The organism is Mycolicibacterium vulneris, assembly GCF_002104765.1.
GTDB classification, from domain to species: Bacteria; Actinomycetota; Actinomycetes; order Mycobacteriales; family Mycobacteriaceae; genus Mycobacterium; species Mycobacterium vulneris.
Map to the genome: position 1 here is coordinate 57672 of NZ_NCXM01000018.1, position 57671 is coordinate 115342.

Consider the following 57671-nt stretch of genomic DNA (forward strand, 5'->3'; position numbering starts at 1 on the left):
CTACACCCGGTATCAACCGCTGGGCGTGGTGCTGGCCGTGATGCCGTGGAACTTCCCGCTGTGGCAGGCCGTGCGATTCGCCGCACCGGCGCTGATGGCCGGCAACGTCGGGATCCTCAAGCACGCGTCGAACGTCCCGCAGAGCGCGCTCTACCTCGCCGACGTCATCACCCGGGGCGGCTTCCCGGAAGGGTGTTTCCAAACCCTGCTCGTCTCTTCCAGCGCGGTCGAGCGCGTCCTGCGCGATCCCCGGGTCGCAGCGGCCACCCTGACCGGCAGCGAACCGGCCGGCCAATCGGTGGCGGCCATCGCCGGTGACGAGATCAAGCCGACCGTGCTCGAGCTCGGCGGCAGCGACCCGTTCATCGTGATGCCCTCGGCCAACCTGGACGAGGCCGCCAAGACCGCGGTCACCGCCCGGGTGCAGAACAACGGCCAGTCCTGCATCGCCGCAAAGCGGTTCATCGTCCACACCGACATCTATGACGCGTTCGTCGACAAGTTCACCGAGCAGATGGAGGCTTTGACCATCGGCGACCCGACCGACCCGGACACCGACGTGGGTCCGCTGGCCACCGAATCAGGCCGCGACGAGATCGCCAAGCAGGTCGACGATGCCGCCGCGGCGGGCGCCACGATCCGGCTCGGCGGCAAGCCCATCGACCGGCCGGGCTGGTACTACCCGCCGACGGTGGTCACCGACATCACCAAGGACATGGCCCTGTACACCGAGGAGGTGTTCGGACCGGTCGCGTCGATGTACCGGGCGGCCGACATCGACGAGGCCATCGAGATCGCCAACGCCACCACGTTCGGCCTGGGGTCCAACGCCTGGACCAACGACGAGGCCGAGCAGCAGCGCTTCATCGACGACATCGAGGCCGGCCAGGTCTTCATCAACGGGATGACGGTGTCCTATCCCGAACTGGGGTTCGGCGGCGTCAAGCGGTCCGGCTACGGACGCGAGCTCGCGGGTCTGGGCATCCGCGCGTTCGTCAACGCCAAAACCGTCTGGGTCGGGGAATCCCAGAGCGGCTCCTCGGCCGGCGACAACAAGGTCGAGTGATCGCCCGCTGAGCCGCGCGGCGGTCGCAAGCGCGGCGCAGCCGGGCGCTGCGGGCCGCCGCCATCAGACGGCCGCCAGCGCCCGTTCGTCCTCCTCGGCGAAGGTGTCCTCGAGCTGCACGGGCGTGTAGTCGAGGTCGATCTCGCTGAGCGGTCGCCCTCGGGCGCTGGAGATGGTGCCGAAGCGACGCATCCCCTTGTCGGAGGCGTACTGCATGAACTCGTCCACCGACAGACCGAACGGCATCGGGTCGTAGAGGGCGAAGCCTTCCTCGATCAGGCGCAGGCCGAGCGGCATCAGCTCGTTCATCCGCGTTTCGAAGACGCCCCAGTTGGCGTCGTCGGCGGCGACGTGGCGCCGGCAGGTGAAGGTGCCCCACGCCATGTGCCGTCGCTCGTCATCGCCGATGCGCCGCACCAACTCCTGCATGCCGGGCAGGATGCCGCGCTCCACGCAGATCTTGTGCCAGCCGAAGTAACCGGTCAGCGCCAGCATGCCCTCGACCATGTGGTTGTAGGTCACCGACGCCCGCACCTGGGCGGCCGGCGACGGATCGACCGTGAGCGCGCTCAGGCAGTCCGGCAGCTCCTCGTAGAAGATCGTGCGGTAGGTCGGGACGTCATCGAGGAAGTTGTGCAGGTCCTCGGTGATGCCGACGGCGTCGAGCCACATGCGGAACACCTGGACGTGCTTGGCCTCCTCGAAGGCGAACTGCGTCAGATACATCTCGTCGCCGAGCCGGCCTTCGGCCCGCATCGCGGCCATGAACGGCTGGATGTCCTGGGTCACCGACTCCTCGCCCGCGATGAACTCGGCGCACAGCCGGGTCGCATAGCTGCGTTCGTCGTCGGTGAGCCGTTCCCAGTCCTCGCGATCGCGGGAGAAGTCGATATCGGCCGGATTCCAGAATTTCGCGTTGCCGCCCGCAAACAGCTTGAGCGGCAAGCTGTCCCAGTTGAGTCCGCCCTCGGCCATCGAGGCAGTTCGGGTGCGATTCATGTGACCTCCTCAGATCGTTTGGGGGCTGAGCCGATTGGCGAGGTTTTCGGCGCAGCCGAGAACGCGGCCGCCAGCACCGCGACGAGCCTGCGCACGGCAAGTGCCGGCTGTTCCGGGCTGGGCTCGTCGAGCCCCAGAATCGGATCCAGGCCGCGCATGTAGGGCGCCAGTGCCAGGTGCGGAAAGATCAACAGCAGCAACGACAACAGGGTGTCCGTATCGGAGTCCGAGCGCAGGTCGCCGCGGACGTGCGCGTCGCGGACGAGCGGGCGCATCACCTCCAGGTAGTGGCGGTGGATGACGTGCTGCACGCTGACGCGGGCTTCGGTGTCGACTTCCAGGGTCGCCGCGGCGTGCAGCGCGCGTTCGTGCGGATGGTCCGCGAAGTAGGCCACCCACGCGTCGAGCCAGTCGGTGAGGAAGTCGAAGAAGGGCCGGCTCGGGTCGAGCTCGCGGATGCGGTCCTCCATGTAGGCGCGCACCCGCTGGCTGCCGATGTCGGCGATGAACGCGTACAGGTCACGCTTGTCCGCGAAGTACTGGAAAAGGCTGCCCTTGGCGACCCCGGCGCGGCGGGCGATGACGTTCAGGCTGCCCCGAGAGAACCCGTGGGTCCCGAACTCCGACTCCGCGGCCTCGATGATCGCCGCGCGACGAGCGGGATCGACGCGTGCCCAGGTGACCGTTGGCAATGCCCCTCCTATGGTGAATGACCACTGGTCATCCTACTGTGAGGAACTTCACAGTCAAGGGGTCGCGCCCAGCCGCGCGCGGCTGTCCGCACACTCGGGCCGGACGAAGCTCAGGGGCGCATCTGGTACGCGCCGCTGAGCGGCAGCAGGTGGTCCTTCCAGATCTGGTCGTAGCGGGCGGGATCGTGGGCGGGCCGGCGGATCATCCGCAGCGCGAAGCGGGCCTGCTCGTCCGTCGTCGCCGGCTTGTCGGACAGCTCCACGGCGTAGGCGTTGAAGTCGCGGACCAGCACGGCGAAGATCTCGTCGACCAATCCCTCGTCGACGCCGGAGAGGCCGGCCTCCTCCAGGATGAGCTGGGCGTAGGGCACGGTGGCGAACAACTGCCCGACGGCGAAGGCGAAGTCGATGTCCTTCTGCTGCGCGGCATCCGGGGTGGCGCCGGCCAGCATGTCGGCGAGCACGTCGATCTGCGAGCGCAGCAGCGCGACGTTGGGCAGGTGCCCGAAGCTGTCGAACGGCGCGCGCCAGTCGTGGAACCGCACCTTGCCCAGGCCGCCGGTCGGCCCCTGCGCGAACAGGAAGGTGTCGTCGGCCGCGTCGTCGCGGCGGGCGATCAGCGGCAGCGCGCCGTTGGGCGCGAACAGGAAGTTGGGCATGAACTTGCCGAGCAGCCCGATGTTGATGTGGACGGTGCCCTCCAGCCTTGGCAGCAGGCCGATTTCGCGGGTCATCGCCTCGAAGATGGTGTCCTTCTCCACGCCCTTGGCCGCGATGACGTCCCACAGCGCGGTGATGACGCGTTCGCCTTCGCTGGTGATCTTCGCCTTGGTGAGCGGGCTGTACAGCAGGTAGCGGCGGTCCTCGGCCGACGCGCTGCGCATGTAGTCGCACGCCCGCGTGGCGACCAGCCGCATCGCGACCAGGCGTGCGTAGGCGTCGGTGAGCAGCCGCCGGACGTGGGTGAAGTCGGTGACGACGGTCCCGTACAGGATGCGGTTGGACGCGTGGGTGACCGCCTCGTACATCGCGTGGGTACACATGCCGACCGCGCCCCAGCCAAGGTTGTACTTGCAGACGTTGACGGTGTTGAGCGCGGCGTGGAAGGCCTCGGGGCCGCGGTGCAAGATGTCGGCCTCGGTGACCGGGTAGTCGCGCAGCGCGTAGTTGGCGACGAAGTTCTGCGAGTTCACCACGTTCTTGATCAGGTCGTAGCGATCATGCTGCGAGTCGGCGGCGAAGAACACGTACTCGTCGGTGCCGTCGAACTTGCCGAAGGTGGAGACCATCCGGGCCACGTTGGCGTTGCCGATGTAGTACTTCTCCCCGGTTGCGGTCCAGCCCCCGTCTTTCGGCGTCAGGTTCATGTCGGTCTGGTAGACGTCCGCGCCGTGCGTCTGCTCCGACAGGCCGAAGGCGAACACCTCGCCGGCCTCGAGCAGCGCGGCGGCCTTGCGCTTGGCGTCCTCGTTGGCACTCATCCAGATCGGGCCCAGGCCCAGGGCGGTGACCTGGAAGGGATACCAGTAGTTCAACCCGTAGAAGCCGACGATCTCGGCGAACGCACTGATCCGGTAGGTGTCCCAGCGGCAATCGGCTGATCCATTCGGGCCGTACTGCTTTGGTGTCAGCAACGAGGCGAAGATGCGCTCCCGGCCGACGTGGTCCAAAAACTCCGAGTACCACACCCGTTCGTGGTCGTCGGCCTTCAGCCGGGCCTTGCCCCGGGACTCGAAGAAGTCGACCGTCGCGGCCATGATCTCCCCCGAACGGCGGTCTGGGTACTGGCGTTGCAAGTGGTTGGGATTGAGCAACATGACGTGACTCCCAGCGGGTTCTCGACGAAGACGAGGGTGACGGTACTGCAATCGCGCGGCCGTCGGGGCAACCGGAACAAAACGACCCTGTCGGTCGGGTGCCCGTCGCCCTAGCATCTCTGGAGTGTCAGAACTCAATACCGCTCGCGGGTCCATCGATACCGCCGCACTGGGCGTGACCCTCATGCATGAGCACGTGTTCATCATGACCACCGAGATCGCCGAGAACTATCCCGAAGCGTGGGGCGACGAAGACCGGCGCGTCGCCGACGCCATCGAGCGGCTCAACGAACTGAAGGCCCGCGGCGTGGACACCATCGTCGACCTCACCGTGATCGGCCTGGGCCGCTACATCCCGCGGATCGCCCGGGTCGCGGCCGAGACCGAGCTGAATATCGTTGTGGCGACCGGGCTTTACACCTACAACGACGTACCGATGTACTTCCACTACCTCGGCCCGGGCGGAGAGCTCGGCGGCCCGGAGATCATGACCGACATGTTCGTCCGCGACATCGAACAGGGCATCGCCGACACCGGCGTCAAGGCCGGGATCCTCAAGTGCGCGACCGACACACCCGGCGTCACCCCCGGCGTCGAGCGGGTGCTGCGCGCGGTAGCTCAGGCGCACAAGCGCACCGGGGTGCCGATCTCCACGCACACCCACGCGGGCATGCGGCGCGGCCTCGAGCAGCAGCGCATCTTCGAAGAGGAGGGCGTCGACCTGAGCCGGGTGATCATCGGGCATTCCGGCGACAGCACCGACATCGGCTACCTCGAGGAGCTCATCGCCGCCGGCTCTTACCTCGGGATGGACCGCTTCGGCATCGACGCCTTCCTGCCCTTCGAGGACCGGGTGAACACCGTGGCGCAGATGTGCGAGCGCGGGCACGCCGACAAGATGGTGCTCTCCCACGACGCCAACTGTTACTTCGACGCGCTGCCCGACGAGCTGGTATCGCAGGTGATGCCGAACTGGCACTACCTGCACATCCACAACGACGTGATCCCGGCGCTCAAGGAGCGCGGCGTCACCGACGAACAGCTGCACACCATGCTGGTGGTCAACCCGCGCCGCATATTCGAGCGGCAGGGCGCGTATGCGTGAGCCGATCCCGCCGATCGGCACGCAGATTTCGGCGCTGGCCGAACTCGCCCCCGACGAGCCGGCGGTCACCTGCGACGGCATCACCCTCACCCGCGCCCAGCTCGACCGCTCGACCAATCGGCTGGCCCGCGCCTACGCCGAGCGCGGCGTGGGCGTCGGCGACTACGTGACCATGGTGCTGCCCAACTCGGTCGAGTGGATCCAGGCCGCGGTGGCGTGCTGGAAGCTGGGCGCGGTGCCGCAGCCGTTGTCCTCGAGGTTGCCGGACGCGGAGCTGCAGGGCTTGGTGGACCTGCGACCACCCGCCCTGCTGGTCGGCCGCGAGCATCACCGGATACCAAGCGTGCCAATGGGTTTCATGCCCGATCCGGGCCTGTCGGACGGCGCGCTGCCGGAGGCGGTGTCGCCGGTGTGGAAGGCGATGGGTTCGGGCGGCAGCACCGGCCGGCCCAAGCTCATCGAATCCGGCGGCGACAGCCGGATACCGTCGGCGATCGGCTATCCGCTGGGCGCCCAGGAGGGCGACACCACCTTGGTTCCGGTGCCGCTGTCGCACAACACCGGCTTCACCACCGCGACCATCGCACTGCTGATGCGCCATCACCTGGTACTGATGAGCCGGTTCGACCCCGAGCGGTTCCTGCGGCTGATCGCCGACCATGGCGTGACGTTCCTGACGACGGTGCCGACGATCATGCAGCGGACGCTGCCGGTCTACCAGGCCGACCCGGGCGCCTATGACCTGTCGTCCATTCGGCGATTCTGGCACCTGGGGGCGCCCTGCCCGCCGGCCATCAAGCAGGCGTGGATCGACCTGCTGGGTGCGGAGAAAGTCTGGGAACTCTACGGCGGCACCGAATTACAGGCGCTGACGTTCATCTCCGGCGACCAGTGGCTGACGCACCGCGGGTCGGTCGGCGTGGTGGTCGCCGGGGAGATGAAGGTGCTCGACGACGACGGCAACCCCTGCCCGCCGGGCGTGGTCGGCGAGATCTACATGCGGCCCGGCCCGGACAGCGCGCCCACCTACCGCTACGTCGGCGCCACGGCGAAGAGCCGCGACGGCTGGGACTCGCTGGGCGATCTCGGCAATTTCGACGCCGACGGGTTCCTGTACCTCTCGGACCGGCGGGTCGACATGTTCACCGTCGGGGGCCGCAACGTCTACCCCGCCGAGATCGAGAACGCGCTCTCGGCGCACCCGGATGTGTTGTCCTGTCTGGTCGTCGGCGTCCCTCACGAGGATCTCGGTCAGGTGCCGTACGCGCTCGTGCACCCGATCGACGGCTCGGTGCTGGATTCCGGTGGCGTGCAAGCGTTTCTGCGCGACCAGGTGGCGGGGTACAAGGTGCCGCACACCGTCGAGTTCGTCGACACCCCGTTGCGCGACGACGCCGGCAAGGCCCGCCGCTCGGCGGTCCGCGCCCAGATCATGGAGCGCCTGGCGACCGCGGAAGCCGGCTGACCACCGGCGGATCGGTGGCCCTGCACACGCGGGATAACCCGGCGAACCGCTACGCCGCGTCGGATGTGGAGAGCGGACGGGACCGGACCGGCCGTCCCAAGATCACCTTGGCCGTGATCGCGCCGAGCTTCAGCATGCCGAGGTAGGTGGACGGGTTGAACAGGGTCGGCCACACCGTACGGCTCTTGTTTTCGTCGAGCGGCCGTCCGGCGAACCGGTCGCGTAGCCATCTCAGGGCCATCGGCGAGGAGAGCGGGTGAAGCAGCAGGTGACCGCAGAATCGATCGCGGTGATAGGTGACCGCTACCCCGGCGGCGACATACGTCTCGACGAGCTGATCGATGTCGTCGATGCTGATGATCCTGTCGTGCACGGCCTGGATCACCAGCAGGGGCGGTGCGGGTGGGGTCTTGCCGAGCTTGGTTTCGTCGAAGATGTGGCGCACCTCCGGCAGGTCCCACAGTTCGTCGGTGGAGATGTCGACGTAGGAGCCGATGTCTGCGTTGCGCAGCCGCCGAACCGCGCCCGCGGTGGTCAGCTTCCGCAATTCGTTCAGCACCGCCCTGCCCTCTTCGGTGGCGTGTTCGATGACGACCCGCTGTGCTTCCGGGAACACCTCGGTCAGCGCCGCGATCATCAGCGCGGCCAGTCCGGCGAAAAACGACCCGTTGAGGCGGCGCGCGACGCTTTCCGGGTCGGCGACCGGTGAGCCGAGCACTGCGCCGACGATGTTGAGTTCTGGCGCATAGCGGGCGGCCGCCTCGGCCGCCCACGCGGAGGCGAAACCACCGCCCGAATAACCCCACAGACCCACCGGGGCCGACGTTGACAAGCCCAGCCGTTCGCAATTCAGGGCAGCCCGGACACCGTCGAGAATGCGGAACCCGGGCTCGCGGGGCGCGCCCCACATGCCGTGACAACCCTCGTGGTCGGGTACCGAGACCGCCCAGCCTTCCGCCAATGCCGCCGCCATCAGCAGGAATTCCGCCTGCGTGAACGCGCCGATCGCCCCGGCGCCGCGGCGCAGCGCGTACGACGGGAAACATTGCGACGCCACCGCGTCGATAGCGCATTGGTACGACAGCACCGGACACATCGCGTGCGGATCGCGCTGTTCCGGCAGTAAGACGGTGGTCACGGCGACCTCCGGGTCGTCGTGCAGGTTCGTGCTGCGGTAGAGGAGTTGGGTGGCCCGGAAGCTTTGCGGCAGCAGACCCAGGAAGCCCAACTCCACGGTGCGCGAGCGCAGCACGGTGCCACATTCAGCCTGTTCATACCCCGGCGGCGGTTCGTAGAACGGGTCGTCGTCCGGCAAGAGCGGACGCTCGCCAGGACGCAACTCCTCGTGTGGCGTGTCCGCCATCGACCGCGCCGCGATCATGTCGTTGTCCATCGTTGAACGCCTCTCCAGGGCCGAAGCGACTTCGTTGCCTTTGCCGCTGCCGGCACAGGGTGACCCGCCGCTCTATCACACTCGGGGTTACCCAAAAATGAGGTTTCGAGACCTTCGGTACCGCATAGGAGAGGAATTCAGGTGCGGTCCGCGCTAGGGCGCGATCGCGTCCGCCTCGGCGTCGACGGCCTGAGCCGGTCCGCCCGGCCTCTCGCGTTTCTCCCAGCGGCGCAACGCTTCTCGGCACGGCGACTCGACCAGCGCATAGCTGACCGCGGCGATCGCGAAGCCGAAGATCAACGTCAACACCAACACCGTGGGCATGCGGCCGGTGAACGGGAACGTCCCGAGCACCGGAAACACCATGGCCAGCGCCGCCAGGTGCCACACGAAAAGTCCGTAGGACCAGCGCCCCAGGGTCACCATCGCGGTGGTCCCCAAGATGCGGTGCGGCGTGTCCACCCGATCCAGCACCAGCGGGGCCACCAGCGCGAAGGCCACCAGCGAGCCCATCGCGGTCTTCACCGCGAACTGGGCCGGGGTGCCGGGCACCAGGCCTTCGGGGCCGGCCAGCGGCGACGCCGCGATCAGGTAGGCCACCGCCGCGACGGCGGCCATCACCAACCGCCGGCGCGCGATGCTCGCCGGCAACCCGATCCCGCTGTGCACCCACTCGGCCAGCAGCATGCCGGCGGCGAACCAGGAGAAGAACGCCGGCGGCCAGTTGAGCGGGTTGATCCCAGGACCGCCGCCCAGCGGCACCCAGCCCCACGCCCAGCTGAGCGCCCCCAACGCCGCGATCGCGGGCACCCGGGCCTGCACCGGCAGACGGCGGGCCAGCAGCGCGAGGAACGGCAGCGCCAGGTAGAAGCTGACCTCGACCGACAGGCTCCACATCTGGGTCAGCCCACCGGTCAGCGTCAGCGGCACGTAAATCTGGGTGAGCGTCAGGTTGGCCAGCCACACCGTCAGGCTGGCGTGGTCGGCGTCCGGCAACAGGGTCAGGATCACGACGACGGCAACCACATAGGCGGGCATGATGCGGACCACCCGCGACCGCAGGTAGTGGCCGGTACGCGGGCGCGGTCCCAGATCCCTTGCCGCCGCGGCATGTCCGCGCCACAGCAGAAAACCCGACAGCGCGAAGAACACCGCCACAGCGAGGTCGAAGCGGCCGAACAGCCTGCCGGTGGCGCCGCTGGAGTGCCCGGTCTGGAACGCGACGTGCGTGACCACCACGCCCATGGCCGCACAGGCGCGCATGCCTTCCACGGCCGGCAGGAAGCTGCGAACCCCGCCCACCCGCTGGTCATCGCTCACCCCGACAGTTTGCCTGTGCTGCGTCGCCCGGCGAATGGGTACACCCGCAGGGCCCGTCCGCGCGAGCAACAGGTTGGTAAGTCGCTGCCTTACTTTGTGCTGTTAGGGTCGAACGAGTTTGCCCCCGGGCTGCTTGCTCGGGTCGGGTCGCGGCTGATTAAGCAAGGAATTGAGGAGGGCACAGCGACGTGAACCGAGCAGTCATGTTGAGGTTCGCCGCATGCGGGATCATCGGACTCGGAGCTGCCCTGCTTATCGCCGCGCTGCTTTTGACGACGTACACCACCAGCAGGATCACCAAGGTCCCCCTGGACATCGACGCCACCCTGATCAGTGACGGCACCGGCACGACGCTCGACTCGGCGTCGTTGTCGACCGACCACGTCGTCGTCAACCAGAACGTTCCGCTGGTCTCCCAACAGCAGATCAGCGTCGAGTCGCCCGCCAACGCCGACGTGGTCACACTCCAGGTCGGAACTTCGTTGCGGCGCACCGACAAGCAGAAGGACAGCGGGCTGCTGCTGGCGATCGTCGACACCGTAACGCTCAACCGCAAGACCGCGCTGGCCGTCTCCGACGACACCCACGCCGGCGGCTCCGTGCAGAAGCCGCGCGCGGTCAACGACGAGAACCCGCCCACCGCGATGCCGCTGCGGCACGACGGACTGTCCTACCGGTTCCCGTTCCACACCGAGAAGAAGACTTATCCCTACTTCGATCCGATCGCGCAGAAGGCGTTCGACGTCAACTACGACACCCAGGAAGACGTCAACGGGCTGACCACGTACAAGTTCACCCAGAACGTCGGCTTCAACGCCGACGGCAAGCTGGTGGCTCCGGTGGCCTACCCGTCGCTGCTGGCCGGCAACGAGGACGCGAAGCAGACCACGTCGGCGTCGATGTGGGGCATCCAGGGCGGCGACCCGAACGAGCAAATCACCATGACCCGCTACTACGCGGCGCAGCGCACGTTCTGGGTGGACCCGGTGTCGGGCACCATCGTCAAGCAGACCGAGCACGCCGACCACTACTTCGCCCGTGACCCCCTCAAGCCGGAGCTCACGCTGGCCGACTACAAGGTCACCTCGAACGAGGACACCGTCGAATCCCAGATCAACGCGGCCCGCGACGAGCGCGACCGGCTGGCGCTGTGGTCGCGGGTGCTGCCGATCACGTTCACCGCGGTCGGCCTGATCGCGCTGATCGGCGGTGGGCTGCTCGCCTCGTTCAGCCTGCGCAGCGAGAGCGCGCTGACCGACCCCGGTCTGGACCGGGGCGACCAGGACTTCTTCGGCCGCAGCGGCCTCGAAGAACCGGTGCCCGGCGCCGAAGCCGAGACCGAGAAGCTGCCCACCCAGCGTCCGGAGGCCCGTCGGGAGGCCGGTCCGCCCGGCTCCGACCCGCCCGGCCCGGACGAGCCCACCGAGGTGGGGCCGGCCGAACCCCATCCGCCCGGCCAGCACGACCGGGAATAGCCCGGCCTGGCTGCGTTAACCGTGCGCTGGACCCGACCCGGGTACGCACTGGTCTTGGCGCTGCTGGTGGTCGGGCCGCTCCTGGCGCCCGGATACCTGCTGTTGCGTGACGCGGTGTCGACGCCGCGGTCGTACCTGTCCGACACCGCGCTGGGGCTGACGTCGGCGCCGCGCGCCACCCCCCAGGATTTCGCGGTGGCGCTGGCCTCCCATCTGGTCGACGGCGGCGTGGTAGTGAAGACCCTGCTGGTCCTCGGATTGTGGCTGGCGGGATGGGGCGCGGCCCGGCTGGTCGCGGTAGCGCTGCCGTGCGCAGGCGCGCCCGGCCAGTTCGTCGCCACCACCGTGGCGATCTGGAATCCCTATGTCGCGGAACGGCTTCTGCAGGGTCATTGGAGCCTGCTGGTCGGCTACGGCTGCCTGCCCTGGGTGGCCGCGGCCATGCTGACGCTGCGGACGACTCGGACTCCAGGGGCGAGCCGGTTCACGTTTTTCGGTCTGGCGTTCTGGATCGCGCTTGCCGGGCTGACCCCGACCGGGCTGCTGCTGGCCGCGACGGTGGCGCTGGTCTGCGTGGCGGTGCCGGGCACCGGCACCGCGCGTGGGTGGTGCGCCGCGGCCGCGTTGGGCGCCGCGCTGGTGACCGCGCTGCCGTGGCTGACGGCGTCGGCGATGGGTTCGTCGCTGACCGCCCACACGGCGGCCAACCGGCTGGGGGTGGAGGCGTTCGCGCCCCGCGCCGAGCCCGGGCTGGGCACGCTGGCCAGCCTGGCCAGCCTCGGCGGGATCTGGAACGGCGACGCCGTACCCGGTTCGCGCACCACGTTTTTCGCGGTGTGCTCGGCCGTGGTGCTGCTTGGTGTGGTGGCGGTGGGCCTGCCGACGGTGGTCCGGCGCCCGACGGCGGTGCCGCTGCTGGTGCTGGCGGCGGTGTCGGTGCTGGTCCCGGCGGCGCTGGCGACCGGCCCGGGCCTGCAGCTGCTGAGCACGGTGGTCGACGCCGTGCCCGGCTTCGGGGTATTGCGCGACGGGCAGAAGTGGGTGGGGCTCGCGATGCCGGGCTACGCGCTGGCGGGGGCCGGTGCGGCGGTGACGCTGCGCCGGTGGCTACGACTTTCGGGCACCGCGGTCCCGGCGCTGGTCTGCTGCCTGGCGCTGCTGCTGGCGCTGCCCGACCTGGCCTGGGGCGTGTTCGGCAAGGTGGCGCCGGTGCGCTATCCGCGCGGCTGGACCGCCGTCGCCGCGGCGATCAACGAAGCGGCCGGCGATCCAGGAACGATAGCGGTGTTGCCCGTCGGCACCATGCGGCTGTTCTCCTGGTCGGGCCCCGCACCGGTGCTGGACCCGCTGCCCCGCTGGGTGCGCGCCGACGTGCTGAGCACCGGTGACCTGGTGATCTCGGGAACCACCATCGCCGGGGAAGGCGCGCACGCCCGGGCGACGCAGGAGCTCCTGCTGTCCGGGCCAGATCCGGCGGCACTGGCCGCGGCCGGGGTGGGCTGGCTGGTGATCGAATCCGACAGCGCCGGCGACATGGGGGCGGCCGCGCGCACCCTGGGCGCGTTGGCCCCGGTCTATCGGGACCACGAGATCGCGCTGTATCGGATCGGCGGGCAGACCGCCGGGGTGGCCGCCGGGCGGCGGGCGGCGACGACGGTCGCGCACCTGGCGTGGCTGGCGATGCTGATCGGCGGCGGCGCCGGCGCGGCGATCGGCGCGTGGCGGCGCCGCGCCCGCTCAGCCCCGCCCGGTGACTAGCCCGCTGACCGTGCGGCCGGCTTGCACCGCTTCCAGCACGCCGCACATCGCGTCGGCGCTCTGCCTCCAGGAGAATTCCCCGCTGCGGGTGTGCGCCTTGGCGCCGAGTTGCTCGCGCAGCACCGGATCGGCGAGCAGTTCTTCGAGCCGATCCAGCAGCTCGGCGTGACTGTCCACCAGGATCCCGGTCACCTCGTCGACGATCGAGTCCGACAGGCCGCCCGAGGACCGGTAGCCGATGGTCGGCACCCGGTGCTGGGCCGCCTCGACGACGGCCAGGCCCCAGCCCTCCTTGCGCGACGGCAGCAGGTGCACCCAGGCCGCTTGTAGGACATGGTGTTTGGTCACGTCGTCGACGTGACCGTGAAACGTCACCGCCGAACTGATGCCGAGCCGCTGCACGTGCTCGACGAGCCGCTCGCGCCACCAGCCGTCGCCGACGATGTCCAGGTGCAGACCCGGTGTCCGCGGCAGCAGCCGCGCGACGGCCTCCAGGGCGTCCTCGATCTGCTTGTGCGGTACCAGCCGCGACAGCACCACCAACCGCGGCGCGGCCGAGCGCGGGCCCGACAACGACTGCGCCGGGGCGCGGTCCAGGCCGTTGCGCACCACCGCGATCTGGGCGCCGTCGACGCCCAGGGTGACCAGGTCGCGCGCGGACGGCAGCGACACCGTGACGTACTGGTTGTGCCGGTTCACCCGCGGTGACAGCGTCGACTCGACGAACCAGCCGAGCCGGCCGAGCAGCGGCCCGGCCACCGGCCACTGCTCGCGGTGGCAGTGATGCACCAGCACCACCACCCGGCGGCCGTATATCAGCCGGGCCAGGAAGGGCAGGCCGTTCTGGGTATCGATGACCACGTCGGGCCGCACTTTTCGCAACGGCCCGACCCCGAGCCGGGCCGCGGACATCGCCAGCAGCGCGAAGATGTACACCGTGTAGCGGCCCCCGGCCCGGGTGATCCGGACGCCGTCGACGACCTCGCGGCGCGGGGCGCCGGGATAGCGGGCGGTGCGCAGCGTGACGGCGATTCCCGAGGCGGCCAGCTGCGCGCCGATGCGCTGCAGATAGGCTTCGCTGCCGCCGCCCTGTGGGTGCCCGGTATCGCGCCAGCACAGCAGCAGCACGGAGCGCAAGGAAGACATTGGTCGTCAGCCTAACCGGCGACGATGTGCACCGGGCAGCGCTACACATCCGTAGGGTGTGGCCGGTGGCGGCCACCGACATCTTCGCGCGCCGGGCGACGCTGGCCCGCTCTGTGCGGCTGCTGTCGGAATTTCGCTACGAGCAGCCGGATCCGGCCCGCTTCTACGGCGCCCTGGCGGCCGACACCGCGGCCATGGTGAGCGATCTGTGGCGGGCCGCCCGCAGCGAGCCCCTGTCCGGCCGCACGCTTCTCGACGTCGGCGGCGGGCCGGGTTACTTCGCGGCGGCCTTCACCGATGCCGGCGTCCGGTACGTCGGGGTCGAACCCGACCCCAGCGAGATGCACGCCGCCGGGCCGGCGGTTGTCGGCGGAGCCGGCACCTTCGTGCGCGCGTCGGGAATGACGCTGCCGTTCGCCGACGACTCCGTGGACGTCTGCCTGTCGTCCAACGTCGCCGAGCACGTGCCGCGACCCTGGCAGCTCGGCGCCGAGATGCTGCGGGTGACCAAGCCGGGCGGGCTGGCCGTGCTGTCCTACACCGTCTGGCTGGGGCCGTTCGGCGGCCACGAGATGGGTCTGACCCACTATCTCGGCGGTGCCCGCGCCGCCGCCCGCTACGCCCGCAAGCACGGTCATCCGGCCAAAAACCACTACGGGTCGTCGTTGTTCGCGGTGTCGGCGGCCGCGGGCCTGAACTGGGCCGAGAACACCGGGGCGCTGGTGGCCGCATTTCCCCGCTACCACCCGCGATGGGCCTGGTGGCTGACCGGCGTGCCGATGCTGCGCGAGTTCCTGGTGAGCAATCTGGTGCTGGTCCTACAACCCCAATAGTGAAACGTGTTCTCGTTTTGCGGCGGCTTGGGTAGGGTGGCGCCCATGCCCGCGGCGACGATACACAGGGCAGTGCGATCCGAAAGGGTAGGAGGAGCGGCGGAACATGACCGACATCAAGACCGAATACGACAAGCTTTTCATCGGCGGCAAGTGGACGGAGCCGTCAACCTCTGAGGTGATCGAGGTGCGCTGTCCGGCCACCGGCGAGTACTTCGGCAAGGCACCGCTGGCCGCCGCGGCGGACGTCGACGCCGCGGTCGCCGCGGCGCGCGCGGCCTTCGACAACGGCCCATGGCCGACGACGCCGCCGAAGGAGCGCGCGGCCGTCATCGCCAACGCGGTCAAGCTGATGGAGGAGCGCAAGGAATTGTTGAGCGCGCTGCTCGCCGGGGAGACCGGCCAGCCGCCGACCACCATCGAGACGATGCACTGGATGGGCTCGATGGGCGCGATGAACTTCTTCGCCGGCCCGGCCGTCGACCAGGTCAAGTGGCGCGAGATTCGCAACGGCTCCTACGGCCAGACCATCGTGCACCGCGAGCCGATTGGCGTGGTCGGCGCGATCGTCGCCTGGAACGTGCCGTTGTTCCTGGCGGTCAACAAGCTGGGCCCGGCGCTGCTGGCCGGCTGCACCGTGGTGCTCAAGCCGGCCGCCGAAACCCCTTTGACCACAAACGCTTTGGCGGACATCTTCGCCGAGGCCGGGCTGCCCGAGGGCGTGCTGTCGGTGGTGCCCGGCGGCATCGAGACCGGCCAGGCGCTGACCTCTAACCCGGACGTCGACCTGTTCACGTTCACCGGCAGCTCCGGCGTCGGCAAGGAGATCGGCCGTCGCGCCGCGGAAATGCTCAAGCCGTGCACGCTGGAGCTCGGCGGTAAGTCGGCGGCCATCGTCCTCGAGGACGTCGACCTGGCCTCGACGATCCCGATGCTGGTGTTCTCCGGGATCATGAACACCGGGCAGGCCTGCGTAGGCCAGACCCGCATCCTGGCTCCCCGCTCGCGCTACGACGAAATCGTCAACGCCGTAAGCGAATTCGTCCAGGCCCTGCCGGTCGGACCGCCGTCGGACCCGGCCGCCCAGATCGGATCGCTTATCTCGGAGAAGCAGCGCGCCCGCGTCGAGGGCTACATCGCCAAGGGCATCGAGGAAGGCGCCCGGCTGGTGTGCGGCGGTGGCCGTCCCGAGGGGCTGGACAACGGATTCTTCGTCCAGCCAACGGTTTTCGCCGACGTCGACAACAAGATGACGATCGCCCAGGAGGAGATCTTCGGGCCGGTGCTGAGCATCATCCCGTTCGACACCGAGGAGGACGCGATCAAGATCGCCAACGACTCGGCCTACGGGTTGGCCGGCAGCGTGTGGACCACCGACATCCCCAAGGGCATCGCGATCTCGGAGAAGATCCGCACCGGCACTTACGCCATCAACTGGTACGCGTTCGACCCGTGCTGCCCGTTCGGCGGCTACAAGAATTCCGGCATCGGCCGCGAGAACGGGCCGGAGGGCGTCGAGCACTTCACGCAGCAGAAGAGCGTGCTGATGCCGATGGGCTACACCGTCGAGAGCTGACGCTCGCGCGCGTCGAACGTGCACTCATGGCGAAATTTCCGTCGATTTTTCGCCGCGAGTGCACGTTCGGCGTTGTGCGGCCGGCAAAGTTCAACCGTTCGGATGAGTCGGCGCGGGTGGTCACCCATGCCGGAACGTGCGGTGCCCCTGATCGCGGGCGGACCCGAGGTGATCGACAGGGGCACGTGTACCGCGGCACATCCGGCCCCACTGCTCTTCGTGCACGGCGCCTGGCATGGCGCGTGGTGCTGGGACGAGCACCTTCTGGATTAGTTCGCCCACGACCATCCGCCCAGTGAAGCGGAGTTTGTAGAGATTATGCAATAGAGCATAATTTTGCTCTCTTTTCGCGGCCGTAAGTGCGGATCCCAACCAGGTCGGACGCCGATTCATGCGGCGTACGTCGCACTTTGTCTGAGAAATTGCTTAATTTACAGATGTCTTATATGGTTCATAGCATAATCAAGGGGCGTACATAGGCCGGGAGAACATCATGTGGATCATCGAGCTCAACGTCGCCGGCTATCAATTCACCCGCGAGGTGCCAGACTTGCGGCACCGCACATTCCGCTTCAGCCCACGTCACATGCACTGGCCGGCGTTGCGGCACTCGCACGCTGCATGACCCCGGCCATTGGGAGATACGCACGTGCCGACTATCGGTGAGGCAGCGCCGGAGCAGACCCCGACGAAACGCGGGGGCACCCGGACGAAGATGCTGGCGAGCGCCGCCGAGGTGATGCGCGAACGCGGGGCGGCGGGCGTCACCATCGACGCGGTGCTCGCCCGCAGCGGCGCCCCACGCGGCTCGGTGTACTACCACTTTCCCGACGGACGCAACCAGATCCTGACCGAAGCGCTGCGCTACTCCGGCGACGCCATCACCGCCATGATCGACGACGCCGCCGGGCGGGGCGCCCGGGTGTTGTTGCAAGAGTTCGTCGGATTCTGGGAGCGGTTGCTCACCGAAGGCGGATTCACCGCAGGCTGTCCGGTCGTGGCGGCGGCGATCGGCTGTTCGGACGACGACGGCCCCAAGCTCTCCACCGAGGCCGGCGCTATCTTGGGCCGCTGGTGCACCGCGCTCACCCGCGCGTTCGTCACCGACGGTTTCGACGACGCCGACGCCGCGTCGCTGGCCGTCATGTCGATCGCCGCGCTGGAGGGCGCCATCGTGCTCTCCCGCTCCACCCGCAACGCGGGCCCACTACACCAGGTGGGCGAGCAGCTCGAATTCCTGATCAAGGCAAAGGAATTCGTGGCCCGGAACAAGATTCCGGGAAAGCAGGGTGCCGCCCGCTCAGTCGCTGGCAGGTAGCGGCTTGACCTCTTTGAGCTGCAGGGCGGTCTGCCCGATGCTCAGGCTCCCCGCGCCCGGCTTGGTCACCAGCACCTCGGCACCGGCGTCGTCGACGTAGCGCTTACCCATGACCGTGCCGTCGGCGAACGCCGGGTCCAATTCGCCCGACCGCTCGCCGCCGACCGGCACCATCGGCGCACCGCCGCAGCGCAGGTCGTCCAGGCTGTCGGCACTTCTGACGACGATCACCTGCGTGTCACAGACCTGGCTGGCGAGACGAGTTCCGTTCTTGATCATTGATTTCCGTCCTTGATCGCTTACTGCTGGGCCGTCCGACGCGCAATCGGAGTGAGGGTCTGGATGATCTCCCGCCGCAAGACCTTGCCGGTAGCGGTGGTGGGCAGCTCGTCGCGAAACACTACCTCGTCGGGGGTGCGCGAACCCCGCAAACTCTTGCGGACGAATTCCCGCAATTCTTCGGGGTCGGGCTCCACGCCCGCCGCCGGCACCACGACCGCGACGATCGCCTGCCCCCACTGCGGGTCCTCGACACCGACCACTGCGACATCACGCACGTGGGGATGCTCGACCAGGACCTCTTCGAGCTCGGCGGGCGCGATGTTCTCGCCGCCGCGGATGATAGTGTCGTCGCTGCGCCCGCCGATGAACAGGTAGCCCTCGTCGTCGAGCATGGCGATGTCCTTGGTGGGGAACCAGCCGTTCTTGTCGAGCACCGAACCGATTCCGGTGTAGCGGCCCGATACCTGCTCGCCCCGTACGAACAGCTCGCCGGTCTCACCCGGCGGCAGCACATTGCCGGCCTCGTCGCGGATCTGCAGCTCGATGCCCGCCACCGCCTGGCCGACCGAGCCCAGCCGGCGGGCCCAGCGTTTCTGGTCGGGGCCCTCCGCCGCCTGCGCCGCGCGATGGTCGTCCGGCGTCAACACCGCAATCGTCGAGCTGGTCTCGGTCAGGCCGTAGGCGTTGACGAAGCCCACGTTGGGCAGCAGCTCGAGCGCGCGGCGGACCAGCGGCAGCCCCACCTTCGAGCCGCCGTAGGCCAGGTTGCGCAGCGACGGCAGCTCGATGGCCGACCCATCGCCGTTCTCCAGCACGGTGATGATGCGATCCAGCATGGTCGGCACCACCGTCGCGGTGGTGACGTTCTCGGCGTTGATCAGCCGAACCCATTCCTGCGCATCGAAATTCGGCAGGTACACCATCTTGCGGCCCGCATACAGATTCGACAGCGCGGCGCTGACCCCCGCGATGTGGTACGGCGGCACGCAGATCAGGGCGGCGTCGGTGTCGGAGGCCGCCCCGAATTCGACGGTCCCGGTGACGTAACTGGTCAGGTTGTTGTGCGAGAGTTCGACGGCCTTGGGCTGGGACGTGGTGCCCGAGGTGAACAGCACGATCGCGACGGAGTCCGGGTCCGGGAACGCGAGACCTTCAGTGGCCGGCTCGGCGGTGCGCGCGGCCGCCAAAAAGTCGTCGGAGACCATCACCCGGTCCGACACGTCGCCGACCGCGTCGCGGTAGCGGCTGTCGACGATCACCAACGGGTCGGGCAGCCGCTCGATCAGCGCCCGGATTCCCTCGGCGGAGAGCCGGTAATTGATCGGCGTGAAGGCCACCCCGGCGCGCGCCGCGGCGAAGATCAGCACCGGCAGCATCGCGCCGCCCGTGCCGACGTACGCGACGTGCTTGGCGTTCGACGCGACGATCACGCCCGCGCCGCCGTCGGCGAGATCGTTGAGCTGTTGCGTTGTCAGCCGCAGGTCTCCAGACACCACCGCGGTGCGCTCGGCGTCACCCGACGCGGCCATCTCGAGCAGCAGCGAAATGCTCATCCTGGATCTTTCTCCGGTATCAACGCGTTACAAAGCTGACCAAAAGTGTCATGCCCGACTGTAGTTTAGATCACGCAACTATCTTGCGGCCCAGCACCGTCAGCCCTTCGCATCGCCCGAGCGTGCGGGCGAGGTTTACCCGCAGCTGACGGTGGGTTAACCCACCCCGAAGCCCGCCCGGGCCGCCACTGCAGGCGCCCGACGGCGTAGACCGCCGACCCAGTTGGGAACCACGTGGAATCGACATCGACAACCCTGGAAGAACAGACCCGGGTCACCGCCACGACGATGACCAGACTGCGCGCCGGGCTGCCCGGCGCCATGCTCGCCGAGTTCTTCGGCACCTTCATCCTGCTGCTGCTCGGACTCGGCACCTGCGCGCTCAACGTCGTCGGGTTGCCCGGGTCGGGCCGGCAGAGCGTGCCGTTCGGCCCGGCGAACTGGCTGATCATCGTGTTCGGCTGGGCGTTCGCGGTGATGCTCGCGGCCTACGTCGCCGGTGGTATCAGCGGTGCGCATCTGAACCCGGCGGTGACGCTGGCCTTCGCTGTGGCGCGAAAGTTCGACTGGCGCAACGTCATTCCGTACTGGGTCGCCCAGCTGCTCGGGGCGTTCAGCGCCGCGGCGGCGGTGTACGCCGTCTACGGCTCGGCCATCGACAGCTACAACGCGGCCAACCACCTGAGCAGGCCGGAGTCACAGGACACCTACTCGATCTTCGCGACGTTTCCCGCCCAGTACTTCCACGGCGGCTACCTGGGACCGCTGGTGGACCAGCTGGTCGGGACCGCCATCCTGGTGGCCCTGATCGCCGCGCTGATCGACCACCGCAACCAGGCGCCGGCGGGCAACATGGCGCCGCTGATCATCGGCTTCGTCGTCGCGGTGATCGGGTGCTCGTACGGGACCAACGCCGGCTACGCGCTCAACCCCGCTCGCGATCTGGGACCGCGCGTGTTCACCTACTTCATGGGCTGGGGAAAGCTGGCCTTCTCCGGCGATTACGGCGGGACCACGCAGTACTGGTGGATCCCGATCGTCGGCCCCTTGGTCGGCGCCGTGATCGGCATCTTCCTCTACGACTTCTTCATCGGCCACGTGCTGGATGCGCGCGCGACCATGTTGCTGACCCCGGAGCCGGGTCTGGCACCGCCGCCGACCACCGATGCCGCATCGAGGGTGGCCGGCCCCGTCACCGCCGAGGACAGCGCGGAAAGCTCAGCGGCAGAAGAGGATCGAGCCGCTTAGCGGCGATCGCAAGGGCAGCCGTGGCGATCGCAAGGGCAGCCGTGGCGATCGCAAGCGCGGCCGTGGCGATCGCAAGCGCGGCCGTGGCGATCGCAAGCGCGGCGTAGCCGGGCGCAGCGGGTCGCCACTACAGGGCGTAGCCGCGCGCAGCGGGTCGCCGCCATCGGGCTTAGGTCAGGTGCCCGTCCACTTGGGCGGGCGCTTCTCCGCGAAGGCGATCGCGCCCTCCTTGGCGTCGTTGGAAGAGAACACCGGAGTCAGCAGCTTGTTCTGCTCGGCGAACATCTCCTCGGGGCTCCAGCCGCGGGACTCCACGATGATCCGCTTGGTGGCGGCCACCGCGAGCGGCCCGTTCGCCGCGATCTTTTCGGCCAGCTCGATCGCGGCGTCCAGCGCGCCGCCGGGGTCGGCCAGCACGTTGACCATGCCCAGCGCGTGCGCCCGCTCGGCGCTCAGGTTTTCACCGGTCAGCGCCAGTTCCATGGCGATCGCGGACGGGATGCGCTGCGGTAGCCGCAGCAATCCGCCGCCGCCGGCGACCAGGCCACGCTTGACCTCCGGAATGCCGAACGCCGAGTCCTTCGAGGCCACGATCAGGTCGGTGGCCAGCGCCAGCTCGGTGCCACCGGCCAGCGCGTAGCCCTCGACCGCCGCGATCAGCGGCTTGACCGGGGGACGCTCGGTGAAGCCCATGCCGCGGCCCTCGACGATGGGAAGCTCGCCGCGGGCGAAGGCCTTGAGATCCATGCCCGCGCAGAACGAGCCGCCCGCCCCGGTGAGGATCCCCACCGAGAGGCCGGTCTCGTTGTCGAGCCGATCAACGGCGGCGGCCAGGCCGTTGGCCACCGCGGAGTTGACCGCGTTCTTGGCCTTCGGCCGGTTGATCGTGATGATGAGGATTCGATCCCGTTGTTCGACCAGAACTTCGGGTTCGTTGGCTTCGTCGTTCCCAGTGCTCACGTGCCGCACAGCTCCTTCGGTAGGGGTGGCTGCTATCGGACCGATGGTAACGGTCGGCGGAAATGGCGTTAACGTCCCCCGAGACCCCGCTTACCGCCGAATCCGATTCCTTACCGACGCGCGCCGATCACGCCGGCGCCATCGCGGCCTCGATGACCGTCAGCTTCTCGGAAAGCCCTCCGGCCCTGCGGATTTCGATGAAGTCGGCGACCATGGCCTCGGAAACCTCGTGCGGATCCTCGAGCGTGGCCCCGTCGGAGAGCACCGAGATGTTGAGCTGATCGACATAACTCCACACGGTGATGTTGAGGCCGCTGCCGGCGGTCAACGGGCCCACCGAATAGATCTCGGTGACCAGCGCGCCGCCCACCCGGCCGCGTTCCCGGGGGCCGGGCACATTGGAGATGTTGAGGTTGAGGATCTTGTTGTGTCCGTCGCGCCCGGACGCCCACCGGAAGAAGGCCTGCGTGGGCGCGGGTGGCATGTAGGCCGCCCAGCGACTGACCAGCTCCGGCCCCATCAGCTGGTTGCTTTCCTTGGCGGCGATGGCGTTCTCGTGGCTGCACCGCACCCGCTCCAGCGGATCGTCGGAATCGGTCGGCAGGCCCACCAGCACACCGGTGAAGCGATTGCCGGAGATCCGTTCGGGCGAGAAGTCGAAACTCATCGGCACCGACGCCAGCAGCGGGACGGCCTTGCCGTCGTACCGCAACAGCAGGGTGCGCAGCGCGCCGGACGCCATGGCCAGCACCATGTCGTTGATCGTGGCCCCGAGCCGCTTGCCGGTCTCCTTGACGTCGGCCAGCGCCAGTGTGGCGGTGGCGAACCGCCGTTCCGCGGTGATCTTGTGATTCATGAAGGTCGGCGGCGGCTCGAACGGCCGCGTCAGCTCCGGGGAGAGTTTGCGCGCGCTGCGGCGCACCCGGCCCAGCCCCTGGGCGGTGTAGCGGATGGTGCGCGGCAGGCCCCCGACATGACGCATGTGGTCGGCGATTGCCGACGCCATCAGCTGGCGCGCGGTGGGGGGCGGGTCGCAGACGTACGGTCCCTCCTCCGGGCCCGGCTGCAAGTCCATGCCCCGGGCCATCAGGTTCGCCGAGGCCACACCGTCGGCCAGGGCGTGGTGAATTTTGCCGACGACCGCAATCCGGTTGTTGGCCAGGCCGTCGATGAAGTACATCTCCCACAGCGGCCGGCTGCGATCGAGCGGCGTGCTGGCGATTTGCCCGATGGCCTCGTCCAGTTCGCGGCGGCCGCCGGGCGGCGACACCCGCCAGGGGCGGATGTGATAGTTCAGGTCGAGTTCGCAGTTCTCCCGCCACATCGGGTGATGGAAACTGAACGGCACCTCGACGAGCTGGTAGCAGAACGGATCGAGCTTGTTCAGCCGCCCGGCGATGACTTCGCGAAACGCGTCGACGTCCAGCGATCGGCGATCGGCGTCGAGCTCGATGACGGCCGCTTTGATGGTGTGCATGTGCACGTTCGGCGCTTCGCTGTACAGCAGTACAGAGTCCCACCCGCTAAGCCTCTTCACCGCTGCCCCTTACCCATAGAGGGACCATACTCAGCGGTGGCGGTTCAGATAACCTCTTTTGCCCCGACGCGTGTCTTGGTGCGGTAGATCTGGTTGAGGAACAGCGAAGCGACGTGCGCGGCGGCGCCGGCTCGCTCGCCGTCGATGAGGTCGTACCCGTGGCCGGCGCCGGGGAATTCGAGGTAGCCGACCATCGAATGCGACACCGCCCGCAGCCGCTCGACGAAGCTGCGCGCCTGTTCGATGGGGATGACGCTGTCCTTGCTGCCGTGAATGACCAGGAAGGGCGGCGCGTTGCGGTGCACACGCGCGATCGGGGATGCATCGTGGAAGATCTCGGGGCGACGGGCGATCGACTTCTTCACCACGACCCGCTCCAGGAACTCGACGAACCGTTCGCGCTCCGGCGTCGAGCGGTCCTCCCAGTCGTAGCGGCCGTAGATCCCGACGACCGCGTCCACCGAGGTGTCCGCGCCCTCGGGCAGCTTCGTCTCGAACTGCGGGTCGTCGGGCGTCAGCCCGGCCAGCGCGCACAGGTGGCCGCCGGCCGAACAGCCCGCTATCGCAACGAAATTGCGGTCGCCGCCGAACTTGTCGACGTTGGCACGTGCCCAGGCGATGGCGGTCTTGACGTCGATGATGTGACGCGGCCAGCGGTGGTGCGGCGAGACGCGGTAGTTGACTGCCAGGCACACCCAGCCCTGTTCGGCGAGCCGGGACATCAGCGCCGACCCCTGGCCCATGCACTTGCCGTGCACCCAGGCGCCGCCCGGCAGGAAGATCAGGACCGGCGCGGGCTGCGCGGGCAGGTCTTTGCGCCGCCAGACGTCGAGCACCTGATCGGGGTGGTCGCCGTAGTGGACGGCGCGGCGGTAGAGGTAGCGGCGCTGGCGCAGGCCGTCCCAGATCGGCGGTGTCTTCTCGGCGACCGGCCAGTCCATCTCGAGGTCCGCGGCCGCCACGACGCCGCGCAACGCGGCGAGGGAGACCTGCTTGGTGCTCTCCCGGTCGCGGCGCCGGACGTCGTTGATCCCGGGCGTGAACCAGTCCTTGGTCACCGCGGAGATCGCCTCCGGGGCGTGCCGGGCGCCCCACACGCCCATGGCGGTCAAACCGCCCAGGGGCTCAAGGTGCTTGCCGACCACGGGCAGCGAAGCCCCGGCCACACTCAACGCCAGCGCATAGTCACCGGGGCGGGCCCGCAGCAACCATTTCACGCAATCGGTAATGCCCGGTCCACTCGCCGTCATGAACCGGACTGTACCCCTCGCAACGATTCGCAAACTGACGTTTCCGCAGAACGGGCGGGCGTGGCGAATACGCTTTGCCCAGACCGCTCGCTGAGTTCAGTATTTACGCTGTTTGAACTGATTTTGCCGGTTCGTTGAGGTTGGTGAATTTTGCTGTGGACGACACGCTTACCTGGCCGTCAGGTCGGCGATCACCCGGCCGCCGACGAGGCTGACGCTGGTCAGCGTCAGCCCCACCTGCGCGGCCAGCGCGGCGGCACTGTCCACCCCGACGGATGCCCAGCGAAACCAGGGCCCGACCTCGCCGGCCGCCTCCAGCCGCACCCATCGCGAACAGATTCCGATGGCCTCGGCCTCGAATTCGGCGACGCAACGGCCACCGCGGGCCAGTAGTTCGAAGGCGCGCCCCAGAATTCGGCGCGGGTCCCCGCCGAGCCCGACATTGCCGTCGACCAGCAGAACCGTCTGCCACCGGCCCGTACCCGGCAGCGGCTCGAACACGTCGCCCAGCAGAGCCGGCGCACCGCCGCGGCCCGCCAGCTGGATTGCGGTGGCGGACCGGTCGATGCCGAGGGCGGGGATGCCGCGCTGAATCAGCCTGGCCACCAACCGGCCCGGCCCGCAGCCCAGCTCGATTGTCGGCCCGGTGCACATCTGCGTGACGGCTTCGTCGAAGACTTCGTCGAAGGCTTGGTCGCAAGGGGGGCCAGATCCATCACCGGGACATCGCACACCCAACCATCGGTGCGCCGGCAGTGGCCGTAGTTCGCCGTCCTCATGACGAATCCAACATCGCTCCCCGCCGAGTGCCCGATCGTAAAGTTGCCCAAGCATTCCACGTCCTCGCGTCCTGGCCGATCGGGCGGCGCGGCGGCGCTCGGTCCCGTGCGGGACGTTGCGGCGACGTACCGGCAAAACCCAACAAGCTGACGGCAAGCCCGTGCGCCAGCATTGCTCCGATACCCCGATCGCGGATTGGCTAATCCATTTGGCTTTCTAGGTCCTCCCTGCGGCTACGGTGCAGCGCGCGGCATGGTTCACCAGCCGGCGGTGGCCCGACCTGTGTGTCACCGTCGCCGGGGGCAGGATGTGCCCGAATTCTGGTTATCGGCAGGGCATTTCAGCCGAACAAGAACGCCTCCAGCAGCTGGTTCACCCGCGCGGGATCCTCCAGCGCCGCGAGGTGCGCTACCCCGTCCAGCACGGTGAAGGACGAGCCTCGAATCGAGTCGGCCATCACGCGGGTTTCGGCCACCGGAAATGTGGCGTCTTCCGCGCCGGCGACGACCAGCACCGGGGACGTGACCCGGGCCAGCAGCGCGCGCTGGTCCGGGCGCGCCGAAACGACGCTGCGCACCGCCCAGCGGACCGAATCGGTAGTCACCGACTGCACGTTGGCCCGCACGGTGTCGACCACGTCCGGGCGGGTGCGCAACGTCGTCGGCCCCAGGAAAGCACGGATGGCCGACCATGTCAGCGGCGGCCGGATCCCACCCAGCGCCGTCGCCAACCACACCAGGGCCGCATACTGGATCTTCTGTGCGACACCGGCTTTCGAGGCCGTGCAATTCATCAGCACCGCACGGTTGAGCCGATCGGGATAGAGCGCGGCGAAGGTGCCGCCGATCATCCCGCCCCACGAATTGCCGACGAAGTGGGCCCGGTCGATATCGAGGCCGTCCAGCAGGTCGACAACGCACCGCGCGCAGTCGGTGAAAGTGAACATCGCCCGCAGCGGCGCGCTGCCGCCATGGCCGGGCGGGTCGATGAGCACCAGGCGATGGGTGTCGCCGAAGTGCGCGGCCTGGCCGGCCCACAGGTCGCCCGTCATCAACAGGCTGGGCCACATCAGGATGGCGGGCCCGGTACCCGCACTCACCTGAACCCGAATCGTCCCGAGGGCCGTATCGACCGACCGCGAATCCAGCCGGGAGTTGTTGGCGGTCATGCTGCCTCCTGACGTCGTACCGCGCACGGCAGATCACACATCGCCGTCCCTTGATTTTCCGCGTCGGTGATACTTGTCCGGTGACGAACAACGATGTTCATCCTGACCTGCAGCGATTTGCCCGCTTCGCCCCGCGCCGGCTCGTCGGCCCCCGGACCCTGCCGCTCATGCGGGCGGGGATCGCATGGCGGGGGCGCCTCGGCAAGTCCGTCGCCGACGTCGAGGCGATCACGCTCGATTCTGGTGCGGGCGTTCGGTTGTTCCGTCCCGCCGGGGCCACCGCGACCACGCCCGCGCTGCTGTGGATCCACGGCGGCGGATACGTTATCGGCACCGCCCAGCAGGACGACCAGCTGTGCAGCGGGTTCAGCAGGCGGCTGGGCATGACCGTCGCGTCGGTGGAATACCGCCTGGCGCCCGAACATCCGTATCCCACACCGCTGGAGGACTGCTATTCGGCGCTGACGTGGTTGGCCGGGCTGCCCTCGGTGGACCGCTACCGCATCGCGATCGGCGGCGCCAGCGCCGGCGGCGGCTTGGCGGCAGCCCTGGCCCTGCTCGCCCGCGACCGCGCCGAGGTGAGCCCGGCGTTCCAGCTGCTGACCTATCCCATGCTGGACGACCGCAGTTCGGCCACCCCGCCGAGCTCGAATTACCGGCTGTGGGACAACCGCAGCAACAGGTTCGGCTGGGCGGCGTATCTGGGCAACGCCGACCCGCAGGTCGCCGTCCCCGGGCGCCGCGACGACCTCAGCGGATTGCCGCCGGCCTGGATCGGTGTGGGCACGCACGACCTGTTCCACGACGAAGACCTGGCCTACGCCGAACGCCTTCGCGCCGCCGGGGTGCCGTGCCAGGTCGAAACCATTTCGGGCGCCTTCCACGGCTTCGACCTGGTGTTGCCGAAAGCCCAAGTGTCCCGGCGGTTTTTCGACAGCCAGTGCGACAGCCTGCGCGCGGCGCTGGCCCCGTCCGCTTGACGCGCCTCACATCGCGAAGTACACCAGCTCACCGCCGATGACGGTGGCCGCGACCAGCCCCGCGTCCAGGGCGGCCAGTGCGATCGTGGGCGGCTCGTTCAGCACACACAGGTCGCCCGGCTGCCCGATTTCCACGCTGCGCGGCCGGCCGGGCTGATCCGGCCGGCCCAGAAACATCGTCAAAGCCTCTCGCGCGGAGACACATTCGTGCGGGCCCAGCACGGCGCCCTGCGGCGTGGTGCGGTACACCGCGGCGCGCATCGCCGTCCACGGGTCGCCGTGGCCGAACGGCATGTCGGTGGACAGCGCGACGGGCACCGACGCGTCACGCAGGCAGGCGACGCGCCACAGCTGATCATGCTCGGCGGCGGGCACCTCGGCGAGGTACTGGTCGCCGCGCTCGGCCACGAAGTTGGGCTGCGTCACCACCGTGATCCCGAGCTCAGCGAGGTCGGCCAGGTTGTCGTCGGGCACCACGGCGGCGTGCTCGATGCGGTCTCGCGGATGGCCGCCGGCCGCGCGCAGGGCCGCGATGGTCACCACCAGCTGGGCCGCTGTCACGCAGTGCACGGCGACGGGTCGCCCGCTGTCATGTTGGCGCGCAATCCATTCCGTGAGGCCGTCGAGATCCAGGCGATCATCGTGCAGGATCTTCTTGCCCGGCGACAGGAAACACAGCCGCGGCCGGAACTCGCCGCGCTCGTGCGCCGTCGTCAGCGACTCCATGTCGCCGGCATCGAGATCGGGGGTTGCGTCGGTGACGCCGGTGACACCGGTCGCGGTGATCCGGCGGCTGAGTTCGGCCAGGTCGGTTTCGCGCCGCTGCAGCGCCAGCGACCAGCCGCGGTCGGCGCTGCGCAGCCGCCCGTCGGGATGTTCGGCCAGGCCGACCCGGCCCAGCGCCTCGGAATTCAGGATCCACAGCGCCCCACTGCGGTGCTGGATGCGCACCGGAACGTGCGGAACGATGGCGTCGAGGGCGCCCCGATCGAGTTCCCCCGCAACCGAATCGTGGTATCCCACAGCGCGAATCCAGCCGTCGGGCCCCGGTGTGGCGTTCGCCAGCAATTGGGTGAGCTGCGACTGGGTGCTGACCCCGGGCGGGCCGACGAAGAACGAATCCAGCGCCGAGGCCGCCGAGCGCAGGTGCACATGGTGGTCGTGCAGCCCGGGCAGCACGGCGCCGCCGCCCGCATACAGCACACCCTCCCCCGCCCGCGGCACCAGACCCTCGCCCGGAGGCGCCATCTCCTCGATCAGCGCGCCCACCCGGATGTCCGTCGTGGTGCCGTCCAGCAAGGTTGCCCGCTGAATCAGCATGACAGCACCCGTCTTTGGGCGACCAGGTAGCGCACCGCCTCGTTGTCGGCGCCAGGCCCAGACGCCGGATGCGGTGCGGGCGGGGCCGCCGGTGCCGACACCGGCGCCGGCGATGCCGACGGCTCGGCCGGCAGCGCCGCGTAGGTTGCGGCGACCCCGGCCATGGATACGCGGATCAACTCGCCGCCGCCGCGGCCCAGCGATTCGGCCACCGCCAGCGCGGCTTCCAGTCCGCTCAGCGGGTCGGCGATGGCGTCAGCGCAGAACACCGAACCCTCGGCGCTGGTGCCGACCAGGCCGCCGGCCACCGCGGTGTCGTCGCCGAAACCCGGCCGCAGGCCGTCATATCCGGTGATCTGCAACCAGATTCGGCCCGCGCGCGGCGCGACGTCATCCGGCCCGAGCCCCCGACGCGCCAGCGCCGCCGGGCGCGAGCCCTCGATGACGATGTCACTGACCGCGAGCAGCTCACGCAATTCGTCGGCTTGGCCGTCGAAATCGAGCTGATAGCTGAGCTTTTCGCCGTTGACCCAGTCGAAGAAGGTCCGATGTCCGCCCCGGGTGCCGTCCGGGCGGCGTGGACTTTCGACCTTGACGACGGTCGCGCCGGACCGGGCGAGCAGCCGCCCGCACAGCGGGCCCGCCCACATCGAGGACAGGTCGGCCACCACCAGACCCCGCGGCGCCCGCGGCGCTGCCCGCGATCCTTTCGCGCGTATCCGCGCCGGCCTGGGCGCGGCCTCGCCCAGGCCCGCCGCCGGAATGTCCAGCAGCCCCGCCCGGTCGACGATCTCGGCCACCGGGCGGGCAGCCGCCCAGCGTTGCAGCTCCGGCCACGGGTCGGCGGCTATCTCGTCGGCGTGCAGCAGCGCCGGCACGGCGTCGAGGTCGTCGGCGCGCGAGAGGGTCAGCGCGCAGTCGCCATCGCGGGCGGCGAGCAGGCGGGTGGCACCGCCCGGCGACACCCGCCCGCCGCGGGTCAGCCCCAGCATGGCGGCCCGCCCCGTCAACAGGCTCGCCGCGTCGATCTCGATGCCCAGCCGGTCACCGGTGGCCGCGGCGACGTCGCGCGCGCGGGTCAGCACGTTGGCGCGGGAGAAGTCGGCGGGACCGTCGGGCAGGCCGGTCAAGTAGGCCAGCCCGCTGCTCCCCCACTCCTTGACCTGCTGGGACTCCCCCACTGACGAAACCGAACTCACGCCCCCATTGTGCGCGCGGCCCGCGGCGCCGCGGCGGGCGGCAAACCCGGGGTCAGAACTGCAGCGCGTGAAACCGCCAGTCCAGCACCGGGCGGTCGGGCTCACCGGCGGTGTCGCTGACCGCGTAAACCAGCGACCGCAGCCCCAACACGCCGCCGCGATCGGTCGGCTCGGCGGTTTCGATGTGCAGCTCGCTGTACAGGGTGTCGCCCTCGTGCACCGGCCCGGTGTGATCACAGGATTGCCAGTTCAGGACCGTCACCAGATTCGGCAGCAGCCTGCTCGCCTGCGCGAGCGCCAGCCCGATGGTATGCCCGCCGTACACCAGCCGGCGCCCGCCGACCCTCGAATCATGATGCGTGGCAGCAATATTCAAGGTCAGCCGGGCCAGTTCGGGAGCGCTGCTGACCACGTCGGCGGTGCTGCGCAACGCCGAGCCGGCCAGCCCGGCGCCGAAGTGCGGACCGGGCACCTTCTCGCGGAACACCGCGCCGTCCCACTGCGCGGTCGGGTCGTGGGCTGGGCCGGGCACGTCGATGCCGATTGCGGACAGATCGTCGTGCGGCGCGTTGTCCGGCGCGAAATCCGGGCTGGCGGGCAGCATCCCGCACCGGTAGAAGTCGAGCACCAGCTGATCGGCCTGGTCGATCGTGATCATCCGCAGCGCCGCCAACCCGGTCGGCGCCCGGCCCGGCTTGGGCGAATTCGCCCGCAGCCCAACCACTTCGGTGCGGGTATAGAGCGAATCGCCGATGACCGGGAACCGGTGGAACACCAGGCCGCGATAGAACAGGTTGGCCTTGACCCGCTGGGTCACCAGCGTCGACTGCCCGATCGCCACGTCGCACACCAGCCCCGGATGCGCCAGCGGCGCGGGCAGACCCGTCACCGCCCCGCACAGATCTGCGTCCAGCGCCAGACGCAGCCGGTCCCCCACGATCGCCTGGTGCGCGCCCGCCAACCCGGACGACAACGTCATCGAGGGAGCCCAGTCGAACACCTGTCCCACCGCGAGGTCGTCGAAGTACGGCCCGCCCTCGCGAATCCCCGCGTACCCGTCACTAGTCACAACGACCCATGCTGGCAGGCTGTGGAATCGACGGTCAACTTCGTGATGATCGCGAGCGCGGCGGAGCCGGGCGAAGCGGGTCGCCACCATCAGGGCTTCGTGGCGATCGCGAGCGCGGCGAAACCGGGCGAAGCGGGTCGCCACCATCAGGGCTTCGTGGCGATCGCGAGCGCGGCGAAGCCGGGCGAAGCGGGTCGCCACCATCAGGGCTGGAAGGTGATCACAAGTGAACGACGAAGAAGAGATGCTGGTCGCCACGGTGCGGGCATATATCGACCGCGACGTCAAGCCGACCATTCGCGAGGTCGAGCACGCCAACACCTACCCCGAGGCGTGGATCGAGCAGATGAAGCGGATCGGCATCTTCGGTCTGGCCGTTCCGGAGGAGTACGGCGGGTCACCGGTGTCCATGCCGTGCTACGTGCGGGTCACCGAGGAACTGGCGCGCGGCTGGATGAGCCTGGCCGGTGCGATGGGCGGGCACACCGTGGTCGCCAAGCTGCTGGCGCTGTTCGGCACCGAGGACCAGAAGCGGGCCTACCTACCGCGGATGGCCAGCGGCGAGGTGCGCGCCACCATGGCGCTGACCGAGCCCGGCGGCGGCTCGGACCTGCAGAACATGACCACCACCGCACTGCCCGACCCCGACGACGCCGACGGCCTGGTGATCAACGGGTCCAAGACCTGGATCAGCAACGCGCGCCGTTCCGGGCTGATCGCCTTGCTGTGCAAGACCGACCCGGAAGCCAGGCCGCGCCACAAGGGCATCTCGATCGTGCTCGTCGAGCATGGTCCGGGCTTGACGGTGTCGCGGGACCTGCCGAAGTTGGGTTACAAGGGCGTCGAGTCCTGCGAGCTGTCGTTCGACGGCTTCCGAGTGCCCCGCACGGCGTTGCTGGGCGGCGTTGCGGGCGAAGGCTTTTCACAGATGATGAAGGGGCTCGAGACGGGACGCATCCAGGTGGCCTCCCGCGCCCTGGGCGTCGCCACCGCCGCGCTGGAAGACGCGCTGGCCTACGCCCAGCAGCGTGAGAGCTTCGGCCAGCCCATCTGGCAGCACCAGTCGATCGGTAACTACCTGGCCGACATGGCGACCAAACTCACCGCGGCCCGCCAGCTCACCCGGTATGCCGCCGAGCGATACGACAGCGGAGAACGCTGCGACATGGAAGCCGGGATGGCCAAATTGTTTGCCTCCGAAATCGCCATGGAGATCACGCTGAATGCGGTGCGAATCCACGGCGGCTACGGCTATTCCACCGAATACGACGTCGAACGCTACTTCCGTGACGCGCCGCTGATGATCGTCGGCGAAGGCACCAACGAGATCCAGCGCAATGTGATTGCCCGGCAACTGGTGACGCGGGGCGGGATCTGAACCGGCTCACCAATCTCACGGCCCGAGAACAAAGTTTTGCTGTATATTTGCCTGTCTCTGAACCAAAGGGAAAGGCAGCCGCCATGAGTTATCCCCCCGTGCCGCCCGGAGGTTCGCCAGAATCGCCGGGGCAGCAACCGGAATGGCAAGGCCACCAACCGGAATGGCAGGGCCAGCACCCCGCCGGGTGGCAGCCTCAGCAGCCGCCGGGGTGGCAGGGCCAGCCCCCACCCGCGGGCTGGCCTGCGCCCCAGCCGGGCTGGCAGGAGCCCGAGAACTATCTGGTCTGGGCGATCCTGTGCACGGTGCTCTGCTGCCTGCCATTGGGGATCGTGTCGATTGTGTACTCCACCAAGGTCTCCAGCTTGTGGGCTCAGGGACGCTACGCCGAGGCGTACGAGGCGTCCAACAACGCCAAGAAGTGGGCCATCATCAGTGCGGTCGTGGGTGCCGTCGTCGCGGTAATCGGCGTCGTGCTGTGGTTCGCCATCTTCGCGGCGATCGTGTCGTCCATCCCCTCCACGACCACCACCACCTATCCGGGCTTCTGATCCCAGGTCTCGTCGACCAGCCTCCAGGCCGTCGCGGTCTTCACGTCGACGGTGCGGCCGGACAACACGAGATATGCTGTGCGCCAACGACCTATCCGCCGGGTGACGCTGACGGTGCCACCGGCCCCCGGCAGCAGCCCCAACGCCAGCTCGGGTAACCCGAACACCGCGTCGTCGCGGGCGCTGACCCATCCGCAGAACGCCGCCATCTCCAGTCCACTGCCCATCACCCGGCCGTGCACCTCGGCCCGGCACGCGCGGCCGAGCCGGGCGGCCAGCGCATCGAGCGCCAGGGCGGGGCTGTAGCGGGTGCGGGCCAGGTGCGCACTCGCCGGGTCGGCGAAGGTGCCGAATTCGGCCAGGTCACCGCCGCTGCAGAACGACGGGCCGTTGCCGCTCAACACGACGCCGGTGACCGAGGGATCCAGCTGCGCCACCGTCAGCGCCTCCAACAGCGCGGCGCGGGCATCGGTGGAGAACGCGTTGTGCCGTTGCGGCCGGTTGAACGCGATACGCACGACGTCACCGTCGCGGGTCGCCCGCACCGGGTCGGGGATCTCGGGCATGCGGACCGGGCCGCGCTCGCGCAACCACTGCGCGAACTCCGGGCCGGCCTGCAGGGTCGAGTACGCCAACGACTCCGTCAGCACCCCGGACAGCGTCGGGCCGCGCGGATCCACCCCGCGCAACACGTCGTCGCAGATCCCGCTGGCGTGCGGCCAGCGCCGGCACCGCGCCGTCAACTCGTCCACCGTCGCCGTCACCGAATCGACGGTGACCACTCGCCGGTCGGCGCACGGCTCCTCGGTCAGCGTGAAAGTTGCTGCATCAAGCCAGTTTCCGGCATCGGCGATGTCGGCGGCCGAGCCGACGGCGACGATCACCCCGGGCGGCGACGGCGGGCAGTCCTGCGGCGCGCTCGACAGGTCGACCACTCGGAGCATCGGTCACACCGAGTATTTCTCGATCAGCCCATTCTTGTAGAGCTTGCCGGTGTCGGTGCGCGGCAGCTGCGCTTCGAAGGCGATCGATCGCGGGCATTTGTAGTGCGCCAACCGGTCTCGCAGCCACGCCGTCAGCTCGTCGGCGAATTCGTCGGTGGCGTCGGCCTGGTCGACGGTCTGCACGGCCGCCACGACGCGCTGGCCCATCTCGTCATCGGGCACCCCGAACACCGCGGCGTCGAGCACCTTCGGGTGGGTGACCAGAAGGTTCTCGGCCTCCTGCGGGTAGATGTTCACCCCGCCGGAGATGATCATGTGGTGGCGCCGGTCGGTCAGGTAGAGGTAGCCCTCGTCGTCGAGGTAGCCGATGTCCCCGACGGTGGCCCAGCCGTGCTTGTCGCGCGACGAGGCGGTTTTCGTTGGGTCGTTGAGGTATTCGAAGGAATAGCCGCCCTCAAAATAGATCTCTCCGGCCTGCCCCGGCGGCAGCTCGTTGCCGTGCTCGTCGAGAATATGCACGGCGCCCCCCATGGGCTTGCCGACCGAACCCGGATGCGCCAGCCACTCTTCGGCGGTGATCAGCGTCGACCCGTGCGCTTCCGAGGACGCGTAGTACTCGTCGATGATCGGCCCCCACCAGTCGATCATCTGCTTCTTGATCTCCACCGGGCAGGGAGCCGCGGCGTGCATCACCCGCTGCAGGCTGGCCAGGTCGTACGAATGACGAACCTGCTCAGGCAGTTTCAGCATGCGGGTGAACATCGCCGGGACGAACTGGCCGTGCGTGACGCGGTGTCGCTGGATGACGTCCAGGCAGCCTTCGGCGTCGAACTTCTCCATCACCACCGTGGTGATGCCGCCGGCCTGCGCGCTCATCGACCACACCGACGGCGCCGTGTGGTACAGCGGAGCCGGGCTGAGGTAGATCGAGTCGGGCGTCATCCAGAAACCAACCAGTGCGGACATCATGCCCGGCGCCTCGGCTGGTGGCACGTGCGGCAATTCGCGCTTGATGCCCTTGGGCCGGCCGGTGGTGCCCGACGAGTACTGCAGCAGGTCGCCCTCGATCTCGTCATCGATCGGGGTATCGGGCTGGCCTGCAACGCATTCCGGGTAACGCTCCCACCCAGGCAAATCACCGTCGGCGATCAGCAGCAGCTCCGGCAGCCCGCCCGGCAGCTGCTCGGCCAGGCCGGTGAGGGTGTCGCGCAGCGCCGCCGACCCGATGATGGCCTTCGCGCTGCTGTTGTCGATGATGTAGGCCGCCTCTGCCGCGGTCAGGTGGGTGTTGATCGGCACGTAGTACAAACCGCTGCGACGAGCCGCCCACATCACCGCGTGGATGTGCTCGTTGTTCTCCATCAGGATGGCGACGGTGTCGCCCTCGCGCAGACCCGCCTCGCGGAACCGGTGCGCCAGCCGATTGGCGCGGGCCTCGAGGTCGTCGAAGGTGACGACCGTTCCGGACGGGTACAGGATGACAGCAGCTTTGTCGGCGCCGATATACGGGCGGATCTGCATGCGCAGACTGTACCGTCACCAAACTTGACGGGTGTTAAGTGGTCACGCCAGCAAACGCGCGCCGCGGCGCTCGGGGAAGCGGTGCGGCGGGCGGGCCCGAGCATTTTGGCCGTCGGCCGCGGACACCGGGAAAGTCGGCGGGGATAACGCGGTTCAGTACACTGCCGTTGGCCTTGGCAGTTAGCCTTGGCGGGTACGCCACTTCTCGCACCGGAGGTGCGCATGACCGCCGAGCAGGTATCGGAGCCTGCGGCATTCGCCTCGCCTCCCGCGCCGGACCGCAAATTCGCCGTGTCCGACTATGTCGACGGCATGGAGCGTCTGGCGCACGCGGTCCAGGAGCTGTCGCTGGCCCGCAGCCTGCCCGATATCCAGCGGATCGTGCGTACCCAGGCGCGTGAACTGACCGGCTGTGACGGCGCCACGTTCGTGCTCCGCGACAACGACCGCTGCTACTACGCCGACGAGAACGCGATCGCCCCGCTGTGGAAGGGCAGCCGCTTCCCAATCCGGTCCTGCATCAGCGGGTGGGCGATGCTCAACCGCGACGCGGCGGTCATCCCCGACATCTACAGCGACCCGCGCATCCCGCACACCCTGTATCGCCCGACGTTCGTCAAGAGCCTGGTGATGGTGCCGATCCGCAAGCTGGATCCCATCGGCGCGATCGGAAACTACTGGGCCGACCCGCATCAGCCGTCCGAGCAGGAGGTTCACCTGCTGCAGGCCCTGGCCGACTCCACCTCGATCGTCATGGAAAACATTCAGGTCTACTCCGAACTGGAACAGCGCGTCCGCGACCGGACCGCCGCGCTGGAGAACGCCAACGAGGAGATCCGCCGGCTGTCGGTGACCGACGAACTGACCGGGCTGAACAATCGTCGCGGCTTCTACCTGCTGGCCGAGCAGAAGCTCAGCGGGGCACACCATCTCGGCCACAACTGCGTGCTCGCCTTCCTCGACGTCGACGGGCTCAAGAAGGTCAACGACGAGCAGGGCCACGATGCGGGCGACTCCCTGATCAAGAATGTCGCTCACGTGTTGCGCACGATCCGCCGCGAATCCGACATCCTCGCGCGCATCGGCGGCGACGAATTCTGCGTGATGGTCACCGAAAACGACGGCGACACAGCATCACTCAAGGAGCGCCTGGCCGAGGCATTCACGAACTTCAACAAGACCGGCGACCGGCCCTACCGGGTGTCGGCCAGCATCGGTTTGGTGCGGGCGCCGGTGTCTGACACCGCCACCGTGGACGAGCTGCTGGCGCGCGCCGACGCACTGATGTACCAGGAGAAGAAGGCCAGCCCCGACTCGCGGCGCGCGGGCTAGTCAGCGCGCGAGCGGGTTCAGCCCGCTTCGGACAGCCGCTGCTTGAGCGCCTCGAACTCGTCGCGGACACCGGTGGGCAGCTTGTCGCCGACGAACTCGAACCACTCCTCGATCAAGGGCAGCTCCTCGCGCCACTCGGCGGGGTTGACCGCCAGCGCCTTGGCCACGTCGCCGCCATCGACGTCCAGGCCGTCCAGGTCCAGGTCGTCGGCGGTTGGCACGATGCCGATCGGGGTGTCCTGGCCGCCGGCCTGGTGCTCGATGCGGTCCACGATCCACTTGAGCACCCGGCTGTTCTCGCCGAAGCCCGGCCACAGGAAGCCGCCGTCTTCGTCGCGGCGGAACCAGTTGACGAAGAACACCTTCGGCATCTTCGACTCATCGGAGTTCTTGCCCAGGTCGATCCAGTGCTGGAAGTAGTCACCGACGTGATAGCCCAGGAACGGCAGCATGGCCATCGGGTCGCGGCGCACGGTGCCGACCTTGCCCTCGGCGGCGGCGGTCTGCTCACTGCCCATGGTGGCTCCCATGAACACGCCGTGCTGCCAGTCGCGGGCCTGCGTCACCAGCGGCACCGTGGTCTTGCGGCGGGCGCCGAACAGGATGCCCGAGATCGGCACGCCCTGCGGGTCGTCCCACTCCGGCGCCAGGATCGGGCACTGCGACATCGGGGTGCAGTAGCGCGAGTTGGGGTGCGCGGCATTCTCGCCGGAATCGGGCGTCCAGTCGCGACCCTTCCAGTCGGTCAGGTGCTCCGGCTCGCCCTCCAGGCCTTCCCACCACACGTCATTGTCGTCGGTGAGCGCCACGTTGGTGAAGACGGTGTTGCCGGCCTCGATGGTGCGCATGGCGTTGGGGTTGGACTTCCAGTTGGTCCCCGGCGCGACGCCGAAGAAACCGAACTCGGGGTTGACCGCGTACAGGCGGCCGTCCTTGCCGAACCGCATCCAGGCGATGTCGTCACCGAGCGTCTCGGCGCGCCAGCCCGGGATGGTCGGCTGCAGCATGGCGAGGTTGGTCTTGCCGCACGCCGACGGGAATGCCGCGGCGAAGTAGTAGGCCTTGTTCTCGGGGGAGATGAGCTTGAGGATCAGCATGTGCTCGGCGAGCCAGCCCTCGTCGTGGGCCATCGCCGAGGCGATGCGCAGCGAGTAGCACTTCTTGCCCAGTAGTGCGTTCCCGCCGTAGCCCGAGCCGTAACTCATGATCTCGCGGGTCTCCGGGAAGTGGGTGATGTATTTGGTGTCGTTGCACGGCCACGGCACGTCCTTTTGGCCCGGCTCCAGCGGCGCGCCCACCGAGTGCAGCGCCTTGACGAAAAACCCGTCGTCGCCCATCTTTTCCAGGGCGGCCTTGCCCATCCGGGTCATCACCTTCATCGAGATGACGACGTACTCGGAGTCGGTGATCTCCACGCCCAGCTTCGGGTCGTCGGCGCCGAGGGGTCCCATGCAGAACGGCACCACCCACATGGTGCGGCCGCGCATACAACCGCGGTACAGGTTGCTCATGGTGGCCCGCATCTCGGACGGGTCCATCCAGTTGTTGGTGGGTCCGGCACCGTCCTGCTTCTCGGTGCAGATGAAGGTCCGGGACTCCACGCGCGCCACGTCGGACGGGTCCGACAGCGCCAGGTAAGAGTTCGGGTGCTTGTTCTCGTTGAGCTTCTTCAACGTGCCCGCCTCGACCAGCTGGGCGGCCAGGCGGTTGAACTCCTCGTCGGAGCCATCAGCGAAGATCACCCGGTCGGGCTGGGTGAGTTCGGCGACCTCCTGCACCCATGACAGCAGGCCCTGGTGGTTCGTGGGTGCTGTGTCCAAACCGGGTATGGTCGCTGAGGTCATCGAACTCTCCTGGATTCTTCTGCGTATCGGGCTGGTGTTGCTCGCTATGCTCTCGCCCACACAATTAAGGGATTGGTGGCGTTAACTACAGGTTATCTTGAGGATCTTGTCGGGGAAGTCTCGGGCAGGTATAAGCCTTCTCACAACAACGATTCAGAAGATCCCGACGGGTCGCCATCTTCGCTCCTCGAAGCGGGTTTTTCGATTTCGTCACCGCCGGCGTCTGCGGAGTGACTTTCGTCTTCTCGTATACCCGGTTCTCCCAGTTCTGCACGCACGGCCGCCAGGGCCGCCGTCACCGCGGGCATCTCCCGATCGCGCGCGGCCGAGGCCCGCGCGGCGGCCAGGGCGTGCTCGCGCAGTTCGGTGTCGATGACACCCACCGAGGCGGCCACCTCCGCGTTCTCGGCCTCGTCCTGGGCCAGCAACGCCTTGCTCAACACCGACTCGGCGACCAGCACCCGGGTGGCGACCAGCTCCTCGGCGACCGACTGCAGCGAGGCCGTGACGTCGCCCGCCCAGCGGTCTAGCAGCGCCCGGTCGTGCAGCAGCGCACGGATATTGATCACCATGAAGGTGAGGCCCACCGAGATCGCGACGCACGCCAGTGCCGCGACGACGGCCAGCGCGGGGTTCAGCCGCGAGGCCAGGCCGCTCATCAGCCGGCTCAGCGTCAGCGCCACCCCCAGGCCGAACCCGACGCCGAGCAGGATCATCAGCCAGGTTTCCTGGCGCCGCGATTTCAGTGGCTGCGGCGAGACGTCTACGGCCGGCAGCTGCTCGAGCGGGGGCAGCTCCATCGGCACATCCATCGCCCGTGCCACCTCGGCCAGTTGCGCGTCGGTGCTTTCGCTGACCTCGGCGACCACCCCGTCCAGCTGGTCGCGCGTGACCGCCTCGAAGCCGGCCATGTTGCGCCGCGACAAACCCGCCGCGTACTCCTGCAGTTCGGTGCGCACGCCCGCGCACCGGTTACGTGCCGAGTGGGACAGCGCGACTCGAGCCTGCTGGATCTGACTGCGCAGCGTGATGGTGCGCTCGCTTTTCGCCTGACGCCGCTGCTGCAACGCGGTGCTGCGCTCCTCGCGCAGCGCCTCGACCCGGGCCCGCCGACCCGACCCCTCGACCTCGCGATCAAATCGCCGCGCCACCGTCTGCAGACGGGATTCCCACGCCCGCAACCTGTTTCGCCGGGCAAGATCGGGGTCGTTGAGTTGCGCCGAGACGGCGTCGACCAGCTCGTCGACGTTGGGCTCACCCAGGTCGGGCAGGGCCGCCACACCCACCCAGGGCGCCCGGCCGTAGCGGGGCGCGTGCGTGCCCAGCGAGTCGCGGTTGGCGGCGACGATGTCGCGCCAGTTGAGATGCACGTCGATCTTGGACACCACGCCGACGACCGCATCGGTGTGCTCGGTCGCGGCGTCCAGCAGCGCACAGTCCGACGGCGTCAGGTTGGCGGCCGCCGACACGACGAACACCACCAGCATCGGCACCTCGCCGGGCTCCAGATCGGTCGACTCCACGAATTTGTGTTGCGGTAGCCGCTTCCGCAGGGCGTCGGTCACCGCGGTGACCCCGGCCATCCACGGACCGGTCACCAGCACCACGTCGCAGCGCTGAATCGCCGGCGGATCCAGCCCCGGCCCGGCAGCCGCCACCAGCGCGTCCACCGCGGCGACGGGATCGTCGCTTGTCTCGCCGCTCACCAGGACTCTCCCGGCAGCGAGCCGCAGGCCTGGGACCACAGCCGCAACGATCCGCGCGCGATGTCGGCGCCACAGGAGCGGTGCAGTTCGCTGGCCGACGCGCGGCTGTAGCGTTGCCACCGCACCGCCCGCGGCAGGTGCCCGGACGGGTCGCGATGCGCGTCGAGGTGCTGCGGGTCGCCCGGCTCCAGCCCGGCGGCCTCGGCCAGATCCACCGCGGCCGCCATGCGGGCGACGACGGTGTCGTCGCGGGACAGGAAAGCGCTGATGCGCTCGGCGAGCGTGCCGCCCCCGGCGGCTAGCGCCTCGAGCTCGGCGACGGCGTCCAGCACCCGCTGATAGCGCGCCTCGGCGCCCAGCGCGCCGATTTTGGCCAAGACGGCGTCGACGCCGCTCATCCGGTGCAGCAGGGTCAGCACCTGGGCCGGGGTCCGGCCCTGCCGGAACGCGGCGACCGCCAGCGCGGTGCCGAACAGGTCGAGGCTGTCGAGCAGACGCTGCCGCACCTCTGTCGGCACCGGGGCGTCGGCGGCCAGGAATGCGGCGAAGGAGCCGTCGAAGCACGCGGTGCCGGGGTGAGCGGCCAGCGCGGCCAGCGCCGTCCACTGGGCGCTGTCCAGGTCGTCGAGCGCGGCGACCGCGAGCAGACCCGTCATCGGTTCCATGGGCACGCCGATCAGCGTCGAGAACTCCGTGCACCTGGCGCGCGCCGCCGCGATCGGGCCGTCGCCACCCCGCCCGGACAGCGAGCCCGCCAGGTCGGCCTTGTTCAGCACGGCCAGCACCGGGCGCCCGGCCGTCGCGATGGCCAGGGTGTCCTCGGGCTTGACCACCTCCGTGATCACGTGGACCACCACGTCGACGTCGCGCTCGGTCGTCGGGCTGTCGACCGCGATGCCGGCCGCGCGTCCCGCGCCGTCCAGGGCGCGGCGCACGGTGCGGCAGCCGACCCCCCGGCGGCCGCGCACAACCACGCGCAGGGGCGCGGCGGACCGCTGTGCGATCGCCGTCAGGCACGGGTCGACGTGGCCAGCGGCGAAGCGCGCCAGCTCGTCGACGAAACTCTGGTGTCCTTGTCCCCTCATATCCCGCCTGTTCGGTCCGGATGACCCCATGCCCGGCCGGCGTCGCCGCTACCGGAGGCAGCGCCGGGCCCGAGCGGTCCCACCGAATGGTGGCACCCGCGTCACCAAGAAGCGAGCCACCGTTAATGAGTTACCAGGTGGAGGCAACTGTTGGGTATCAATCCGGACCAGGGGCGGCTACATCCGAGGTTTATAGGCCACCATGGACAAATGCATGCGCAGCGCGGGGTGGCGATGTCTGCCGACACGCCGACTGGGGGCGCGGACCGCCCCGACCAGCGCTATCTCCCGGCCACGGCGTTCCGATCGCGCCGATCGGCCCTGTCCGATGCCCAGCGCCAGACCTGGGAACGCCGCTGGCCCGAGCTCGGCTTGTCGTTGGGCGCCGCAACCGACGAATCTGGGAGCTCCGAACCAACGCTGGATACTCGCGCCTGGTTCGGGCGACAGGCACCGGTGGTGCTCGAAATCGGCTGTGGCAGTGGCATTTCCACGCTAGCGATGGCCAAGGATGAACCCGATATCGATGTGGTCGCGGTGGAGATCTACCGGCGCGGGCTGGCGCAGCTGCTGTGCGCGATCGACCGCGACAAGGTCAGCAACATCCGGCTGATCCGCGGCAACGCCCTCGATGTGCTGCAACGCCTCATCGCGCCGGGTTCGTTGACGGGCGTGCGCGTCTTCTTCCCCGATCCGTGGCCGAAGGCGCGGCACCACAAACGCCGGTTCCTGCAGCCGGGCACGATTGGCTTGATAGCCGACCGGCTACTCCCCGGTGGTGTCCTGCACGCTGCGACGGACCACGCTGGCTACGCCGAGCACATCGCCGTGGTCGGCGCGGGTGAACCCCGCCTGCACCCGGTCGCTCCCGACAGTGCGCTGCCGATCTCGGTCGCGCGCCCGACCACCAAGTACGAGACGAAGGCTCAAGAAGCGGGCAGTGCCGTCACCGAATTCATTTGGCTTAGACGATGAGTAGGCGATGAGTATGAGCCTGACCGAAGAGACCGCGGCGGGAGCCCAACCCGTCGCGCCGCCGGCGGTGCTGACCGGCGACGAACTGGGCGGTTTCTCCCCTCCGGGTGGACGCGTGCTGTTGGTGTGGGACGCCCCGAACCTGGACATGGGGCTGGGCTCCATCCTGGGCCGCCGCCCGACAGCCCTGGAACGCCCGCGGTTCGACGCCCTGGGCCGCTGGTTGCTGGCGCGCACGGCCGAGGTCAGCGCCGGTCGACCCGGCGTCGTGGTGGAACCCGAGGCCACCGTGTTCACCAACATCGCGCCGGGCAGCGCCGACGTCGTCCGGCCGTGGGTGGACGCGCTCCGTAACGTGGGGTTCGCGGTCTTCGCCAAGCCGAAGATCGACGAGGACAGCGACGTCGACCGCGACATGCTGGCCCACATCGAACTGCGGCGCACCCAGGGTTTGGCGGCGCTGGTGGTGGCGTCCGCCGACGGTCAGGCGTTTCGTCACCCGCTGGAAGACATCGCACGAAGCGGGGTCGGCGTCCAGGTGATCGGATTTCGCGAACATGCGAGTTGGGCGCTAGCGTCGGATACCTTGGACTTCGTTGATCTGGAGGATATCGCTGGTGTCTTCCGGGAACCGTTGCCGCGGATCGGCCTAGATTCGCTGCCTGACCAGGGTGCGTGGCTGCAGCCGTTCCGGCCGCTCTCCGCGCTGCTGACCGCGCGTGTGTGACACTGGAAAACCAATGCGCGGGTCGTTAACGATCCAGTAAGGAGCTTGCGTGTTCGCCTGGTGGGGTCGAACTGTGTACCGATACCGGTACATCGTGATCGGGGTCACGGTAGCTCTGTGTCTGCTGGGTGGCGTCTTCGGGATCAGCCTGGGCAAGCATGTTACACAGAGCGGCTTCTACGACGACGGCAGCCAATCCGTTAAAGCCTCGGTGCTGGGCGACCAGACCTACGGCCGCGATCGCACCAGCCACGTGGTGGCCACCTTCACCGCCCCCAACGGAAAAACCGTCGATGACACGGCGTGGCGGGACAAAATCATCGGCGAGCTCAACAAGTTCAAGGCCGACCACCCCGACCAGGTCGTCGGCTGGGCCGGCTGGCTCGCGGCGCCGGACAGCACCAACCCCGTCATCAAGGGGATGGTCAGCGAGGACAAGAAGCACACCTTCGTGTCGATCCCGCTGAAGGGCAACGACGACGACAGCATCCTCAACAACTACAAAGCCATCCAGCCGGACCTGCAGAAGCTCGACGGCGGCACCGTGCAGTTGGCCGGCCTCGAGCCGATCGCCGAAGCGCTGACCGGCACCATCGCCACCGACCAGCGCCGCATGGAGGTCCTGGCACTGCCGTTGGTGACGGTCGTGCTGTTCCTGGTGTTCGGTGGCGCGGTCGCCGCCGGCCTGCCGGCCATCGTGGGCGGTCTGAGCATCGCGGGCTCGCTGGGCATCCTGCGCCTGGTCGCCGTGTTCGGGCCGGTGCACTTCTTCGCCCAGCCGGTCGTCTCGCTGATCGGCCTGGGTATCGCCATCGACTATGGGCTTTTCGTGGTGAGCCGGTTCCGGGAGGAGATAGCCGAGGGCTACGACACCGAGGCCGCGGTGCGAAGAACCGTGATGACAGCCGGGCGCACCGTGGCCTTCTCCGCGGTGCTGATCATTGCGTCCAGCGCCAGCCTGCTGGTGCTGCCGCAGGGCTTCGTGCATTCGCTCACCTACGCGATCTTCGCCGCCGTGGGACTTGCCGCGTTGCTGTCGATCACGTTCCTGCCGGCGTGCCTGGCCATCCTCGGCCGCCATGTCGACGCGCTGGGCGTGCGGACCGCGTTCCGGGTGCCGTTCCTGCGGAACTGGAAGTATTCGCGTGCCTACCTGAACTGGCTGGCCGACCGGCTGCAGAAGACGAAGACCCGCGAAGAGGTCGAGGCCGGGTTCTGGGGCAAGCTCGTCAACTGGGTGATGAAGAAGCCGCTGGCCTTCGCCATCCCGATCGCCGTCGGCATGATCCTGCTGGTCATCCCGCTGGGCAACCTGTCGTTCGGCGGCATGAGCGAGAAGTACCTGCCCCCGGACAATCCGGTGCGCCTGGCGCAGGAACACTTCGACAAGCAATTCCCCGGCTACCGGACCGAGCAGCTGACGATGGTGATCCAGAGCACCAACGGCAGCAAGGTGACCGACCAGCAGGTGGCCGACATCCGCAACAGGATCTCCTCGATCGGCGGCTTCACCGACAAGACGTGGGAGGAGCGGGCCTGCCCGACCATCGCCGGTAACCCCTGCGTCGCCGGCCCGAACGGGACGACTGTGCCCAAAGACGGCTCGGTGCGGGTGATCCAGAACGGCCTGCTCAACAAGAGCGATGCGGCGAAGAAGCTCACCGAACTTCGGTCGGTGAATCCCCCGAAGGGGCTCAACCTCTATGTCGGCGGCACGCCGGCGCTGGAGCAGGACAGCATCCACAGCCTGGCCGAGAAGGGCCCGTTGATGCTGGTGCTGTTGCTCAGCGCCACCCTGCTGCTGATGTTCCTGGCCTTCGGGTCGGTGGTGCTGCCGGTCAAGGCGGTGCTGATGAGCGCGCTGACCCTGGGCTCCACCCTGGGCATCCTGACCTGGATCTTTGTCGACGGGCACTTGTCGGGTGTCTTGAATTTCACCCCGACGCCGCTGATGGTGGTGCTCATCGCGCTGGTCGTCGCGGTCGGTTTCGGTCTGGCCACCGACTACGAGGTGTTCCTGGTCTCGCGCATGGTCGAGGCGCGGGAGCGCGGCATGTCGACGGCCGAGGCCATCCGGATCGGGACGGCGACCACCGGACGCCTGATCACCGCCGCCGCGCTGGTGCTGGCGGTGGTCGCCGGTTCGTTCGTGTTCTCCGACCTGGTGCTGATGAAGTATCTGGCCTTCGGTCTGATGGCGGCGCTGCTGCTGGACGCCACCGTCGTCCGGATGTTCCTGGTGCCGTCGGTGATGAAGCTGCTCGGCGACGACTGCTGGTGGGCGCCGCGCTGGGCCCGCCGCCTGCAGAACAAGATCGGCCTTGGCGAGATCGACCTGCCCGACGAGCGCAAGCGGCCGACGCTCAATGGCCGGCCCGCGCGGCCGCCGGTTGCGGCCAGCCTGGTCGCCGCGGCGCCGCGGCCCCCGCACGACCCGACGCATCCGGGAGCGCCGGAGCCGTCGCGGCCCGCGCGACCCGGCCCCACCGACCCGCGGCCCGCGCAGGAACCGGCCGCGAGCACGACGCGCATTCCGGCCCGGCCCAGCCAGCCGACCGAAGCCAAGACGACGCGCTTCGCCGCCCAGGGCGCACCCGGCCGTGACCGGCCGGCCGATCCGCGTCCCGCCAATTCCGCGCCGCAGGCTCCGCAGCGACCCCCGGCGCCGGGTCCGGCGGCACCGCCGTCCGGCGATGAGACCCGGGCCATCCCGGTTCCCGGCAACCGGTCCGACGACAACGGCGACGCCGCCGAGCCCACCACCGCCCTGCCTAAGATGCGCCCGGAAGGCAACGATCCCGACGCCGCCACCGACCAGGCGGACGCGGGGGGTCAGGGCGAGAACGGCGACCCGGCGCGGCAACGCCGGCGCTCCGGCGGCGGCCTGTCCGCCCAGGATCTGCTGCGCCGCGAGGGACGGCTGTAACCAGGCGCCCGGGCGTCGCTCAACGCCGCGAAAAGGCTTGAGCCTCAGCCGGATTCGTCCCCGGGTTTGTCGGGCTCGGCCTGCAGGATCGCGTTCTTCTCGTCCGACTCCTCGGTCTGTTTCTCGGCTTCGGCGGCCGGATCGCGTGCCAACAGCACCTGGATCGCGTTGTTGAGGAACGCGACCGTGGGAACGGCCAGCAGGGCGCCGACGATCCCGGCGAGCACGCCACCGGTGGAGATGGCCAGCACCACCCCGAGCGGGTGAATCGAGACCGCGCGGCCCATCACCAGCGGTTGCAGCAGATGGGCCTCGATCTGGTTGACCGCGATGAGTAGGCCCAGCGTGATCAAGGCGTACACGACGCCCTTGGCCAACAGCGCGACCACCACGGCCACCAGGCCCGAGATCAGGGCACCGACCAGCGGGATGAACGCGCCCAGGAACACCACCGATGACAGCGGCAGCGCGAGCGGGACGCCCATGACGGCCAAACCGGTGCCGACCCCCGCCGCGTCGGTCAGGGCCACCAGGAAGGTGGCCCGCACGTACCCGATCAGCGACCCGTATCCGGCATTGCCGGCTTCGTGCACCCGGCCGCGGACGTCCCTCGGGATGATCTGCACGACGTACTGCCAGATGTTGCGCCCGCCGTAGAGGAAGAAGATCAGCGTGAACAGCACCAGCACCGCCGCGGTGACCAGCTCCGTGATGGTGGCCGCGGTGGAGAGCGCGCCGCTGGTCAGCTTCGCCTGATTGTTGTGCAGCGCCTCGATGGCGGCGTTGCCCGCGCTGTCGATCTGTTCGTTGCGCAGGTGCGCCGGTCCGTGGATGAGCCAGCGGCGCGTCGACTCGATGCTCTGCGTCACCTGTTCGGTCAGCCCGGGCAGGCCGTCGATGAACTGCAGGATGACGAACGCCAGGATGCCGCCCAGGATCGCGAAGCCACCCAGCAGCACCAGCGCCACGGCGCCGCCGCGTGGCAGGCCCTGCTTGTCCAGCCAATCGACCACCGGCACCAGCAACGCGCTCAGCAGCAGCGCCACCAGCACCGGGACGACGATGACTTCGAGTTTCTGCACTACCCACAGCAGGGCGAGCACGGCGATCAGGATGACCAGCAAGCGCCAGGCCCAGGCGGCGGTCTTGCGGACGAGGGGTTCGACCGACGCATCGTCGGCGTTTGCTGACATTTGGCCAGCCTATCCGCGGCACACCCTCAAACGTGCCTCGAAGCCGTCTCACGGGGTTGAGCGCGTCGGCCGGAGCCATCGCCGTCGGCACGATCCGGTTACGACGTCGACACGGTAGGCGGTGCGCAGCGATCGCGGCGCCACCTGCACCGTTACCCTAAATCACGTGCCGCACGACGCACCCGCCCGCAACCTCGACTTCCCGCGCGAAGAAGCCCCGCGCGGGAAGTACTGGTGGGTGCGCTGGGTGATCCTCGCCGCGGTTGCCGTCGTGCTTGCCGTCGAGGTTTCGCTGGGCTGGCATCAGCTGGCCAAAGCCTGGATGAGCCTGTACGAGGCGAACTGGTGGTGGTTGCTCGCATCGGTGGCGGCGGCGGCCGCGTCGATGCACAGCTTTGCCCAGATCCAGCGCACGTTGCTCAAGTCGGCCGGGGTGCACGTCAAGCAGTTGCGCTCCGAGGCCGCGTTCTATGCCGCCAATTCGCTGAGCACCACTCTGCCCGGCGGGCCCGTGCTGTCGGCGACCTTCCTGTTCCGGCAGCAGCGGCTGTGGGGCGCCTCGGCCGTGGTGGCGTCGTGGCAGTTGGTGATGTCGGGTGTGCTGCAGGCGGTGGGTTTGGCTTTGCTCGGCCTGGGCGGCGCCTTCCTGCTGGGCGCGAAGAACAACCCGTTCTCGCTGCTGTTCACCCTCGGTGGCTTCGTCGCGCTGCTGCTGCTGGCCCAGGCCGTCGCGTCACGGCCGGAGCTGATCGACGGCATCGGCAGCCGGGTGTTGGCGTGGGTCAACTCGGTGCGCGGCAGGCCGGCCGACACCGGCCTGGACAAGTGGCGCGAGACGTTGATGCAGCTGGAATCGGTGAGCTTGGGCCGGCGCGACCTGGGGGTGGCGTTCGGCTGGTCGATGTTCAACTGGATCGCCGACGTCGCCTGCCTGGGCTTCGCCGCCTACGCGGCCGGGGATCACGCCTCGGTGGCCGGGTTGACGGTGGCGTATGCGGCCGCCCGCGCGGTCGGCACGATCCCCCTGATGCCCGGCGGCCTGTTGATCGTCGAGGCGGTGCTGGTGCCCGGCCTGGTGTCCAGCGGGATGTCGCTGCCCAACGCGATTTCGGCCATGCTGATCTACCGGCTGATCAGCTGGTTGCTCATCTCCGCGATCGGCTGGGTGGTGTTCTTCTTCGTGTTCCGCACCGAGAACATCGCCGACTCCGACGAGGACCCGATCACGGGACCGCTCCCGATCGTGCCGCTGCAGGGCGACTCCGCGGCCGACCCGACCGAGACCGCGCTGCAGGGGCCGTTGCCGCCGGACCGCGATCCGGAACCCGAGGGCCAGTCCTAGTGGCGATCGCGAGGGCGGCGTAGCCGGGCGAAGCGGGTCGCCACCATCGGCCCTAGTGGCGATCGCGAGGGCGGCCGCGGCGATCGCAAGCGCGGCCTGCCGGGCGCAGCGGGTCGCCGCATAGTCGAACCCGGGCGAAGCGGGTCGCCAGCATCGGGCCTAGTGGCGATCGCGAGGGCGGCCGCGGCGATCGCAAGCGCGGCCTGCCGGGCGCAGCGGGTCGCCGCATAGTCGAACCCGGTCGAAGCGGGTCGCCGCCATCGGGCCTAGCCGACGGTGTTGCCGCGCGACGGGCCCGGCAGCGGGTTGGTCGCCGCGGGCGGCGCGGGCTGCGGCGCGGCGGCCGGGGCGCCACCGGTGGTACCGCCCAGCGTCGAAGCGCCCACGGGGTTCCCGGGCAGGGCGGGCAGCCCGCCGGCCGCACCCTGTGCCTGCTGCATCAGCCCCATCGCCTGCGGGATCGAGATCGGCAACTTGCACTGCAGCGACAGGTTGGTCAGCGGCTGGGCGATCGACGTCATGTCACCGGCGACCTTGGGGTTCGCGTCGAAGTAGGACTTCAGCCCGTTCACCGACTGCGGCCCCGCCTGCTGCTGCAGCATCGAGGTCATCGTCTGGTTGGTCTCCGGGTGCGAGTCCAGGTAGTCACCCATCGACTTGGAGACCGAGCCGATCGTCCGGGCGACCTCACTGGCCGCGCACGGGTCGTTGGCGCCGGTTGCCGGGGCGCCGGCGAGCACCGCGACGGCCACACCGGGCACCGTGGCGGCGATCAGCCCGGCGAAGATTTTGCGACCCCGTCCAGCGGTGGCTCTCGTCATGGATAACTCCTTAGGAGTTTGCGATGACGGCCGAATCGGCGCCTCGCAAACGACTGCGATAAGAACGGCCCCACGCGACCCGTCCCCCCGAATCCCCGGGCCTCGCGGGCCTCGCGGGCCTCCGACATCCTGCCATCGCCGATATCACCCCTGCCAGTCCGAACGACGGCCGGGCCGGATGTGTGACCGAAATCCCGCTTGGTCACCGGTTCACAACATCTTCGCAGCGTCTTGACAACAACGCCGTCACCGCAGCTCAGGAACTAGATAAGGCCACATAATCCACAGGCTGCTGCGGTATCGTCGCCAACACGCGTTAGCGAGAGCGGGGAGCGACGAAATCCAGCAGTTAATGATGCGCCTCAGCCGCAGCCTGCGTAAGTACCGCTGGTTGGTCTTCACGGGCTGGTTGCTGGCATTGGTTCCGGCGGTCTACCTGGCGTTGACGCAGTCGGGCAACCTGACCGGCGGTGGGTTTGACGTGGCCGGATCGCAGTCGCTGGCGGTGCACGACCAGCTGGAGGATCTCTACCACGACCAGGGCGGATCGTCGCTGGCGCTGGTGGCCGCGCCCCGGCCCGACGCCAGCTACCAGGACATGAACGACGCCGTCGCGCAGCTGCGACAGATCGCCGCCGGCATCCCCGGCACCACGGAGATCCCCAACCCCACCCAGCGGCCCCCGCAGCCCGACCGGCCCTACGTGCTCTCGGTGCGGCTGGATTCCCGCAACACCAGCGACGTCGCCAAGCAGCTCCGCACCAAGGTCGGCATCAAGGGCGACCAGCCCGGCCAGACCGCGAACGGCCGCGTGCGCCTCTACGTCATCGGCCAGGGCGCGCTGTCCGCCGCCGCCGCGGCCAACACCAAGCACGACATCGCCGCCGCCGAGAAGTGGAACCTGCCGGTCATCCTGATCGTGCTGCTCGCGGTGTTCGGGTCGCTGGCCGCCGCCGCCATCCCGCTGGCCCTGGGCATCTGCACGGTCGTGGTGACCATGGGCCTGGTCTATCTGCTGTCCGCCTACACCACCATGTCGGTGTTCGTGACCTCGACGGTGTCCATGTTCGGGATCGCACTGGCCGTCGACTATTCACTGTTCATCCTGATGCGATTCCGGGAGGAGCTGCGCACCGGGCGCCAGCCCCGCGAAGCCGTCGACGCCGCGATGGCCACCTCCGGGCTGGCGGTGGTGCTGTCCGGCATGACGGTGATCGCGTCCCTCACCGGGATCTATGTGATCAACACCCCGGCGCTGAAGTCGATGGCCACCGGCGCCATCCTGGCCGTCGCGGTGGCCATGCTGACCTCGACGACCCTGACCCCGGCGGCGCTGGCGACGTTCGGACGGGCGGCCGCCAAGCGGTCGGGCTTCCTGCACTGGTCGCGGCGGCCCGAAAGCACCCAGTCCCGGTTCTGGAACCGCTGGATCGGCTGGGTGATGCGCCGGCCGTGGGTGTCCGCGCTGGCGGCATCGCTGGTGCTGCTCGTGATGGCCGCGCCGGCGGCGTCGATGGTGCTGGGCAACAGCCTGCTCCGCCAGTTCGACTCGTCGCACGAAATCCGCGCCGGGGTGGGCGCCGCGGCCCAAGCCCTCGGTCCCGGTGCGCTGGGCCCCATCCGGGTGCTGATCAACTTCCCCGACGGCGGCGCGGCCTCCCCCGAACACAGCCACACCGTCGGTGCGATCCGCCAGCGGATGTCGCAGGCACCCAACATCGTCTCGGTGACGCCGCCTCAGTTCGCCGAGGACAACGGCAGCGCGCTGCTGTCCGCCGTGCTGTCGGTGGACCCCGAGGACATGAAGGCCCGCGAGACCGTCGGCTGGATGCGCGCGCAGCTGCCCAAAGTTCCGGAGGCGGGCACGGCGCGCGTCGACGTCGGCGGTCCGACCGCGCTGATCAAGGACTTCGACGACCAGGTCTCGGCGACCGAGCCACTGGTGCTGGCCATCGTCGCGGCAATCGCATTCGTGATGCTGCTGGTCTCGGTCCACTCGGTCTTCCTGGCGCTCAAGGGCGTCCTGATGACGTTGCTATCGGTCGCTGCCGCCTACGGCAGCCTGGTGATGGTGTTCCAGTGGGGCTGGCTGAAGGATCTCGGCTTCGCCCAGATCAGCTCGATCGACAGCACCGTGCCCCCGCTGGTGCTCGCGATGACCTTCGGGTTGTCGATGGACTACGAGATATTCCTGCTCACCCGCATCCGGGAGCGCTTCCTGCATTCCGGCAACACCCGCGACGCGGTGGCCTACGGCGTAAGCACCAGCGCCCGCACCATCACCAGCGCCGCGCTGATCATGATCGCGGTGTTCATCGGCTTCGCGTTCGCCGGCATGCCGCTGGTGGCCGAGATCGGCGTGGCGTGCGCGGTCGCGATCGCGGTGGACGCCACCGTGGTGCGGCTGGTGATGGTGCCTGCGCTGATGGCGATGTTCGCGCAGTGGAACTGGTGGCTGCCGCCGTGGCTGTCCCGGGTGCTGCCGTCGGTCGACTTCGACCGGCCACTGCCCGAAGTCGACCTCGGCGACGTGGTGGTCATCCCCGACGACATCTCGGCGCTGGTGGCGCCCAACGCCGACCTGCGGATGGTGCTCAAGTCCGCCGCGAAGCTCAAGCACCTGGCGCCCGACGCCATCTGCGTCACCGATCCGCTCGCCTTCACCGGCTGCGGCCGCAACGCCGCGCAGGCGTCGCCGGGCCCGGACGAGGACCAGACCCGCGGCCTGGGACCCGCGCAGATCCCCCACCAGGTCGCCCTCAGCGAGGAGAAAGTCAGCGTCGGCATGGGCGCCGGCGACAAGAAGCCCGGCACCAACGGCAACACCAACGGCTCCCTGGCGGCCAAGAAGCTGGTCGGCGGCCTGACCTCGCGCAACGGCATCGCCAAGGCCATCGCCGGGCCGGACCGGCCCGTTCACCCGGTGACGCTGTGGCGCGGACGCCTGTCGGTCGCAATCGACGCGCTGGAGACGGGCACGGACACCGTGACGGCCGGCGACGGACCGAGATACGAGCGGCGCAGCCCCGTGGAGACCACCAACGTGCAGCTGCCCACCGGTGACCGGCTGCTGGTCCCGACCGGCGCCGAAACCCTGCGGCTCAAGGGCTACCTGATCATGTGCCGTAACAGTCGGCGCGACTATGCCGATTTTGCAGACATGGTCGATTCGTTGGAGCCCGAGACCGCCGCAGTGGTGCTGGCCGGAATGGACAGGTACTACTGTTGTAAAACATCCAGGCGGCAGTGGATTGCCACCCAGTTGGTCCGTCGACTCGCAGATCCCGACCCCTGCGATTACCCGGAAGACCAGGGATCGGAAGCCGACGCTAACGCGGACTGGGAGGAAATCAGGCGACGCTGCCTGGCCGTGGCCGTAGCGATGCTGGAGGAGGCGAGGTGACGTTGGCACCCGACCGACGCCCTGCACCGCCGCCCCACCGGCCGGGCCCCGAGCAGCGTCCGCGCGGCAATGGACCGTCAGGAGGACCGTCCGGGTCCTTCCAGGACCCCGACCAGCCGGTGGAATTCTGGCCGACCGCGGCCATCCGCTCCGCCCTGCAGGGTGGTGACATCGCGACCTGGAAGCGCATCGCCGGCGCGCTGAAGCGCGACCCCTACGGACGGACCGCCCGCCAGGTCGAGGAGGTCCTCGAAGGCACCCGGCCATACGGCATCGCCAAGGCGCTGTGGGAGGTGCTCGAGCGGGCCCGCACCCACCTGGAGGCCAACGAGCGCGCCGAGGTGGCGCGTCACGTGCGGCTCCTGATCGATCGATCGGGGCTGGCCCCGCAGGAGTTCGCGTCCCGCATCGGGGTTACGGCCGAGGAGCTGGGCGGCTACCTCGACGGCAGCACCAGCCCGACGGCCGCGCTGATGATCCGGATCCGGCGGCTGTCGGACCGGTTCGTCAAGGTGAAGTCCGCCCGGTCCGCCGAAACCAACTGATCACGGCTACCTGACCGGCAGCACGTCGGCGACCAGCCAGTCGCTGCCCCGCTTGGTCAGCGTCACCCGCAGCGCCGGCGCCGCCTGGCTGGGCGGCTGTCCCGGGGTGTTCTGGGTGACCCGCAGGATCACCGCCACACTGGCCGCCGACGGCCCGAGGGCCTCGACTCCGGCCGACACCGTGGTGGCCTGCGCCGTGACGTTGTGCTGGGCCAGATCGGCGCTGGACTTGCTGTACTGCTCCTTGAACGCGGCCGCATGCTCCGGGACGATCATCGCCGTGGCCCGGTCGATGGAGCCGGTCGGGGCGGTGGGGCTGAATGACGCCATCGCTTCCGCCATGCCGGTGGCGATCGCAACGACCTGGCGCGAGTCGTTGGTGAAGTCGTTGTCCGCCCTAGTCCAGTGCGTGTAGCCGGTCACCACGGCCGCGGCCAGCGCCGCTGTGCACAGCAGCACGACAGCCAACCGCAGCCCTGGCGCGTCGTCGTCGGTGCCGACGCTGACCGAATCGCGGCGCAGCAGCCAGAAGTTGATCGCCATGCCTTCGACGATCAGCAGGATCAGCACAGAGCATGCCGACACCCACCACAGCGGCCAGCCGAGCACCAGCCCGATGGCGAGCAGGGCCGCGATCTCGGTCAGCGGGGCCAGGATGTCGAAGGCGAACAGCCGCCAGATGTTCCTCATCGGATCGACGCCAATCCGGAGATCATCTGCTTGCCGTCCACGTCGGAGACGTCCAGCCGCAGGTTCCAGTGCACGGTTTGCGGCTTGGCCCCGACGTTTTCGCTGACCGACGTGGCGATCACCATCACCGAGTCGGTTCGGCTCGCGAACGGCGGCAGCTTGGTGGTGACCACCGGCCTCGAGACGCCGGGCTGGGTGTCCAAATCGTGGTGCACGGTTTCGATCGCCACCGCCTCGATCCGCCCGGCGCTCTTGGACTGCAGCTTCTCCACGACCGCCTTGTAGGGCTGCACGGCGGCGTCGAAGTCGGTGTTGAGCTCGCCGACCGTCCCGTCGTGCAGCCGCTGCAGGCTGGCGTCGACGTTGCCGCTGTTCATGTTGATCAACACGTTCGCCCAGTCGGCGGCGGTCTGCATGGCGCGGCTCAGGTAGCCGCGCTCGGCGACCTGGTCGCGGTGGTCGGACCAGATGATGAAGCCGAGCACCACCGCGGCCACCGACAGCACACCGAGCACCGCCGACGCGATGCCGTAATGGGAGAAGACTTCGGCGCTTTCGGATTCGTCTTCGTCGACGCCGTTGGAGTCGTCGTCGGTCGAGTCGTCGTCGGGGGCGACGTCAACGGAATTTTCTTCGACAGGTGGCTCACTTCGCTCGCCCTCGGACATGGCCCGATCGTTGCATCCGGGAAAGATGGAAGGATGGCGGGGTGACGAATACGGCCATCCGCTCGGGCATCGACCTGAGCTTTGTCGACGAAAGCATCCGCCCCCAAGACGACCTGTTCGGTCACGTCAACGGTCGTTGGCTGGCCGAATACGAGATACCGGCGGACCGGGCCACCGACGGCGCCTTCCGGCAGCTGTATGACCGCGCCGAAGAACAGGTGCGCGACCTGATCGTGGAGGCCAGCCAGCAGGGTTCGGCCGGCGCGGACGACGACGCGCAGCGCATCGGCGACCTGTACGCCAGCTTCCTCGACGAAGACACCGTGCAGCGCCGCGGCGTGCGACCGCTGCTGGACGAGATGACCGTGATCGACGAGGCCGCCGACGCCGACGCGCTCGCCCGGGCCATCGGCGCGCTGCAGCGCACCGGCGCGGGCGGCGGCGTCGGGGTGTACGTGGACACCGACGCCAAGAACTCGGCTCGCTACCTGGTGCACTTCACCCAGTCCGGCCTCGGGCTGCCCGACGAGTCCTACTACCGCGAGGAGCGGCACGCCGAGGTGCTGGAGGCCTACCCCGCGCACATCGCGCGGATGTTCGGCCTGGTGTTTGGCGGGGACCCGGCCGACCACGTCCAGACCGCCGAGCGCATCGTAGCGCTGGAGACCAGGCTGGCCGAGGCGCACTGGGATGTGGTCAAGCGCCGCGACGCCGACCTCACCTACAACCTGCGCACGTTCGCCGAGCTTCGCGACGAATCGGTGGGCTTCGACTGGGCCGGCTGGGCAGGCGCACTCGGCGCGAACCCCGATGCCCTAGCGGAAGTGATTGTGCGCCAACCGGATTACCTGCGCACCTTCGCCGAGCTGTGGCGCAACGAGGACCTCGAGGTGTGGAAGAGCTGGGCGCGGTGGCGGCTGATCCGCGCGCGGGCCGCCTGGCTCACCGACGAGCTGGTGTCCGCCGACTTCGACTTCTACGGCCGGCGGCTGACCGGCACCGAGCAGATCCGGGACCGGTGGAAGCGCGCGGTGTCGCTGGTGGAGAATCTGATGGGCGACGCCGTCGGAAAGCTGTACGTGCAGCGGCATTTCCCGCCCGGGGCGAAGGCCCGCATCGACGAGCTGGTCGCGAACCTGCGGGCGGCGTACCGGATGAGCATCAGCGACCTGGACTGGATGACACCGCAGACCCGGGAGCGGGCGCTGACCAAGCTGGAGAAGTTCACCGCCAAGGTCGGCTACCCGTCCAAGTGGCGTGACTACTCCTCGCTGGTGATCGACCGCGGCGACCTGTACGGCAACTACCAGCGCGGCTACGCGGTCAACCACGACCGTGAGCTGGCCAAGCTCGGCGGGCCGGTGGACAAAGACGAGTGGTTCATGACGCCGCAGACGGTCAACGCCTACTACAACCCGGGGATGAACGAAATCGTCTTCCCGGCAGCGATTTTGCAGCCGCCGTTCTTCGACGCCGAGGCCGACGACGCGGCCAACTACGGCGGCATCGGTGCGGTGATCGGCCATGAGATCGGCCACGGCTTCGACGACCAGGGCGCCAAATACGACGGCGACGGCAACCTGGTCGACTGGTGGACCGACGCCGACCGGACCGAATTCGGCGCCCGCACAAGGGCTCTCATCGAGCAGTACGACACCTACACGCCGCGCGGCCTGGCCGGTGACCACCACGTCAACGGTGCATTCACCGTCGGGGAGAACATCGGCGACCTGGGCGGCCTGTCGATCGCGCTGCTGGCTTACCAGTTGTCGCTGAACGGCCAGCCCGCGCCGGTGATCGACGGCCTCACCGGCGTGCAGCGCGTCTTCTATGGCTGGGCCCAGGTGTGGCGCACCAAATCCCGTGACGCGGAGGCGATCCGGCGCCTGGCGGTGGATCCGCACTCGCCGCCGGAGTTCCGCTGCAACGGCGTGCTGCGCAACATGGACGCGTTCTACGACGCCTTCGACGGCGCCGACTCCGGTGCGCTGTCCCTGGAGCCCGACAGCCGGGTCAAGATCTGGAACTGACGCCGCTCGGCATCCGGGCCGGCTCGATCCGCGCGGGTACGTGCTTGTGCCACGGCGTGCCGGCGTAAGGATCGCGCCACTCGGTCGAGGTGAGCACGTTCGGCGCGACACCGGGGATAACGGTGCGTCCCTCGTCGTCGACGTACTCGAGTCCAAAACCGTTGGGCAGGGCGGCATGCCCGGCCATCATCGTCTCGGTGATCTCGATGGTGGCCTCGGCGCTACCGGCCGCGGTGCTGATGCGGGCCCGGTCTCCCGCGGCGAGTCCGAGGTTTTGGGCATCCTCGACGCTGATCCGCAGCGCGCCCTCGGCGTCGCGTTTGCGCCAGGTCGGGTCGCGGAAGATGTCGTTGGCGGTGTAGGCGCGCCGCTCCCCCACCGACAGCACGATCGGGAACTCCGGCGTGGTGAGTTGGGGTGGAATCCGGGACAGCGTCTTCAATTCTTCGAGCATCGACGGGATTTCCAACGCGATCTTGTGGTCGGAGTGGCTGATCAGCGTGAAGTCGTCCTCGTAGTTGTGCACGGTGAACGTCACCCCCGACGGGTTGTTCAGGATCGCGTCGAACAGTGCGTTGCCGTCGGCGTGCCCGGCGCGCCGCACCGCATCCGGATAGCTCATGGCGGTCTTTTGAGCAAGGCCCCACAGGGCGGCCGCACCGCGTAACCCTTCCGGCAGGG

48 protein-coding genes (2 of these 48 cut by a window edge) are annotated in these 57671 nt (G+C 68.8%); 22 read left to right on the forward strand and 26 right to left on the reverse strand.

Going from position 1 to position 57671, the window contains the following annotated elements; genetic code table 11:
- Positions 1-1066 carry the 3' portion of an NADP-dependent succinic semialdehyde dehydrogenase gene (locus B8W69_RS17845; protein ID WP_085291140.1) on the forward strand. The gene continues 353 nt to the left of window position 1, outside the view, so only the last 1066 of its 1419 coding nucleotides appear in the window; the start codon falls outside the window, past its left edge; the stop codon is at positions 1064-1066.
- A gap of 63 nt (positions 1067-1129) precedes the next feature.
- On the opposite strand, the gene B8W69_RS17850 is transcribed toward B8W69_RS17845, so the two are convergent.
- The 3 genes from B8W69_RS17850 to B8W69_RS17860 all read right to left on the reverse strand — a co-directional run bounded on the left by B8W69_RS17850 (position 1130) and on the right by B8W69_RS17860 (position 4574).
- Positions 1130-2065 carry a R2-like ligand-binding oxidase gene (locus tag B8W69_RS17850; RefSeq protein WP_085291141.1) on the reverse strand — a complete coding sequence of 312 codons (936 nt, stop codon included), beginning with the start codon at positions 2063-2065 and terminating at the stop codon, positions 1130-1132.
- On the reverse strand, positions 2062-2757 hold the full coding sequence (locus B8W69_RS17855) for a TetR/AcrR family transcriptional regulator (RefSeq protein ID WP_085291142.1): 696 nt from the start codon (positions 2755-2757) through the stop codon (positions 2062-2064). The genes B8W69_RS17850 and B8W69_RS17855 overlap by 4 nt, the downstream gene beginning before the upstream one ends.
- A 110-nt stretch (positions 2758-2867) precedes the next feature.
- Positions 2868-4574, reverse strand: coding sequence for an acyl-CoA dehydrogenase family protein (locus tag B8W69_RS17860; RefSeq protein ID WP_085291143.1), 1707 nt, complete (start codon positions 4572-4574; stop codon positions 2868-2870).
- 124 nt (positions 4575-4698) lie between these two features.
- Here B8W69_RS17860 and B8W69_RS17865 point away from each other — a divergent pair, with 124 nt between their 5' ends.
- Positions 4699-5679, forward strand: a complete 981-nt coding sequence (locus B8W69_RS17865; RefSeq protein WP_085291144.1) for a phosphotriesterase family protein — start codon at positions 4699-4701, stop codon at positions 5677-5679.
- Positions 5672-7144: an AMP-binding protein gene (locus B8W69_RS17870; protein WP_085291145.1), complete on the forward strand. Its 1473-nt coding sequence runs from the start codon at positions 5672-5674 to the stop codon at positions 7142-7144. Before B8W69_RS17865 ends, B8W69_RS17870 begins: the two co-directional genes overlap by 8 nt.
- 49 nt (positions 7145-7193) lie before the next feature.
- Here B8W69_RS17870 and B8W69_RS17875 read toward each other — a convergent pair whose 3' ends face one another.
- Both B8W69_RS17875 and B8W69_RS17880 read right to left on the reverse strand, forming a co-directional pair.
- Positions 7194-8537: a lipase family protein gene (locus tag B8W69_RS17875; protein ID WP_085291146.1), complete on the reverse strand. Its 1344-nt coding sequence runs from the start codon at positions 8535-8537 to the stop codon at positions 7194-7196.
- Positions 8538-8690: 153 nt separating this feature from the next.
- Positions 8691-9800: an acyltransferase family protein gene (locus B8W69_RS17880; RefSeq protein ID WP_439330627.1), complete on the reverse strand. Its 1110-nt coding sequence runs from the start codon at positions 9798-9800 to the stop codon at positions 8691-8693.
- Positions 9801-10045: 245 nt separating this feature from the next.
- Here B8W69_RS17880 and pgfA point away from each other — a divergent pair, with 245 nt between their 5' ends.
- Together pgfA and B8W69_RS17890 are read left to right on the forward strand one after the other, a co-directional pair.
- Entirely contained in the window at positions 10046-11332 is a 1287-nt protein-coding gene (gene pgfA, locus B8W69_RS17885) for a cell envelope lipid trafficking protein PgfA (protein WP_165762637.1), read from the forward strand.
- A gap of 21 nt (positions 11333-11353) precedes the next feature.
- Positions 11354-13090 (forward strand): MmpA family trehalose lipid delivery protein, encoded by a 1737-nt coding sequence (locus B8W69_RS17890; protein ID WP_085291148.1) that lies wholly within the window; start codon positions 11354-11356, stop codon positions 13088-13090.
- On the opposite strand, the gene B8W69_RS17895 is transcribed toward B8W69_RS17890, so the two are convergent.
- Positions 13070-14236, reverse strand: coding sequence for a glycosyltransferase family 4 protein (locus B8W69_RS17895; protein WP_085291149.1), 1167 nt, complete (start codon positions 14234-14236; stop codon positions 13070-13072). The genes B8W69_RS17890 and B8W69_RS17895 overlap by 21 nt on opposite strands.
- 65 nt (positions 14237-14301) lie before the next feature.
- Here B8W69_RS17895 and B8W69_RS17900 point away from each other — a divergent pair, with 65 nt between their 5' ends.
- The 5 genes from B8W69_RS17900 to B8W69_RS17910 all read left to right on the forward strand — a co-directional run bounded on the left by B8W69_RS17900 (position 14302) and on the right by B8W69_RS17910 (position 17963).
- Positions 14302-15069 (forward strand): class I SAM-dependent methyltransferase, encoded by a 768-nt coding sequence (locus tag B8W69_RS17900; RefSeq protein ID WP_085291192.1) that lies wholly within the window; start codon positions 14302-14304, stop codon positions 15067-15069.
- A gap of 106 nt (positions 15070-15175) precedes the next feature.
- The gene (locus tag B8W69_RS17905; RefSeq protein WP_085291150.1) at positions 15176-16645 is read left to right on the forward strand and encodes an aldehyde dehydrogenase; all 1470 of its coding nucleotides are present in this window, start codon (positions 15176-15178) and stop codon (positions 16643-16645) included.
- Positions 16646-16771: 126 nt separating this feature from the next.
- Positions 16772-16918, forward strand: coding sequence for a hypothetical protein (locus B8W69_RS29990; protein ID WP_181447434.1), 147 nt, complete (start codon positions 16772-16774; stop codon positions 16916-16918).
- Positions 16919-17138: 220 nt separating this feature from the next.
- Positions 17139-17270 (forward strand): hypothetical protein, encoded by a 132-nt coding sequence (locus B8W69_RS31820; protein WP_281255241.1) that lies wholly within the window; start codon positions 17139-17141, stop codon positions 17268-17270.
- Positions 17271-17360: 90 nt separating this feature from the next.
- Positions 17361-17963: a TetR/AcrR family transcriptional regulator gene (locus B8W69_RS17910; RefSeq protein ID WP_085291193.1), complete on the forward strand. Its 603-nt coding sequence runs from the start codon at positions 17361-17363 to the stop codon at positions 17961-17963.
- On the opposite strand, the gene B8W69_RS17915 is transcribed toward B8W69_RS17910, so the two are convergent.
- Both B8W69_RS17915 and B8W69_RS17920 read right to left on the reverse strand, forming a co-directional pair.
- Positions 17946-18242, reverse strand: a complete 297-nt coding sequence (locus B8W69_RS17915; protein WP_085291151.1) for a hypothetical protein — start codon at positions 18240-18242, stop codon at positions 17946-17948. The genes B8W69_RS17910 and B8W69_RS17915 overlap by 18 nt on opposite strands.
- A gap of 20 nt (positions 18243-18262) precedes the next feature.
- Positions 18263-19798: a class I adenylate-forming enzyme family protein gene (locus B8W69_RS17920; protein ID WP_085291152.1), complete on the reverse strand. Its 1536-nt coding sequence runs from the start codon at positions 19796-19798 to the stop codon at positions 18263-18265.
- Positions 19799-20032: 234 nt separating this feature from the next.
- Here B8W69_RS17920 and B8W69_RS17925 point away from each other — a divergent pair, with 234 nt between their 5' ends.
- Entirely contained in the window at positions 20033-21046 is a 1014-nt protein-coding gene (locus tag B8W69_RS17925) for an MIP/aquaporin family protein (RefSeq protein ID WP_220084559.1), read from the forward strand.
- 174 nt (positions 21047-21220) lie between these two features.
- Here the strand turns inward: B8W69_RS17925 and B8W69_RS17930 are convergent, their stop codons facing one another.
- The 5 genes from B8W69_RS17930 to B8W69_RS17950 form a co-directional block, all read right to left on the reverse strand.
- The gene (locus B8W69_RS17930) at positions 21221-22015 is read right to left on the reverse strand and encodes a crotonase/enoyl-CoA hydratase family protein (protein ID WP_415823237.1); all 795 of its coding nucleotides are present in this window, start codon (positions 22013-22015) and stop codon (positions 21221-21223) included.
- 118 nt (positions 22016-22133) lie between these two features.
- On the reverse strand, positions 22134-23543 hold the full coding sequence (locus B8W69_RS17935; RefSeq protein WP_085291153.1) for a WS/DGAT/MGAT family O-acyltransferase: 1410 nt from the start codon (positions 23541-23543) through the stop codon (positions 22134-22136).
- A gap of 44 nt (positions 23544-23587) precedes the next feature.
- On the reverse strand, positions 23588-24793 hold the full coding sequence (locus tag B8W69_RS17940) for an alpha/beta hydrolase (RefSeq protein WP_085291154.1): 1206 nt from the start codon (positions 24791-24793) through the stop codon (positions 23588-23590).
- Between the two features lie 168 nt (positions 24794-24961).
- A complete protein-coding gene (locus B8W69_RS17945; RefSeq protein ID WP_085291155.1) occupies positions 24962-25627 on the reverse strand; it encodes a class I SAM-dependent methyltransferase in 666 nt (221 codons plus the stop codon).
- Positions 25628-25913: 286 nt separating this feature from the next.
- Positions 25914-26741, reverse strand: coding sequence for an alpha/beta fold hydrolase (locus B8W69_RS17950; RefSeq protein ID WP_181447431.1), 828 nt, complete (start codon positions 26739-26741; stop codon positions 25914-25916).
- A gap of 80 nt (positions 26742-26821) precedes the next feature.
- On the opposite strand from B8W69_RS17950, the gene B8W69_RS17955 reads away from it, so the two are divergent.
- Positions 26822-27721 carry an alpha/beta hydrolase gene (locus tag B8W69_RS17955; RefSeq protein WP_085291156.1) on the forward strand — a complete coding sequence of 300 codons (900 nt, stop codon included), beginning with the start codon at positions 26822-26824 and terminating at the stop codon, positions 27719-27721.
- 6 nt (positions 27722-27727) lie between these two features.
- Here the strand turns inward: B8W69_RS17955 and B8W69_RS17960 are convergent, their stop codons facing one another.
- Genes B8W69_RS17960 through B8W69_RS17970 form a run of 3 tightly spaced genes read right to left on the reverse strand, consistent with a single transcriptional unit; the run spans position 27728 to position 31309 of the window.
- Positions 27728-29041 (reverse strand): amidohydrolase family protein, encoded by a 1314-nt coding sequence (locus B8W69_RS17960; RefSeq protein WP_085291157.1) that lies wholly within the window; start codon positions 29039-29041, stop codon positions 27728-27730.
- A complete protein-coding gene (locus B8W69_RS17965) occupies positions 29035-30240 on the reverse strand; it encodes a CoA transferase (RefSeq protein WP_245843291.1) in 1206 nt (401 codons plus the stop codon). Before B8W69_RS17965 ends, B8W69_RS17960 begins: the two co-directional genes overlap by 7 nt.
- 52 nt (positions 30241-30292) lie before the next feature.
- Positions 30293-31309 carry a MaoC family dehydratase gene (locus B8W69_RS17970; protein ID WP_085291197.1) on the reverse strand — a complete coding sequence of 339 codons (1017 nt, stop codon included), beginning with the start codon at positions 31307-31309 and terminating at the stop codon, positions 30293-30295.
- 226 nt (positions 31310-31535) lie between these two features.
- Here B8W69_RS17970 and B8W69_RS17980 point away from each other — a divergent pair, with 226 nt between their 5' ends.
- Positions 31536-32687 carry an acyl-CoA dehydrogenase family protein gene (locus B8W69_RS17980; RefSeq protein WP_085291159.1) on the forward strand — a complete coding sequence of 384 codons (1152 nt, stop codon included), beginning with the start codon at positions 31536-31538 and terminating at the stop codon, positions 32685-32687.
- An 83-nt stretch (positions 32688-32770) separates the two neighbouring features.
- On the forward strand, positions 32771-33238 hold the full coding sequence (locus B8W69_RS17985; RefSeq protein ID WP_085291160.1) for a CD225/dispanin family protein: 468 nt from the start codon (positions 32771-32773) through the stop codon (positions 33236-33238).
- On the opposite strand, the gene B8W69_RS17990 is transcribed toward B8W69_RS17985, so the two are convergent.
- On the reverse strand, positions 33223-34182 hold the full coding sequence (locus tag B8W69_RS17990) for an enoyl-CoA hydratase/isomerase family protein (RefSeq protein WP_085291161.1): 960 nt from the start codon (positions 34180-34182) through the stop codon (positions 33223-33225). The two genes, B8W69_RS17985 and B8W69_RS17990, sit on opposite strands and share 16 nt — an antisense overlap.
- Before the next feature lie 3 nt (positions 34183-34185).
- On the reverse strand, positions 34186-35703 hold the full coding sequence (fadD4, locus tag B8W69_RS17995; protein WP_085291162.1) for a fatty-acid--CoA ligase FadD4: 1518 nt from the start codon (positions 35701-35703) through the stop codon (positions 34186-34188).
- Between the two features lie 222 nt (positions 35704-35925).
- Between fadD4 and B8W69_RS18000 the strand changes: the two genes are divergently transcribed.
- A complete protein-coding gene (locus B8W69_RS18000; RefSeq protein WP_085291163.1) occupies positions 35926-37035 on the forward strand; it encodes a GGDEF domain-containing protein in 1110 nt (369 codons plus the stop codon).
- A gap of 17 nt (positions 37036-37052) precedes the next feature.
- Here the strand turns inward: B8W69_RS18000 and B8W69_RS18005 are convergent, their stop codons facing one another.
- From B8W69_RS18005 to B8W69_RS18015, 3 genes are all read right to left on the reverse strand, one after another.
- Entirely contained in the window at positions 37053-38879 is a 1827-nt protein-coding gene (locus B8W69_RS18005) for a phosphoenolpyruvate carboxykinase (GTP) (protein ID WP_085291164.1), read from the reverse strand.
- Positions 38880-39019: 140 nt separating this feature from the next.
- Entirely contained in the window at positions 39020-40585 is a 1566-nt protein-coding gene (locus B8W69_RS18010; protein ID WP_181447432.1) for a hypothetical protein, read from the reverse strand.
- Positions 40582-41670 (reverse strand): hypothetical protein, encoded by a 1089-nt coding sequence (locus B8W69_RS18015; protein WP_085291166.1) that lies wholly within the window; start codon positions 41668-41670, stop codon positions 40582-40584. The genes B8W69_RS18010 and B8W69_RS18015 overlap by 4 nt, the downstream gene beginning before the upstream one ends.
- Positions 41671-41862: 192 nt before the next feature.
- Here B8W69_RS18015 and trmB point away from each other — a divergent pair, with 192 nt between their 5' ends.
- From trmB to mmpL3, 3 genes are read left to right on the forward strand one after another with little or no spacing between them, the layout of a single operon-like run.
- Positions 41863-42645, forward strand: coding sequence for a tRNA (guanosine(46)-N7)-methyltransferase TrmB (gene trmB, locus B8W69_RS18020; protein WP_181447433.1), 783 nt, complete (start codon positions 41863-41865; stop codon positions 42643-42645).
- A 13-nt stretch (positions 42646-42658) separates the two neighbouring features.
- On the forward strand, positions 42659-43372 hold the full coding sequence (locus tag B8W69_RS18025) for an NYN domain-containing protein (RefSeq protein WP_085291168.1): 714 nt from the start codon (positions 42659-42661) through the stop codon (positions 43370-43372).
- Positions 43373-43421: 49 nt separating this feature from the next.
- A complete protein-coding gene (mmpL3, locus tag B8W69_RS18030) occupies positions 43422-46298 on the forward strand; it encodes a trehalose monomycolate exporter MmpL3 (RefSeq protein WP_085291169.1) in 2877 nt (958 codons plus the stop codon).
- Positions 46299-46342: 44 nt separating this feature from the next.
- Here the strand turns inward: mmpL3 and B8W69_RS18035 are convergent, their stop codons facing one another.
- Positions 46343-47491, reverse strand: coding sequence for an AI-2E family transporter (locus B8W69_RS18035; protein ID WP_085291170.1), 1149 nt, complete (start codon positions 47489-47491; stop codon positions 46343-46345).
- Positions 47492-47657: 166 nt separating this feature from the next.
- On the opposite strand from B8W69_RS18035, the gene B8W69_RS18040 reads away from it, so the two are divergent.
- On the forward strand, positions 47658-48833 hold the full coding sequence (locus tag B8W69_RS18040) for a lysylphosphatidylglycerol synthase transmembrane domain-containing protein (RefSeq protein ID WP_085291198.1): 1176 nt from the start codon (positions 47658-47660) through the stop codon (positions 48831-48833).
- Between the two features lie 266 nt (positions 48834-49099).
- Here B8W69_RS18040 and B8W69_RS18045 read toward each other — a convergent pair whose 3' ends face one another.
- The gene (locus B8W69_RS18045; protein WP_085291171.1) at positions 49100-49654 is read right to left on the reverse strand and encodes a hemophore; all 555 of its coding nucleotides are present in this window, start codon (positions 49652-49654) and stop codon (positions 49100-49102) included.
- Positions 49655-50006: 352 nt separating this feature from the next.
- On the opposite strand from B8W69_RS18045, the gene B8W69_RS18050 reads away from it, so the two are divergent.
- Both B8W69_RS18050 and B8W69_RS18055 read left to right on the forward strand, forming a co-directional pair.
- Positions 50007-53057 (forward strand): MMPL family transporter, encoded by a 3051-nt coding sequence (locus B8W69_RS18050; RefSeq protein WP_085291172.1) that lies wholly within the window; start codon positions 50007-50009, stop codon positions 53055-53057.
- Entirely contained in the window at positions 53054-53602 is a 549-nt protein-coding gene (locus tag B8W69_RS18055; protein ID WP_085291173.1) for a transcriptional regulator, read from the forward strand. The genes B8W69_RS18050 and B8W69_RS18055 overlap by 4 nt, the downstream gene beginning before the upstream one ends.
- A gap of 6 nt (positions 53603-53608) precedes the next feature.
- On the opposite strand, the gene B8W69_RS18060 is transcribed toward B8W69_RS18055, so the two are convergent.
- Together B8W69_RS18060 and B8W69_RS18065 are read right to left on the reverse strand one after the other, a co-directional pair.
- Positions 53609-54292: an FxsA family protein gene (locus B8W69_RS18060; protein WP_085291174.1), complete on the reverse strand. Its 684-nt coding sequence runs from the start codon at positions 54290-54292 to the stop codon at positions 53609-53611.
- Positions 54289-54960, reverse strand: coding sequence for a hypothetical protein (locus tag B8W69_RS18065; RefSeq protein ID WP_085291175.1), 672 nt, complete (start codon positions 54958-54960; stop codon positions 54289-54291). Before B8W69_RS18065 ends, B8W69_RS18060 begins: the two co-directional genes overlap by 4 nt.
- A gap of 41 nt (positions 54961-55001) precedes the next feature.
- Between B8W69_RS18065 and B8W69_RS18070 the strand changes: the two genes are divergently transcribed.
- Positions 55002-56990, forward strand: a complete 1989-nt coding sequence (locus B8W69_RS18070) for a M13 family metallopeptidase (protein WP_085291176.1) — start codon at positions 55002-55004, stop codon at positions 56988-56990.
- Here the strand turns inward: B8W69_RS18070 and B8W69_RS18075 are convergent.
- On the reverse strand, positions 56974-57671 hold the 3' end of the coding sequence (locus B8W69_RS18075; protein ID WP_085291177.1) for a molybdopterin-dependent oxidoreductase. 1552 nt of this gene lie beyond the right edge of the window; only the last 698 of its 2250 coding nucleotides appear in the window; its start codon lies off the right edge, out of view — the gene reads right to left on this strand; its stop codon occupies positions 56974-56976. The genes B8W69_RS18070 and B8W69_RS18075 overlap by 17 nt on opposite strands.

Coding starts and splice junctions, on each gene's coding strand:
- B8W69_RS18050 (WP_085291172.1), top strand. CDS start 50,007: ATGATGCGCCTCAGCCGCAGCCTGCGTAAGTACCGCTGGTTGGTCTTC.
- B8W69_RS17870 (WP_085291145.1), top strand. CDS start 5,672: ATGCGTGAGCCGATCCCGCCGATCGGCACGCAGATTTCGGCGCTGGCC.
- B8W69_RS18035 (WP_085291170.1), bottom strand. CDS start 47,491: ATGTCAGCAAACGCCGACGATGCGTCGGTCGAACCCCTCGTCCGCAAG.
- B8W69_RS18025 (WP_085291168.1), top strand. CDS start 42,659: ATGAGCCTGACCGAAGAGACCGCGGCGGGAGCCCAACCCGTCGCGCCG.
- B8W69_RS18045 (WP_085291171.1), bottom strand. CDS start 49,654: ATGACGAGAGCCACCGCTGGACGGGGTCGCAAAATCTTCGCCGGGCTG.
- B8W69_RS17940 (WP_085291154.1), bottom strand. CDS start 24,793: ATGACGGCGAGTGGACCGGGCATTACCGATTGCGTGAAATGGTTGCTG.
- B8W69_RS17910 (WP_085291193.1), top strand. CDS start 17,361: ATGCTGGCGAGCGCCGCCGAGGTGATGCGCGAACGCGGGGCGGCGGGC.
- B8W69_RS31820 (WP_281255241.1), top strand. CDS start 17,139: ATGTGGATCATCGAGCTCAACGTCGCCGGCTATCAATTCACCCGCGAG.
- B8W69_RS29990 (WP_181447434.1), top strand. CDS start 16,772: ATGCCGGAACGTGCGGTGCCCCTGATCGCGGGCGGACCCGAGGTGATC.
- B8W69_RS17895 (WP_085291149.1), bottom strand. CDS start 14,236: ATGTCTTCCTTGCGCTCCGTGCTGCTGCTGTGCTGGCGCGATACCGGG.
- B8W69_RS17945 (WP_085291155.1), bottom strand. CDS start 25,627: ATGCTTGGGCAACTTTACGATCGGGCACTCGGCGGGGAGCGATGTTGG.
- B8W69_RS17915 (WP_085291151.1), bottom strand. CDS start 18,242: ATGATCAAGAACGGAACTCGTCTCGCCAGCCAGGTCTGTGACACGCAG.
- B8W69_RS17920 (WP_085291152.1), bottom strand. CDS start 19,798: ATGAGCATTTCGCTGCTGCTCGAGATGGCCGCGTCGGGTGACGCCGAG.
- B8W69_RS17875 (WP_085291146.1), bottom strand. CDS start 8,537: ATGGACAACGACATGATCGCGGCGCGGTCGATGGCGGACACGCCACAC.
- B8W69_RS17960 (WP_085291157.1), bottom strand. CDS start 29,041: ATGCTGATTCAGCGGGCAACCTTGCTGGACGGCACCACGACGGACATC.
- B8W69_RS17990 (WP_085291161.1), bottom strand. CDS start 34,182: ATGCTCCGAGTGGTCGACCTGTCGAGCGCGCCGCAGGACTGCCCGCCG.
- B8W69_RS17880 (WP_439330627.1), bottom strand. CDS start 9,800: ATGCGCGCCTGTGCGGCCATGGGCGTGGTGGTCACGCACGTCGCGTTC.
- B8W69_RS17905 (WP_085291150.1), top strand. CDS start 15,176: ATGACCGACATCAAGACCGAATACGACAAGCTTTTCATCGGCGGCAAG.
- B8W69_RS18060 (WP_085291174.1), bottom strand. CDS start 54,292: ATGAGGAACATCTGGCGGCTGTTCGCCTTCGACATCCTGGCCCCGCTG.
- fadD4 (WP_085291162.1), bottom strand. CDS start 35,703: ATGCAGATCCGCCCGTATATCGGCGCCGACAAAGCTGCTGTCATCCTG.
- B8W69_RS17850 (WP_085291141.1), bottom strand. CDS start 2,065: ATGAATCGCACCCGAACTGCCTCGATGGCCGAGGGCGGACTCAACTGG.
- B8W69_RS18065 (WP_085291175.1), bottom strand. CDS start 54,960: ATGTCCGAGGGCGAGCGAAGTGAGCCACCTGTCGAAGAAAATTCCGTT.
- B8W69_RS18000 (WP_085291163.1), top strand. CDS start 35,926: ATGACCGCCGAGCAGGTATCGGAGCCTGCGGCATTCGCCTCGCCTCCC.
- B8W69_RS18005 (WP_085291164.1), bottom strand. CDS start 38,879: ATGACCTCAGCGACCATACCCGGTTTGGACACAGCACCCACGAACCAC.
- B8W69_RS17860 (WP_085291143.1), bottom strand. CDS start 4,574: ATGTTGCTCAATCCCAACCACTTGCAACGCCAGTACCCAGACCGCCGT.
- B8W69_RS17950 (WP_181447431.1), bottom strand. CDS start 26,741: ATGACCGCCAACAACTCCCGGCTGGATTCGCGGTCGGTCGATACGGCC.
- B8W69_RS18015 (WP_085291166.1), bottom strand. CDS start 41,670: ATGAGGGGACAAGGACACCAGAGTTTCGTCGACGAGCTGGCGCGCTTC.
- B8W69_RS17985 (WP_085291160.1), top strand. CDS start 32,771: ATGAGTTATCCCCCCGTGCCGCCCGGAGGTTCGCCAGAATCGCCGGGG.